This window comes from Streptomyces sp. NPDC086989 (assembly GCF_044745505.1).
In the GTDB taxonomy this organism is placed as follows: domain Bacteria; phylum Actinomycetota; class Actinomycetes; order Streptomycetales; family Streptomycetaceae; genus Streptomyces.
The window spans coordinates 1-57,671 of sequence record NZ_JBIVAL010000014.1; the positions used below are offsets into that span (position 1 = coordinate 1).

Here is a 57,671-nt window from a genome sequence, read left to right on the forward strand (position 1 = left end):
GCCGTCCCTGCCGCCACCACCTCCGCCACCCCCTCCGCTGCCTCTCCCACCACCTCCTCGCCCCCCCCCCCCACCCCCCCCCCCCCCCCCCCCCCCGAACACCCGCCCCCGCCCCCCCCCCCCCACCCCCCCCACCCACCCCCAACCCCCCCCCCCCCCCCCCCCCACCCCCCCCCCCCCCCCCCCCCCCCCCCCCCCCCCCCCCCCCCCCCCCCCCCCCCAACCCCCCCCCCCCCCCCCCCCCCCCCCCCCCCCCCGCCCCCCGGCCGCCCGCGGCCTCTTCGCATGTCCGGGCGAACCCGAAGGGTCAGACGGTCTCGGGGAGCTCTTCGAGGCCCTCGGCGACCAGCTTTGCGAGGCGGTCCAGCGCGGCCTCGGCGCCCTCGGCGTCGGACGCGAGGATGATCTCCTCGCCGCCCTGCGCGCCCAGGCCCAGCACCGCCAGCATGGACGCGGCGTTGACGGGGTTCCCGTCGGCCTTCGCGATGGTCACCGGGACACCGGAAGCGGTCGTCGCACGGACGAAGATCGAGGCGGGACGAGCGTGCAGGCCCTCGGCCCACCCGACGTTGACGCGGCGCTCTGCCATGGTGATGCCCTTCAGGTTCTTACGGGTTGTCTAGACCAGTCTCTCACGACGCCTCGCATGCTCCGACCGACCTTCGGCCCGGATCCTCCGCCGCTGGACCTACCCCAGCTTGCACTGGTTTGACCCTGGCTGCCGCGTGCGCCGCGCAGGGAGCCGTCCGGCCGGTCTGCCCTTAAGATCACCGCATGACCACCCCGTCGGACCCCTCGTACCCGGCCCACTGGGAGGCGGACGTCGTCCTGCGCGACGGCGGCACCGCCCGGATCAGGCCCATCACCACCGAGGACGCGGGCCGGCTGGTCAGCTTCTACGAGCAGGTCTCCGACGAGTCGAAGTACTACCGCTTCTTCGCGCCCTACCCCCGGCTCTCCGACCGCGACGTGCACCGCTTCACGCACCACGACTACGTGGACCGGGTCGGCCTCGCGGCGACCGTCGGCGAGGAGTTCATCGGCACCGTCCGCTACGACCGGATCGGCCCCGACGGCCGGCCCGCCTCCGCCCCCGCCGACGAGGCCGAGGTCGCCTTCCTCGTGCAGGACGCCCACCAGGGCCGCGGAGTGGCCTCCGCGCTCCTCGAACACATCGGCGCGGTCGCCCGCGAGCGGGGCATCCGCCGGTTCGCCGCCGAGGTGCTGCCCGCCAACAACAAGATGATCAAGGTGTTCACGGACGCCGGCTACCAGCAGAAGCGCAGCTTCGAGGACGGCTCCGTCCACCTGACCCTCGACCTGGAACCCACCGCCGAGTCCCTGGCCGTGCAGCGGGCCCGCGAGCAGCGCGCCGAGGCCCGCTCCGTACAGCGGCTGCTGGCCCCCGGCTCGGTGGCCGTCATCGGAGTCAGCCGCTCCGGCGGGGGCGTCGGCGCCGCCGCCCTGCGCAACCTGCGCGACAGCGGATTCCGCGGGCACCTCTACGCCGTCAACGAGGCGGCCACCGCCGATCTGCTGGACGGCGTACGGGCCTACCGCGCGCTCGGTGACATCGACGCCCCGGTCGACCTCGCGGTGATCGCGGTCCCCGCCGCCCGGGTCCCCGAGGCCGTGGCGGCCTGCGGGGAGCACGGAGTGCAGGGGCTCGTGGTGCTCTCCGCCGGGTACGGGGAGAGCGGCCCGGCCGGGCTCGACCGGCAGCGCGAACTGGTGCGCCAGGTCCGCTCGTACGGAATGCGGCTGATCGGGCCGAACGCCTACGGCGTGATCAACACCGCACCGGAGGTCGCGCTCAACGCCTCCCTCACCCCGGCGCCCGCGCCGATCCGCGGCCGCATCGGACTGTTCACCCAGTCCGGGGCGATCGGCATCTCGCTGCTCTCCGCGCTGCTGCGGCGGGGCGCGGGGCTGTCGTCCTTCGTCTCCGCGGGCAACCGGGCGGATGTCTCCGGCAACGACATCCTCCAGTACTGGTACGAGGACGAAGCCACCGACGTCGCGCTGATGTACCTCGAAACCCTCGGCAACCCGCGGAAGTTCACCCGGCTCGCCCGGCGGACGGCGGCCGAGAAGCCGGTCGTCGTCGCGAGGGGAGGCGGCCGCCACACCCCCGCCGGGCACGTGGTCCCCGGAACCGGCCTGGCGGACACCACGGTCTCCGCACTGCTCCGGCAGGCCGGGGTGATCCGGGTCGACACGGTCACGGAGCTGGTCGACGTCGGCCTCCTGCTGGCCTCGCAGCCGCTGCCCGCCGGACCGCGCGTGGCGATCCTCGGGAACTCGGAGTCGCTCGGCGTCCTCACCTACGACGCGTGCCTCGCGCAGGGGCTGCGCCCCGCGGTCCCGCTGGACCTGACGACGGCGGCGACGCCGCAGGACTTCCGGCTGGCACTGGGCGCCGCGCTGGCCTCCGCCGAGAACGACGCGGTGATCGTCACGGTGATCCCCTGGGTGAACGAGCAGACGCCGCAGGACGACCTGGCCGGAGCCCTCCGGGACGCGGTCGCGGGCCGTCCCGGCAAACCGGTGGCCGTGGTCCACGTCGAGCTGGCGGAGCTCGTCGACGCCCTCTCCCCGGCCGGGGCCCTGCCCGGAGCCGGCCCCCGCACCGGCCCCCGGGGTGTTCCGCTGCCCGGAACCCCGCTCCCGCACCCCGGCACCCCGCGCACGGACACCGCCGCACCCGCCGCGCCCGCAGCCGGCGGAACCGGTTCCGGTGAGGCCCCGGACGTGCGGATCCCGGCGTACCCGGCCGCCGAGCGGGCCGTCCGGGCCGTCGCCGAGGCCGTCCGGTACGGGCAGTGGCGGCGGGCCAACGCCGACGCCGGTCAGGTCCCCGCGTACGAGGACATCGACGAGGCCGGGGCCGCCGCCCGGCTCGCCCGCCTGCTGGCGGACGCCGGCGATCGCGCGCTCACCCTCACCGAACCCGACGCCGGCGCGCTGCTCGCCCACTACGGGATCCGGGTGCTCCCCACCCTGCCCGCGCCCACCGCGGACGACGCGGTCTCGGCAGCGCGGACCCTGGGCTACCCCGTCGCCCTCAAGACCACGGCCCCGCACCTGCGCCACCGCGCGGACCTCGGCGGCGTACGCCTCGACCTCGCGACCGAGGCCGACCTGCGCCGCTCGTACGAGGAGCTCACCGACCTCCTGGGAACCCCCGCCGAGCTGCAGCCCGTCGTCCAGGCCATGGTGCCCCGCGGGGTCGACACCGTCGTGCGGTCCGTGATCGACCCCGCCGCGGGCGCCGTCCTCTCCTTCGGGCTCGCCGGCGTCGCCTCCGAGCTGCTCGGCGACACCGCCCACCGCCTCGTCCCCGCCACCGACCGGGACGCGGCAGGGCTGATCCGGTCCATCCGGGCCGCACCCCTCCTCTTCGGCTGGCGCGGCAGCGACCCCGTCGACACCGCCGCCCTCGAAGAGCTCCTGCTGCGGCTGTCCCGGCTCGTCGACGACCACCCCGAAGTGGTGGGCGTCACCCTCGAACCGGTCGTCGTCGCCACCGAGGGGCTCTCCGTGCTCAGCGCCACCGTCCGGGTGGCCCGTCCCCCCGCCCGCACCGATCTCGGTCCCCGGACGCTCCCCAGCTACTGAGCGGGTACGGGGCGCCCGGGGCGCCCCGTACGGGCCTTAGGATGGACCCCATGGCGAAATCCGGTACGACGACCCAGGGGCTGCGCACGGCGATCGAGCGCAGCGGCTACTACCCGGCCCTCGTGGCCGAGGCCGTGGAGGCCGCGGTGGGCGGCGAGCCGATCTCGTCGTACCTGGTCCACCAGGAGACGACCTTCGACTCCAACGAGGTGCGCCGACACGTCACCGTCCTGGTCCTGACCGGGAACCGCTTCATCGTGAGCCACACCGACGAGCAGGCCGCCGACGCCGGGTCGCCGTCCCCGTACGCGACCACCTCCACCGAGTCCGTCAAGATCGGCGCGATCTCCTCCGTGGTGCTCAGCCGCGTCGTCGCCAACCCCGAGTCGTACACCCCCGGCACCCTGCCCCGCGAGGTCGTCCTGACCATCGGCTGGGGCGCGGTCTCCCGGATCGACCTGGAGCCCGCCGCCTGCGGCGACCCGAACTGCGACTCCGACCACGGCTACACGGGCAACTCCACCGCCGACGACCTCAGCCTGCGGGTCAGCGAGGCGGGCGACGGCCCGGAGGCGGTCCGCCAGACCCTCCTCTTCGCGCAGGCCCTCTCCGAGGCAACGGCAGCCACGTCCGGCCCCGCCCGCTGATGGCCTATTCCGTACCGTCGAACTGGGACGAGCCGGAGCTGCTGGACCTGTCCGGCGCCCCCGTGCCCGAGTACGGCACCGGCTCGCTCGCCGACCTGCTGCCGACCCTGGTGGCCGGCCAGGGCGTGCCCGGGTACACCGCCGCCATCGCCGAGCTCACCCCGGCCGACCGGAACTGCGTGTTCCTGGTCGACGGCATGGGCTGGGAGCAGATCAAGGCCCACCCGGACGAGGCCCCGTACCTCACGTCCCTCCTCGGCAGCTCGCGCGGCGGCACCGGCCGGCCGATCACCGCGGGCTTCCCGGCGACCACCGCCACCTCGCTGGCCTCCGTCGGCACCGGTCTGCCCCCCGCCCGGCACGGCCTGCCCGGCTACACGGCGCGCAACCCGGCCACCGGCGAGCTGATGAACCAGCTCCGCTGGCACCCGTGGACCGCGCCGAAGCCCTGGCAGCCCTATCCGACCGTCTTCCAGCAGGCCGACAAGGCGGGGGTGGCCACGGCGCAGGTGTCCTCGCCCGCCTTCCAGACCACCCCGCTCACCAAGATCGCGCTGAGCGGCGGCACCTTCCTCGGCCGGATGACCGGCGAGGAGCGGATGGACCTCGCGGCGCAGCGCCTCGAGGCCGGCGACCGCGCGCTGGTGTACACGTACTACAGCGAACTCGACGGGGCCGGCCACCGGCACGGCGTGAACTCCGACGCCTGGCGCGGCCAGCTGATGTACGTCGACCGGCTGGTGCAGCGGCTCGCCGAGCAGCTCCCGCCGCGTACCGCGCTGTACGTGACCGCCGACCACGGCATGGTGGACATCCCCTTCGACGAGGACTCCCGGATCGACTTCGACGAGGACTGGGAGCTGGGCGCGGGCGTGGCCCTGCTCGGCGGCGAGGGCCGGGCCCGGCACGTGTACGCCGTACCGGGCGCCGAAGCCGACGTCCTCACCGTCTGGCGGGAGGTGCTGGGCGACCGGTTCTGGATCGCGAGCCGCGAAGAGGCCCTGGAGCTGGGCTGGTTCGGGCCGCCGGGGGAGTGCGACGAGCGCGTGCTCGGCCGGATCGGCGACGTCGTCGCCGCCGCCCATGCCGACGCCGCGATCACCGCGTCCGTGAACGAGCCCAACGAATCGGCGCTCGCCGGGATGCACGGCTCCATGACCGCGGCCGAGCAGCTCGTCCCGCTGCTCGAAGTCCGCAGCTGACCCACCGATCCTCCGGAAACCTCCCGCCGACCACGACCCGAAAGGTCCCGTTCCTCCATGCCCGAACTGGTGTTTTTCTCCGGCACGATGGACTGCGGGAAGAGTACGCTGGCGCTCCAGATCGGCCACAACCGGTCGGCGCGGGGCCTCCAGGGCGTGATCTTCACGCGCGACGACCGCGCGGGCGAGGGCAAGCTGTCCTCGCGCCTCGGCCTGGTGACCGACGCGGTCGAGGCGGCCCCCGGCATGGACCTGTACGGGTACCTGGTGGGCCAGATGTCGAAGGGCGCCAAGGTCGACTACGTCATCGTGGACGAGGCGCAGTTCCTCGCCCCCGAGCAGATCGACCAGTTGGCCCGCGTCGTGGACGACCTGGACCTGGACGTCTTCGCGTTCGGCATCACCACCGACTTCCGCACCAAGCTGTTCCCCGGCTCGCAGCGGCTCATCGAGCTGGCGGACCGGATCGAGACCCTCCAGGTCGAGGCGATGTGCTGGTGCGGCGCCCGCGCCACCCACAACGCCCGCACGGTGGGCGGCGAGATGGTCGTGGAGGGCGAGCAGGTCGTCGTCGGCGACGTCAACCGCTCACCCGAGGAGGTCGGTTACGAGGTGCTGTGCCGTCGTCACCACCGTCGGCGGATGACGAGCGACGCGGCCCACGCCGCCGCCCTCTCCCCGGACGTCCTGCCGGTCAACCCCGCCTGAGGGGCCGGTCCGGCGACGGTCAACGGCCGTTCCCGGGGCGCCGTTCCACGACGGTGAAGACCGCGCCCTCCGGGTCGGTGACCGTGGCCACCCTGCCGGTCAGCCCCTCGCGGGGCGGCTGGACGACGCGCCCGCCGAGCCGGTGGACCCGGGCCGCGGCCATGTCGGCGTCCTCGACCTGGAAGTACGTCATCCAGTGCGGGCCCCGGTCGTGCGGGAGCGAGCGCCCGACCCCGTGCACCGCGGCGACCGGCCGCCCGTCCAGCAGGAGCGTCACGTAGTCGAAGTCGGCGGCGGCCGTGGCGTGCGTCTCGGCCTCGTGGCCGAAGACGTGCGCGTAGAACTTGCCGACGGTCGAGGTGTCCTGCGTGACCAGCTCGCTCCAGACCGGGGTGCCGGGGACGCCGGACAGCCGGGTCCCGATGTGCTCCTCGGCCTGCCAGATCCCGAAGATCGCCCCCAACGGGTCGGAGCAGATCGCCACGCGCCCCTCGCCGCCCGCGTCCAGGGGGCCCACCGCGACCGTGCCGCCGCAGGAACGGATCGTCTCGGCCGTGGAGTCGGCGTCGTCGGTGGCGAAGTACGTGGTCCAGGCCACCGGAAGGTGCCGGTCCGGCGGCATCTCGCCAATGCCGGTCACCTCGTGGCCGTCGAGGAGGGCGCGGACGTACGGGCCGAAGGGCTGCGGACCCGGCTCGTACTCCCAGCCGAACAGGTCGGTGTAGAAGGCCTCCGTGGTCCCGAGGCCGTGCACCATCAGACTGGACCAGCAGGGTGTGCCGGGCGGGCGTCGCCGCGCGGCTTCCGGTGCCTCGGTCATGTCAGCGGTTCTCCTCCGTCGTCGCTCATCCCGGACCAGATGCTTCCACTCCGGACGGTCCGGCGCGCTCCGACCGGCCGGGTTTCGCCGATGCGGGCAGAGATGACCGAATCGGTGCGGACGGGTGATGTCGGGCTTGTTACGACGGTCGCGCGGCGGGGAGGAAGATGGGCCGCATGACTGAGAACTCCGTGAACTCCGCTCCTTCCGCGATCGTCTCCGCGTCCGAACTGAGGGACGAGCTGGCCGGCCCCCGGCCGCCCGTGCTGCTGGACGTCCGCTGGCAGCTCGGCGGGCCGGACCTCCGGTCCGCGTACGAGGCCGGTCACCTGCCGGGGGCGGTGTACGTGGACCTGGACCGCGAACTGGCAGGTCCGCCGGGAGCGGGCGGGCGGCACCCGCTGCCGGAGCCGGAGGAGTTCGGCGCGGTGATGCGCAGGGCCGGGGTCTCGGCGGACAGGCCGGTGGTCGTGTACGACGGGGGCCTGGGCTGGGCCGCCGCCCGGGCGTGGTGGCTGTTGCGCTGGACGGGTCACACGGGTGTGCGGGTGCTGGACGGGGGCCTGGCCGCATGGACGGCGTCGGGCGGTCCGGTGTCCGCCGACGAGGTGACGGTTTCGGAAGGCGATTTCAAGCCAAACCCGGGAGCGGTGGGGCTGCTCGACGCGGACGCGGCGGCGGCCCTCGCGCGCAGCGGGATCCTGCTGGACGCGCGGGCGGGGGAGCGGTACCGCGGCGAGGTCGAGCCGATCGACAGGGTCGGCGGGCACATCCCGGGAGCGGTGTCGGCGCCCACGACGGAGAACGTGGGCGCGGACGGGCTGTTCCTCGCGGCCGACGCGCTGAGGGAGAGGTTCGCCGGGCTGGGCGCCTCGGGCGAGGCCCCGGTGGGGGTGTACTGCGGGTCGGGGGTCTCGGGGGCGCACGAGGTCCTCGCGCTGGAGGTGGCCGGGATTCCGGCCGCCCTGTACGCGGGCAGCTGGTCGGAGTGGTCCGCGGACCCGGCGCGCCCGGTCGCCACGGGCCCGGCCCCCCAGTAGACCGGAGCCCGGCCGCGCCCCGGCCCGCAGGGCGTGGCCGGGGCGCAGGTCGGGCCGGCGCTACTCCTGTTTCTTGCGGCGGGTGCCGAAGACGATCTCGTCCCAGCTCGGGACCGCCGCGCGGCGGCCCGGGCGGACGCCGTCGGCCTCCGCCTGGCGGTCCGTGGTGCCCGTCAGGCGGTCGCGGTGGCCCGCCACCGTGCGCGGCATCAGGACGTCCGCGTACGCGGAGCCGGCGCCCGCGCTCGCCGAGGCGGCCGGCGGCTCCTCCGCCTCCGGTTCCTCCGCCGGGGGCTCGGGCCGTTCCGGGACCACCAGGTCTCCGCGGAAGCTCGGTACGGCCTCCAGCAGGCTCGTCAGGGTGTCCCGCTCCTCCTCCGGCTCGGGGGCCGGCGCGACCGGGCGTTCCAGCTGGCGGTCCAGGGCGCGGTCCAGCGGCCGGTCCCGCGGCAGCCGCGCGATCCTCGGCACGAACGGGAAGCTCGGCTCCGGCGTCGCCGGCAGGTCGTCCGCCTCGCCGATCAGGGAGCGGGCCTCGTCGTCCACGGCGACGACCAGCCGGCGCGGCGGGTCGTACGTCCAGCTCGCCGAGTGCGGCTCACCGGCGACCCGGTAGACCAGGAGGACCTCCCAGGTGCCGTCGTCGCGGCGCCAGGAGTCCCACTGGACGGAATCCTTGTCGGCCCCGCGCAGCAGCAGCCGCTCCTGCACGGCCTCGCCGAGCTGGGGGCCGGTGTTCTCGCCGGGGCGGCGCACGGGCGTCTTGCGGGCCCGTTCCGCCATGAACGCGCGCTCGGCCAGCACCGGGCCCTCGAAGCGGCGTACGCGGTCGACGGGGATGCCGGCGAGCTGGGCGACCTCCTCGGCGGAGGCACCGGCCCGTATGCGGGCCTGGATGTCGCGGGGGCGGAGGTGGCTCTCCACCTCGATCTCGATCTGGTTCAGGCGCGCGCGGTCGTTGCGCACGGCAGCCCGCAGCCGCTCATCGATCGGAAGCGTGTACTCCGTGCTGTCCGCAGCCTTGAGCACCAGTCGTGTGCCGTCATTTGAGACGGCCACGACACGCAGTTCGGGCATGGGGACCTCCCGGGTGGTGCCTGCCGACGTCACGTGCGTCGCTGCTTCCGCTAGTCGAGTGTGGCCTGCCCGGGTGCAGCCTGCCACAACCTTGCCGAGTTCAACCGGCGTGTCGGGCATGCGCCCTTGATCGCCGTTATGGCACGGTTACCTGTTGGGCACGCACAGTGACCAAATGGTTACTGTGCGCATCAGGAACGCGCGCAATGCCGCGGCATCACCGGTCTCGAGTGCCGTTTCTCCATCAGTCGGCCCCCTCTCCCGAGTCCGGACATCCAGAAGGAAGGACGGCCCCAGGGCTCGCCACAGTACTCCATTCGGGCCACCTGGGTGGACCGCCGCGCCGCCGAACTTGTCGCGGGCGGCGGGAGTTGGGCTGCCCCGAATCGGGCCGGGCCTGCGGCCGCACCCGTTTTCGGGTGTCCTGCTTCACAGAATCACCAGAAACGGAACTATCTGTTTCGCTCGGCGGTCAGTAACTGCTGAGAGCGGTGGAGCGCGAGAGACCGCGCGAGGTCGAGAGAGGCAGCACACACAGGGGATGAGGATGGGTCAGAAGACCGCGCCCGAGGCCGAACCGGCGTCCGGGACCGAGACGAAGAGACTCGATCTGAGCGTGGCCCAGATCGCGGGCTCCTCCCTCGCCACCGTCGCGGCGGCCCTGCTCGCCTCGAAACTGGGCGTCTACGGGACCATCCTCGGCGCCGGCGTGGTGAGCGTGGTCGCCACCGCGGGCGGCCCCGTCATCCAGCACCTGTTCAGGCGAACCGGCGACCGGCTGCGCGGGAGCGCCCGTCCCGGGGCCCGTCAGGTCCCGCTGTCCGCCGGGGAGGAGGAGGCGCCCGACGGGGCCCTGCTGCTCCGGGCGGTCCCGCCGTCCGGGGAGTTCGGCGAGGCCACCGTGCACGGCACCCGCGTACGGGGCTGGAGGCGCACCGCGGTGGCCTCGGGCGCGGCCTTCGCCATCGCGCTCGGCGGCCTCGGGGCGTACGAGGCCTTCTCCGGCACGGCGATCAGCCAGGGCGGTGGAACCATCTGGTCCGGCGGCACGCGCAAGGCGGGCGACGAGCGGCCCGCCGCTCCCGGCAAGGAGCCCGGCACCGACGGCAGGGGCGGCGGGAGGGCGCCGGGGGCCGGGAGTTCCCCGAGCCCCTCGGGCGAGGGCGGCGGCCGGGGCCCGAGCCCGAGCCCCGACGCCTCAGCCCCGGACACCGCGGCCTCCCCGGGGACCGGGGGCTCCCCGGACTCCGGGGGCCCGGCGCCGAGTCCGACCCCGCCGACGCCGAGCCCGAAGCCAACGCCCACCCCGGCCCCCACGGCCACCCCCACGCCGGACCCGAGCGGGAGGGGACGGCCGGGCTCCCCGTGACGGGGGCTACTCGCCCAGGACCCGCCGCAGGTAGTCGTTGCCGAACAGCCGGTCCGGGTCCAGCCGGTCCCGCAGCGCGGTGAACTCCCCGAAGCGCGGGTAGACGCGGGCGAAGTACTCCGCGTCCCGGGTGTGCACCTTGCCCCAGTGCGGCCGTCCGCCGTGCGCGGTGAAGATCCGCTCGGCGGCCGTGAAGTAGGCCTGGTACGGGGTGCCCTTGTACATGTGCACCGCGATGTACGCGGTCTCCCGCCCCGAGGCCGTGGACAGGGCGATGTCGTCCGCCGGGGCCGTGCGCACCTCCACCGGGAAGCTGATCCGCAGCCCGGAGCGGTCGACCGTCGCCTTGAGCTCCCGCAGTGCCTCGACCACCTGCTCGCGGGGGAGGGCGTATTCCATCTCCACGAACCGCACCCGGCGCGGGCTCGTGAACACCTTGTACGGGATGTCCGTGTAGGTGCGCGCGGACAGCGCGCGGCTGGCGACCCGGGCGATGGAGGGGATGGCCGCCGGGACCGCGCGGCCGAAGGAGTTGACGGCCTGGAAGAGGCCGTTGGACAGCAGTTCGTCCTCGACCCAGGCGCTCACGGCTCCGGGCGGGGCGGCGGGGCCCTGACTGCGGTTGTTGCGCTTGGTGTTGCAGTTGCCGGTGTGCGGGAACCAGTAGAACTCGAAGTGCTCGTTCTCCGCGAAGTGCTGCTCGAACTCGGCGGTCACCCGGTCGAAGCCCATGGGCTCCTCGCGGGCGGTCAGGAAGAAGACCGGCTCGACGGCGAAGGTGATCGCGGTGACGATGCCGAGGGCGCCGATGCCGATCCGGGCGGCCGCGAAGACCGCGCGCTCCTCGTCGTCTCCCTTCTCCGAGCAGGTGAGCAGCCGTCCGTCCGCCGTGACCAGTTCCAGGCCGCGGATCTGGGCGGCTATGGAGGCCGAGTCGCGGCCGGTGCCGTGCGTTCCGGTGCTGGTGGCCCCCGAGACCGTCTGCTCCATGATGTCGCCCATGTTGGTGAGCGACAGGCCCTCCCGGGCCAGGGCGACGTTGAGGTCCTTGAGCACCGTGCCGGCCGCGACCGTGACGGTGCCGGCGGCCCGGTCGATCTCCCGGATGCCGGCGAGCGCCTGCGGGCGGACGAGCACCCCGTCGGTCGCGGCGGCGGCGGTGAAGGAGTGGCCGGTGCCGACCGCCTTCACCTTCAGCCCGTCCTCGGCGGCCCGCCGCACCGTCTCCCGGAGCTCCTCGACCGAGGACGGAGTCACCACCCGGGCGGGTACGGCCGTGACGTTGCCCGCCCAGTTATGCCACGCGGTCCGTGTCCCCGGCCCGCTCCTGCCTGCTGTCGCCGTCCCCATCGCTAGAGGGCTCCTCCCCTTGCGCCGGCCTCGTCAGCCGGCGGTAACCCGCGAACGCGACCGCAGCCGCGGCGGCCCCCGAGGAGATCGAGACGACGTACCCGCGCTGGGCCCCGGCGGCGTCGATGACCAGACCGGTCACCGAGGAGCCGACCGCGACACCGACGGCGAGGCCGGTGGTGATCCACGTCATGCCCTCGGTGAGCTTCGCGCGTGGTACGTGCGCTTCGATCAGGGCCATCGTGGTGATCATCGTGGGAGCGATGGCGAGGCCCGAGACGAAGAGCGCCACGGCCAGAAACGGAAGGTTCCCGGCCAGTAGGAGGGGGATCATACTCACGGCCATGGCACAGATGCCCAGTACCCACCTGCGTTCGGTACGGCCCTTGAGGTGGAGCAGGCCGAAGACGATGCCGGCCAGACAGGATCCGGCCGCCCAGATGGCCAGGATGTAGCTGGCGGCGGACTTGTGGCCCTGCTCCTCGGCGAAGGCCAGGGTGGACACGTCGATGGATCCGAAGATCGCTCCGGTCGCCACGAAGGTGGCCGTCAGCACCTGGAGGCCGGGGGAGCGCAGGGCGGAGGTCCGGTCGCCGCCCTGGCTGCGCGGGTGCGGCGCCGGCTCGGTGGCACGCTGCGCGGTGAGCAGCCAGACGCCGATGAGCAGGCAGACCGCCGCGATGACCGGTCCGGCTTCCGGGAACCAGGTGGTGGACAGCCCGATGGCCAGGATCGGGCCGAAGATGAAGCAGACCTCGTCCACCACGGACTCGAAGGAGTACGCGGTGTGCAGCTCGCGCGGTGCGTCGCGGTAGAGCACGGTCCAGCGGGCGCGGACCATCGAGCCGACGCTCGGCACGCAGCCCGCGACGGCCGCGAAGACGAAGAGGGTCCAGTCGGGCAGCCCGTTCGCGGCGGCCAGCACCAGGGCGGTGACGGAGGCCACGGAGATCAGGGTCGCGGGGCGCAGCACCCGCCGCTGTCCGTACTGGTCCACCAGGCGGGACACCTGGGGGCCGATGAAGGCGGCGGCCAGGGCCAGGGTGCCGGTGAGGGCGCTGGCCATCGCGTAGCGCCCGGTGATCTCGGAGATCATCGTGAGGATGCCGACGCCCACCATGGATATCGGCAGCCGGCCTATCAGGCCGGCGGCGCTGAAGGCCTTGGTGCCGGGCGCCGCGAAGATCGCGCGGTAGGGACTGGGCAAGGTCTCTCCGTAAGGGACTTCTCAGGCCCGTACAGGCTACGACCGCCGACAAGGCACCCGCACGGGGAAGGTTCGGCACCGGCATCTTCCGCGCAGTGAACTTAGGGTCACCTTACCTGTGCTGCGTCCCGGGATGCGGACCGGCCTGTTCTCCCGGGCACACGCCGGGTGGCAGGATTCGAGACATGTCAGACCAGCTCCGCGCCGCCGCCCCGGCCCCGGCCGAAGGCCTCGCCGCCCCCTACGACGCCCTCCTGCTGCTCTCCTTCGGTGGCCCCGAGGGACCCGACGACGTCGTGCCGTTCCTGGAGAACGTCACGCGCGGCCGCGGCATCCCGCGCGAGCGCCTCAAGGAGGTCGGACAGCACTACTTCGGCTTCGGCGGGGTCAGCCCGATCAACGGGCAGAACCGCGAGCTGCTGGACGCGCTGCGCAAGGACTTCGCCGAAAACGGCCTGGACCTGCCCGTGTACTGGGGCAACCGGAACTGGGCCCCGTACCTGACCGACGTGATGCGGGAGATGGCAGCCGACGGGCGCCGCCGCATCGCGGTACTCGCGACCAGCGCCTACGCCTCGTACTCCGGCTGCCGCCAGTACCGGGAGAACCTCGCGGACGCCCTCGCGGCGCTGGAGGCGGAGGGTGTCGCCGAACTGCCGCGGGTGGACAAGCTGCGCCACTACTTCAACCACCCCGGCTTCGTGCAGCCGATGATCGACGGAGTCCTCGCGGCGCTCGAATCGCTGCCGCAGGAGGTGCGCGCCGGCGCGCACCTCGCCTTCACCACGCATTCGATCCCCACCGCGGCGGCGGACACCTCCGGCCCGGTGGCGGAGCACACCGCCGACGGTGAGGGCGGGGCGTACGTCAGGCAGCACCGGGACGTCGCGCAGGTGATCGCGGACGCGGTACGGGCCGAGACGGGCACGGAGCTGCCCTGGGAGCTCGTCTACCAGTCGCGCAGCGGCGCCCCGCACATCCCGTGGCTGGAGCCGGACATCTGCGACCACCTGGAGGCGCTGCACGCCGCAGGCGCGCCCGCGGTGGTGATGGTGCCGATCGGGTTCGTCTCGGACCACATGGAGGTCCTCTACGACCTCGACACGGAAGCGACCGCCAAGGCCGCCGGGTTGGGGCTGCCCGCCGCCCGGTCGGCGACGGTCGGGGCCGATCCGCGGTTCGCGGCGGCGGTCCGGGAACTGGTGCTGGAACGCGCCGCAGCCGAGCGGGGCGAGCCGGCGCAGCGCTGCGCACTGGGCCTGCTCGGGCCCAGCCACGACCTGTGCGCGGTGGGCTGCTGCCCGGCGCGCGCGCCCCGGCCGGCGGCCGCTGGCGCCGACAGCCCGTACGCCTAGGAAGGGCGGACCGTGATCTCCGAAGAGCTGAAGGCCGAACTGCTGGACGTGGCCCTGGACGCCGCCCGGCAGGCCGGGGAGCTGTTGCGGGACGGACGGCCGGCCGACCTCGCGGTGGCGGCGACGAAGAGCAGCCCGATCGACGTGGTGACCGAGATGGACATCGCGGCGGAGAAGCTGATCACCGGCGTCCTCGCGGGGCGGCGCCCCGACGACGGACTGCTGGGCGAGGAGGGCGCGGACAGCCCCGGGACCAGCGGGGTGCGCTGGGTCGTGGACCCGCTCGACGGCACCGTCAACTACCTGTACGGGCTGCCGAGCTGGAGCGTGTCGATCGCCGCCGAGTACGGGGGCGAGACCGTGGTCGGGGTCGTGGCGGCCCCGATGCGGCGCGAGACGTACCACGCGGTGCTCGGCGCAGGGGCCTGGCTGGACGGGGTCAGGCTGGCGTGCCGGGCGGCCGCGCCGCTGGACCAGGCGCTGGTCGGGACCGGGTTCGCGTACCTCCAGGCGCGCAAGGAACAGCAGGCCGTCGTCGCGCAGAAGGTGATCCCCCGGGTGCGCGACATCCGGCGCGGCGGATCGGCGGCGCTGGACCTCAGCGACGTGGCCGCCGGGCGGCTGGACGCGTACTACGAGCGCGGGCTCAACCCCTGGGACCTGGCCGCGGGCGAGCTGATCGCCCGGGAGGCCGGGGCGCTCACGGGCGGGCGGCCCGGGCAGCCGGCCTCCGGGGAGCTGGCGCTCGCCGCCACCCCGGCGGTGTTCGCCTCGCTCCAGCCGCTGCTGGACGAGGCCGGGGCCTGGCACGACTGAGGGACGTGACCGCGGGGCTGAGCGACCGTGACCTGGCCCCGGCGGGGCCCGGCATGAGGGAACCCCGGTATGAGGGAACCCGGTATGACCCCCTGGCATGAGGGAACCCCGGCTGCCGCATGCGGCAGCCGGGGTTCCGGCCGGAGTGAAGTGAGCCGTCAGCAGGCGGAGACGGCCACGCCGTGTTCGGCGGCGAGGCGCTGGAGATCTTCCAGTTCCGCCTGCTCCACCTCCACGAGGAAGTCGTCGCCCGTCTCACGGGCCTGGTTGAGGTCCGTCTGCGTGGCCCGGATGCGCTGCAGAAGACCCGCGGTGAATGCGTCCATGGTGGGTTCGCCCCCTCTTCGTGGGTCGGCGGCGGCACGTGGCAGTCCGCCGTCAGGGAGTGGTCGGGGTGTGATGTCGTCCTCCCCGGCACCCTGGGCGCAGAAACCTCGTGAGACGAGGGAATCCTCACTTCCGGCCCGTACAGGCCCCTGAGCGGCGCCTTACAGCCGGTTTACGGCTGAAACGGGCAGGATGGACGACGCCATACACACGTGTGCCCTCAGGGCTCTATGGAAGGAAACGACGTGCGCGTACTCGTCGTCGAGGACGAGCAGCTGCTCGCCGATGCGGTGGCCACCGGGCTGCGCCGGGAGGCCATGGCCGTGGACGTCGTGTACGACGGCGCCGCGGCGCTGGAGCGCGTCGGGGTGAACGACTACGACGTGGTCGTGCTCGACCGCGACCTCCCCCTCGTGCACGGCGACGACGTCTGCCGGAAGATCGTCGAGCTCGGCATGCCCACCCGCGTCCTGATGCTGACGGCGTCCGGGGACGTGAGCGACCGGGTGGAGGGCCTGGAGCTGGGTGCGGACGACTACCTGCCCAAGCCCTTCGCGTTCACCGAGCTGACCGCCCGCGTGCGCGCCCTGGGGCGGCGCACCACCGTCGCGCTGCCCCCCGTACTGGAGCGGGCCGGCATCAAGCTGGACCCGAACCGGCGCGAGGTGTTCCGGGAGGGCAGGGAGGTCCAGCTGGCTCCCAAGGAGTTCGCGGTGCTGGAGGTTCTCATGCGGAGCGAAGGGACCGTCGTCTCCGCCGAGCAGCTGCTGGAGAAGGCATGGGACGAGAACACCGACCCCTTCACGAACGTGGTGCGGGTGACGGTCATGACCCTGCGGCGCAAGCTCGGGGAGCCGCCGGTCATCGTGACCGTGCCCGGCTCCGGCTACCGGATCTGACGCGGGTGGCGGCGACCCCGGCACCACCCACGGTGCCGCCGAGACCGACCTGGGACCCCGGCCAGCCCGAGGGTCCCTTCCCTTGGCTGCGGCCGACCATCCGCATACGCCTCACGCTGCTGTACGGCGGGATGTTCCTGATCGCCGGCATCCTGCTGCTGTCGATCATCTACCTGCTGGCGGCGCAGGCGCTGCGCGAGGGCAACGGACTGCCGTTCAAGATCGTGGGTGGTACGGACATCCAGGTCACGAGCACCTGCCCCGGCGTGATCGGCAAGGGCCAGACCCACGACCAGTTCAACGCGGCGATCAACACCTGCATCCTGGAGCAGCGCCGGCACGCGCTGGACGATCTGCTCAGCCGGTCGCTGATGGCCCTGCTCGGCCTCAGCATCATCGCCTTCGCCTTCGGCTACGCGATGGCCGGCCGGGTGCTCTCGCCCCTCGGCAAGATCACCCGGACCGCCCGCCGGGTGGTCGGCTCCGACCTGACCCGGCGGATCGAGCTGGACGGGCCGGACGACGAGCTCAAGGAGCTAGCCGACACCTTCGACGAGATGCTCGACCGGCTGGAGCGGGCCTTCACCGCCCAGCAGCGGTTCGTCGCGAACGCCTCGCACGAGCTGCGCACCCCCCTCGCCATCAACCGGACGCTGCTGGAGGTGCACCTGTCGGATCCGGGCGCGCCGGTGGAACTCCAGCAGCTCGGCAAGACGCTGCTGGCCACCAACGAGCGCAGCGAGCAGCTCGTCGAGGGCCTGCTGCTGCTCGCGCGCAGCGACAACCAGATAGTCGAACGCAAGCCCGTGGACCTGGCGGAGGTCGCCTCGCGGGCCATCGACCAGGCGCGCGGGGAGGCCGCGGCCAAGGGCGTCGAGATCCGCGGCGAGCGGGCGCCCGCCGTGGTCCAGGGCAACGGCGTCCTCCTGGAGCGGATCGCCCTCAACCTGGTGCAGAACGCCGTCCGGTACAACGTGCCGGAGGACGGCTGGGTGGAGGTGACCACCGAGTCCCAGCACGGCCAGGCGATCCTCGTCGTCTCGAACACGGGTCCCGTGGTTCCCGCGTACGAGGTGGACAACCTCTTCGAGCCCTTCAGGCGGCTGCGTACGGAGCGAACGGGCAGCGACAAGGGTGTCGGGCTCGGCCTCTCGATCGCGCGCTCCGTGGCCCGCGCCCACGGCGGCCGGATCTCGGCGACGCCGCGCGAGGGCGGTGGCCTCGTGATGCGTGTCACTTTGCCCCTGTGAGTCCCCTCACGGTTTGTTCGCTGTCGGCTGAATGGCTGGAGGGCGGGCGGCGGGAGGGTTGTGTGATCGATCACATTGTCGAGTGTTGGGTCATGTGCGTTCAGTGACCCCGAAAGAGGCCGGAAAGCCCGGGAAGTCCGGGTTTCCCGCCCCTCGAACGGCGGGAAATACACGGGGTGGCGTTTGTGCAAGACGGCCCCCGGACCGTGTACGGTCCCGGTCGTCATCCCAGCCGATCGCTCCTTCAGGTGGGCGGCTGGGTGTCGATTGAGTAACAGACCTTGATGTGAGGCAAAATCTCCGCCTCAGGTCGGGCACAAGTCCGGCCTCTCGCGCGTTACGTGCGCTGAGACACCGCTAAATCCCAGAGGGGGAGAGCGAAAAATGGCAACGGACTACGACACCCCACGCAAGACCGACGACGACGTCGACAACGACAGCATTGAAGAGCTGAAGGCCCGGCGCAACGAGAAGTCGTCTTCCAGCGTCGACGTCGACGATTTCGACGCGGCGGAGGGCATGGAGCTGCCCGGTGCGGACCTCTCCAACGAGGAGCTGGCCGTCCGGGTGCTGCCCAAGCAGGCCGATGAGTTCACCTGCATGAGCTGCTTCCTGGTGCACCACCGCAGCCAGCTGGCGCGCGAGAAGAACGGTCAGCCGATCTGTCGCGACTGCGACTGAGAGGCGTCGGCCGTGACCGGCTCGACACCATTCCGGAAGCGGCGCTTCCGGAAGGCTGGTGATCCGGCGGAGACGCAGGCGGGAGCCACGGGCCCGGAAACGGGCCCAGGAGCCCCCGGCATACCCGCCGTGTCCTCCGGCACCCCCGCGGCGGTGCCGACGGCCGCAGAGTCCGACGAGGCGGCCCGGCGCTGGCCCGGGGCTCGTCGGCTGCAGGCCGTCAGAAGTGGTGTGCGCAAGGGCGGCGAACACGCCAGGGCCGCCGTCCAGCACATCGCCGACCGCATCATCGAGAACGCACCGCGCGTTCCGGTTCGGGACCTCGCGACCCTGCGCGCGCAGTTCCCGGGCCTCGGTCCCGATCAGCTGGCCGACAAGCTGATCGCGGGCGCCGCGTACGGCACCTCGACGGTGGGCGCCGGTATCGGAGCGGCGGCCATGCTGCCGGTGCCGCCCGCGATGCCCGCCGAACTGGCCGCGGAGATCACCGGGGTCGCGGTGATCGAGCTGAAGCTCGTCGCGGAGCTCCACGAGGTCTACGGCCAACGGCCGTCCGGAAACCTCAGGGAGCGCAGCCTCGCCTACCTGACCGCGTGGACGGAGGAGCGCGGGGTGGACCTGACCAAGCCGACGACGCTCAACGTCGCACTCGGTGGTCAGATGAAGCGCGAACTGCGCCAACAGATCGTGAAGCGGACGTTCCGCAACCTGCCGAACCTGATGCCGTTCATGATCGGCGCGACCGTCGGAGCGGTCATGAACCACCGCGACACCCGGAAACTCGCCGAGAAGGTCCGGAGCGACCTGCGGAGCCGCGCCGTGGCGTGGGACGCGCTGCCGGAGCTTCCGCCCCTTGAGCAGCCCTCCCAGCCCCTTCCCGAGGCCGCCAGGGCCGCCCTCGAGGGCAGGGTCGTCATCGAAGACCCGCCCGGGGACTGGCCACCGGCCTGAGCCACCGGCCCGGGCCCCCGGCCAGGACCCCCGGCCAGAACCCCCGGCGGCCGGTCCGTCAGCCCTTGGCCGAGCGGATCGCCTTCACCAGCGCCTGCGGCTCCCGCGTGGAGACGTACGCGTACGGCGTCGGGTCCTGCGGATCGGTGATCGGGATCCGCACCGCCGTCGGGACGTAGCTGCGCAGCAGCATGAAGGCGCGGGTGTCCGCCTTGTACGTGCGCCAGGCACGCGCCTCCTCGGCGTCCAGCACCTCGGGCTCGCCCAGCACCGCCACCGGGATCCGCGCGTCACCGGCGGCCAGCGCACCGCCCACCACGCGCACGCGCGCGGAGCCGTACGAACTCACCAGCATCCCCGCCAGTGCGGTGCCCCCGACCAGTCCGGCCAGCAGCGGCAGCGTGCCCAGCGGCAGCAGCATCAGCGCGCACGCGAGGCCGATCAGTACGGCGATGGCCCACCAGGAGCGGGGGGCGGTCAGACGTTCGTCGTGGTGCGCGGGGGAGAGCTGCATACCGTCAAGCCTGCCACGAGGCGACCGCCGGGTAGCGGCGCGGGTAAGGTCTGCGCCTGTGAGTGGACGAAACACAACGTTGACGCCGCCGGCCGAGGCCGTCGCGCCGGTCCGGCACCCCGACGCCCCGGCACCCGGCGAGCCGCTCGGTGCGCACTACGGGCACTGCTTCGGCTGCGGCGAGGGCCAGCCCCACGGACTCCACCTGGAGGCCCGCGCGGGCGAGGGCGTACGCGTCAGCGCCGAGTTCACCGTCAAGCCCGCCCACCAGGGCGCCCCCGGCCTCGCCCACGGCGGTGTGCTCGCCACCGCGCTCGACGAGACGCTGGGCTCCCTGAACTGGCTGCTGCGCGTCATCGCGGTCACGGGACGGCTGGAGACCGACTTCGTGCGGCCGGTGCCCGTCGGCACCGTGCTGTACCTGGAGGCCGAGGTCACCGCCGTCGCCGGCCGCAAGATCTACTCCACCGCGGTCGGACGGATAGGCGGGCCCGAGGGCCCCGTCGCCGTGCGCGCGCAGGCGCTCTTCATCGAGGTGAAGGTCGACCACTTCATCGACAACGGTCGGCCCGAGGAGATCCGGGCGGCGATGTCCGACCCGGACCAGGTCAGGCGCGCACGCGCCTTCGAGGTGAACCCCTGATGGCTACGCACAACCCCAACCACGCGGCACCCGTCGACGTGCTGATCAAGCGCGTCGACCCCGAGGTGCCCCTGCCCGCCTACGGCCACCCCGGCGACGCCGGCTGCGACCTGGTGACCACCGAGGCCGCCGTGCTGGAGCCCGGCGAGCGCACCGTACTGCCCACGGGCGTGTCCATCGCCCTGCCCGACGGGTACGCGGCGTTCGTGCACCCGCGCTCGGGGCTGGCCGCCCGCTGCGGGCTCGCGCTCGTGAATGCCCCGGGGACGGTGGATGCCGGGTACCGTGGGGAGATCAAGGTGATCGTGGTCAATCTCGACCCGCGCGAAAGCGTCCGGTTCGAGCGCTTCGACCGCATTGCCCAGCTGGTTGTCCAGAGGGTCGAGAAGGTGCGCTTCCACGAGGTGGCGGAACTTCCCGGCTCGGCCCGGGCCGAGGGGGGTTTCGGCTCCACCGGCGGTCATGCGGCCGTGGCCGGATCCGGCGCTGGTCAGCAGGGTGGGAATGGCTACGCTTCGGTCGTATCCGACCGGGAAGGACAGTGACGTGTTCGGACGTCGCAAGAAGAACGACTCCGCCAAGGACGGCGGCGCGGCCGAGCAGGTCGTGGACGGCGTGGCTGCCGACGAGCAGGACGGCGGCGAGGAGCAGGACTCCGCGCCCCGCAGGGTGAACCTGCCGCCGGCCCCGCGGCCCGACGGCCCCTGGGACGTCTCCGAGGTGCCCGGTGCGCCCGAGGACGGCCGCGTCGACCTGGGCGGCATTCTCGTACCGGGTGTCGAGGGCATGGAACTGCGCGTCGAGGTCGCCGGTGACGCGATCGTCGCCGCGACGGTCGTCCTCGGCGACAGCGCCGTGCAGCTGCAGGCCTTCGCGGCGCCCAAGAAGGAAGGCATCTGGGGCGAGGTCCGCGAGGAGATCGCCACGGGCATCACCCAGCAGGGCGGCATCATCGACGAGGTCGAGGGTCCGCTGGGCTGGGAGCTGCGCGCCCAGGTGCCCGTACCGATGCCCGACGGCCAGACCGGCGCCCAGCTGGTCCGCTTCGTCGGCGTCGACGGCCCGCGCTGGTTCCTGCGCGGCGTCATCTCCGGCCAGGGCGCGGTGCGCCCCGAGTCGGCGGGCGTGCTGGAGCAGATCTTCCGGGAGACCGTCATCGTGCGCGGCGACGGCCCGATGGCTCCGCGCGACCCGATCGTGCTGAAGCTGCCGAACGACGCCCAGATGGTGCCGGACGGCGTGCAGACCGAGGACCAGGAGGGCTCCCGCTTCTCGGGCGGCATGGGCCAGCTGGAGCAGGGTCCGACGATCACCGAGGTCCGCTGACCCGGCGGTACCCCGGCGACGACCGTTTCCGGCCGCGGGCCGTACTCCTTCGGGGGTACGGCCCGCGGCCGTACCCGCGGGGCGTCAGAGATCCGTCAGGGATCTGCGGACGGCCTGCAAAAGGTGCGTGATCGGCGGAAACGTCCCGGAGAATGAGCGCATGGGACGCGGCAGGCTACGGATCTACCTCGGCGCGGCACCCGGTGTGGGCAAGACGTACGCGATGCTCTCGGAGGGCCACCGCAGGGTGGAGCGGGGCGCCGACTGCATCGTCGGCTTCGTCGAGCACCACGGGCGGCCGCGTACCGAGGTGATGCTGCACGGGCTCGGCCAGGTGCCGCGCAAGGAGCTCTCGTACCGGGGCGCCACCTTCACCGAGATGGACGTGGACGCCGTCCTGGCGCGCCGGCCCGCCGTCGCGCTCGTGGACGAGCTCGCGCACACGAACGTGCCGGGCTCACGCAACGCGAAGCGCTGGCAGGACGTGGAGGAGCTGCTGCGGGCGGGCATCGACGTCGTGTCCACCGTGAACATCCAGCATCTGGAGTCGCTCGGCGACGTGGTGGAGTCCATCACCGGGGTGCGCCAGCGCGAGACCGTGCCGGACGAGGTGGTGCGGCGGGCCGACCAGATCGAACTCGTCGACATGTCCCCGCAGGCGCTGCGCCGGCGGATGGCCCACGGGAACATCTACCGGTCCGACAAGGTCGACGCGGCCCTGTCCAACTACTTCCGCCCCGGCAACCTCACCGCCCTGCGCGAGCTCGCACTGCTGTGGGTCGCCGACCGGGCCGACGAGTACCTCCAGCAGTACCGGGGCGAGCACAACATCCGCACGACCTGGCAGGCCCGTGAGCGGATCGTCGTCGGGCTCACGGGCGGGCCCGAGGGCCGCACGCTCATCCGCCGCGCCTCCCGGATGGCCGCCAAGGGCTCCGGCAGCGAGATCCTGGCCGTCTACATCGCCCGCAGCGACGGCCTGACCGCGGCCTCGCCGAAGGAGCTGGCGGTCCAGCGGACCCTGGTCGAGGACCTTGGCGGAACGTTTCACCATGTGATCGGCGACAACATCCCCGACGCGCTCCTGGAGTTCGCCCGCGGGGTCAACGCCACCCAGATCGTGCTCGGCTCCAGTCGCCGCAAGGCCTGGCAGTACGTGTTCGGACCCGGCGTGGGCGCCACCGTGGCCCGTGACTCGGGGCCCGACCTCGACGTGCACATCGTCACGCACGAGGAGGTCGCCCGGGGCCGCGGCCTGCCCGTGGTCCGCTCGGCGGCCCGGCTCGGACGGCCGCGGATCATCGCGGGCTGGACCGTCGGGATGGTCCTCCCCGCCCTGCTGGCCGTGCTGCTCACGCACGTGAACGCCGACCCGGGCCTCGCCAACGAGATGCTGCTGTTCCTGTCGCTGACCGTGGCCGCCGCGCTGCTGGGCGGGCTCTGGCCGGCGCTGGCCTCCGCGGCCTTCAGCTCGCTGCTGCTGAACTACTACTTCGCCCCGCCGGTGCACCGGTTCACCGTCTCCGACCCGAAGAACATCGTGGCCATCGCCGTCTTCTTCGGGGTGGCCGTCTCGGTGGCCTCGGTGGTGGACCTCGCGGCCCGGCGCACCCACCAGGCCGCCCGGCTGCGCGCCGAGTCCGAGATCCTCTCCTTCCTGGCCGGCAGCGTGCTGCGCGGCGAGACCACGCTGGACGCGCTGCTGGAGCGGGTGCGGGAGACCTTCGCGATGGAGTCGGTGGCCCTGCTGGAGCGCAGCAGCGACGTGGACCCCTGGAGGCCCGCCGGGAGCGTCGGCCCCGGCCCGGTCGGCCGCCCCGAGGACGCCGACGTCGACATGCCCATCGGGGACCACATGGCGCTGGCCCTGTCCGGCCGGGTGCTGCCCGCCGAGGACCGCCGCGTGCTCGGCGCCTTCGCCGCGCAGGCCGCCGTCGTCCTGGACCGCCAGCGCCTGGTCGGGGAGGCCGAGGAGGCCCGGCGGCTGGCCGAGGGCAACCGGATCCGCACCGCGCTGCTGGCCGCCGTCAGCCATGACCTCCGTACGCCGCTCGCCTCCATCAAGGCGTCGGTGTCCTCCCTGCGCTCCGACGACGTCGACTGGTCCGAGGAGGACCGCGCCGAGCTCCTCGAGGGCATCGAGGACGGCGCCGACCGCCTCGACCACCTGGTCGGCAACCTGCTCGACATGTCCCGGCTCCAGACCGGCACCGTGACGCCGCTGATCCGCGAGATCGACCTCGACGAGGTGGTCCCGATGGCGCTGGGCGGCGTACCGGAGGACAGCGTGGACCTCGACGTCCCGGAGACCCTGCCGATGGTGGCGGTGGACCCCGGGTTGCTGGAGCGGACGGTGGCCAACGTGGTGGAGAACGCCGTCAAGTACAGCCCGGCCGGGGAACGGGTACTGGTCGCTGCCAGCTTCCTCGGCGACCGGGTCGAGGTCCGCGTCGTGGACCGCGGGCCCGGGGTGCCCGACGAGGCCAAGGACCGGATCTTCGCCCCCTTCCAGCGACACGGGGACGCCCCGCGCGGGACCGGGGTCGGTCTCGGCCTCGCCGTGGCCCGCGGCTTCGCCGAGGCCATGGACGGCACCCTGGCGGCCGAGGACACGCCCGGCGGCGGCCTCACCATGGTGCTGACGCTGCGGGCCGCCACGCGCGACAGTGAGCACGCCGGCGCCCCCGTCGGCGCCGACCCCCTCGCTCCCGACCGGATACGACAGAAAGCAGGACCTCAATGACCCGGGTGCTCGTGGTGGACGACGAGCCGCAGATCGTCCGAGCTCTCGTGATCAATCTGAAGGCGCGCAAGTACGAGGTCGACGCTGCGTCGGACGGGGCCGGGGCCCTGGAACTCGCGGCAGCCCGCCACCCCGACGTGGTCGTCCTCGACCTGGGCCTGCCCGACATGGACGGCGTCGAGGTGATCAAGGGCCTGCGCGGCTGGACCCGGGTGCCGATCCTGGTCCTCTCGGCCCGGCACAGCTCCGACGAGAAGGTCGAGGCGCTCGACGCCGGGGCCGACGACTACGTCACCAAGCCGTTCGGAATGGACGAGCTGCTGGCGCGGCTGCGCGCCGCCGTCCGCCGGGCCGAGCCGTCCGCCGGCGCCGGCGAGGACGAGGTGCTGGTCGAGACCGACGGCTTCACGGTGGACCTGGCCGCCAAGAAGGCCGTGCGCGAGGGGCGCGACGTACGGCTCACGCCCACCGAATGGCACCTGCTGGAGGTGCTGGTCCGCAACGGGGGCAAGCTGGTCAGCCAGAAGCAGCTGCTCCAGGAGGTCTGGGGGCCCTCGTACGGCACCGAGACGAACTACCTGCGGGTCTACATGGCGCAGCTGCGCCGCAAGCTGGAGGCGGACCCGTCGCACCCGCGGCACTTCATCACCGAACCGGGCATGGGATACCGCTTCGAGAGGTAGCGGGGGCGCCGGTACGCTTCCTGTATGAGTGCTGAACCGCGTCCCGAGAAGTCCGTCAAGCCGGTCAGGCCGGCGGGCCGGTTCCGGCGGATGATTGAGCGGCTGTCGACCTCGCAGGAGGAGCTGCATTCGGCGGAACTGCAGGAGGACGCAGAAGCCGCGGGGTGTACGCGGATCTGCGACTCCCACGACCGCCAGATAGTCAAGGTGACGGGCACCCTGCGTACCGTCACCCTTCGGCCGCGCGCCGGAGTCCCCGCCCTGGAGGCGGAGCTCTTCGACGGATCGGCCGGGCTGGACGTCGTGTGGCTCGGGCGTCGCTCGATCGTGGGAATCGAACCGGGCAGGCGCATGATCGCCTCCGGGCGGATCGCGATGAGCCACGGCCGCCGGGTCCTCTTCAATCCGAAGTACGAACTCCGACCGCTCGGACAGGAGCACTAACCGGTGACGTCACTCGACAAACCGATCACCCCGGATCCCGCGGGCGGGCCCTCCGCCGACCAGAAGGCCGTGACGCAGGCCGCGCTGTTCGACGCCTTCGGCGGCATCCGGGGCACCGTGGAGACGATGCTCCCCGGGCTGCTCTTCGTGATGATCTACACGGTCAACAAGGACGTGAAGATGTCGGCGATCGCGGCGGGCGCGGTCGCCGTCCTGCTCGTGATCGTGCGCCTGCTGCGCAAGGACACCGTCAAGCACGCCTTCAGCGGGGTCTTCGGCGTGGGCGTCGGCGTCGCCTTCGCCCTGTTCACCGGTACTGCCAAGGGCTTCTACCTGCCCGGCATGATCTACGGCGCCGGGCTGGGGGTGGCCTTCACGCTGTCCGCGCTGGTCGGGTTCCCGCTGCTGGGTGTGATCCTGGGGCCGGTGTTCAAGGAGAACCTGTCCTGGCGGACCCGCAACCCCGGGCGGAAGAAGGCGTACACCAAGGCCAGTCTGGCCTGGGGGATCATCTTCCTCGCGAAGTACGCGATCCTCTTCCCGCTGTACTGGTGGGGGGACGCGACACAGCTGGGCTGGGTGCTGATCGCCCTGAAGCTGCCGCCGATGGTGCTGGCGGTGTACTTCACCTGGGTGTTCCTGGCGAAGGCGCCACCGCCGATCGACGTGATCGCGGAGTGGGAGGCCGAGGAGGCCGCCGAGGAGGCCGCCAAGGAGGCCAAGGAGGCCGCGAAGGGCCCCGCGCGGCACCGCCGGGCCTGACGCGCGGACCTCATGCACGAAGGGGCGGCCCGACCGGGAAATGGTCGGGCCGCCCCTTCTTCTCGCTCCTGCGCCTGCCGCGAGGCGTCAGTGGCGGGCCTGGAGGAGGTCCTCCAGCTGCTCCTCCCGGGCCTGAGCGGCCACGAAGAGCAGCTCGTCGCCCGGCTCCAGGGTCTCCTCCGCGTGCGGGGTCAGGACCCGGTTGCCGCGGATGATCGTGACCAGCGAGGTGTCCTCGGGCCAGGTGATCTCGCTGATCTGGGTCCCGGCGACCGAGGAGTCGGCGGGCAGGGTCAGCTCGACGAGGTTCGCGTCGCCGTGGCTGAAGCGCAGCAGGCGCACCAGGTCGCCGACGCTGACGGCCTCCTCGACCAGGGCGGACATCAGACGCGGCGTGGAGACCGCGACGTCGACGCCCCACGACTCGTTGAAGAGCCACTCGTTCTTCGGGTTGTTGACCCGCGCCACGACCCGGGGGACCCCGTACTCCGTCTTGGCCAGGAGGGAGACGACCAGGTTGACCTTGTCGTCGCCCGTGGCGGCGATGACGACGTTGCAGCGCTGCAGCGCGGCCTCGTCCAGCGAGGTGATCTCGCAGGCGTCGGCCAGCAGCCACTCGGCCTGCGGCACCCGCTCCACGGAGATGGCGGTCGGCGCCTTGTCGACGAGGAGCACCTCGTGCCCGTTCTCCAGCAGCTCTCCCGCGATGGAACGGCCCACCGCGCCGGCTCCGGCGATCGCGACCCTCATGCGTGTGCCTCCTCGGGCCCCTCGGCGAAGGACGCCTCGACCTTGTCGATCTCGTCCGTCCGCATCATCACGTGGACGAGGTCGCCCTCCTGCAGCACCGTCTGGGACGTCGGCAGCATGGCCTCGCCCAGTCGGGTGAGGAACGCCACGCGGACGCCGGTCTCCTCCTGCAGCTTGCTGACCTTGTGGCCGATCCACGCGGCGGAGGTGTGCACCTCGGCGAGCTGGACACCGCCGCTCGGGTCGCGCCACAGCGGCTCGGCCCCGGACGGCAGCAGCCGGCGCAGCATCTGGTCGGCGGTCCACCGCACGGTCGCGACCGTGGGGATGCCCAGACGCTGGTAGACCTCGGCGCGCTTGGGGTCGTAGATGCGGGCGGCGACGTTCTCCACGCCGAACATCTCGCGGGCCACCCGGGCAGCGATGATGTTGGAATTGTCACCACTGCTGACGGCGGCGAATGCGCCCGCCTCCTCGATCCCGGCCTCGCGCAGCGTGTCCTGGTCGAAGCCGACCCCGGTGACGCGGCGGCCGCCGAAGCCGGCTCCCAGCCGACGGAATGCGGTGGGGTCCTGGTCGACGACGGCGACCGTATGCCCCTGCTGTTCCAAGGTCTGCGCGAGGGCGGAGCCCACTCTTCCGCAGCCCATAATGACGATGTGCACGGCCGTCCTTCCGGCTGTCAGCGCTCGCTGGTTCCCAGCCTCATTGCATGCTCTGGCTTCACAGGGTCTCAGACCACGGCCCAAGCTACACACGGGCGGTCCCCCGTGTGACCTTTGCAGCACAGACGGCCCCAATGCCCTTGAATACCGGCGGGGGGTTCGTCAGCCGTATTTCGAACGCATACGATCCTCTGCGTGTCCAAACTGACCGACGTGCCCAAACGGATCCTGATCGGCCGGGCGCTGCGCAGCGACCGCCTCGGGGAAACCCTTCTCCCCAAGCGGATCGCCCTCCCCGTCTTCGCCTCCGACCCGCTCTCCTCGGTGGCATATGCCCCCGGCGAGGTCCTTCTGGTCCTGTCGATCGCGGGAGTGTCGGCGTACCACTTCAGCCCCTGGATCGCGGTCGCGGTCGTCGTGCTGATGTTCACCGTGGTCGCCTCCTACCGCCAGAACGTCCACGCGTACCCCAGCGGCGGCGGCGACTACGAGGTCGCCAACACCAACCTCGGGCCGAAGGCCGGACTGACCGTGGCGAGCGCCCTGCTCGTCGACTACGTCCTGACCGTCGCCGTGTCGATCTCCTCCGGAGTCGAGAATCTCGGTTCCGCCGTCGATTTCGTCATCGAGCACAAGGTGCTCTCGGCGATGATCATGATTCTGCTGCTCACGCTGATGAATCTGCGCGGAGTGAAGGAATCCGGAAAGCTCTTCGCCATCCCGACGTACGTGTTCGTCGGCGCCGTCTTCGTCATGATCGCCTGGGGCGCCTGGCGCGGCCTCGTCGCCGGCGACACGATGCAGGCCCCGACGGCCCACCTGGAGATCAAGGCCGAACACCAGGGGCTCGCCGGCTTCGCGCTGGTCTTCCTGCTGCTGCGGGCGTTCTCCTCCGGATGTGCCGCCCTGACCGGCGTCGAGGCCATCAGCAACGGCGTCCCCGCCTTCCGCAAGCCCAAGAGCAAGAACGCCGCCACCACGCTCGCCCTCATGGGGGCCCTGGCGGTCACCATGTTCTGCGGGATCATCGGCCTGGCCATGGCGACCGACGTGAGGATGGCCGAGTCGCCGGCCACCAACCTGCTCGACAACGGCGTCCCCGTCGGCCCCGAGTTCGTCCAGCACCCGGTGATCTCCCAGGTGGCCGAGGCCGTCTTCGGCAACGGCAGCCTCCCGTTCATCATCCTGGCGACCGCCACCGCGCTCGTCCTGTTCCTGGCCGCCAACACCGCGTACAACGGCTTCCCGCTGCTCGGCTCGATCCTCGCGCAGGACCGCTACCTGCCGCGCCAGCTGCACACCCGCGGTGACCGGCTCGCCTTCTCGAACGGCATCGTGCTGCTCGCCGGCGCGGCCATGCTGCTCGTGTGGATCTACGACGCCGACTCCACCAAGCTGATCCAGCTCTACATCGTCGGCGTGTTCGTGTCGTTCACGCTCAGCCAGATCGGCATGGTCCGGCACTGGAACCGCCACCTGCGGACCGAGAAGGACCAGGCCGCACGGCGCCGGATGCACCGCTCGCGGGCGATCAACACCTTCGGTGCGATCTTCACCGGCCTGGTGCTCGTCGTCGTCCTGGCCACCAAGTTCACGCACGGCGCCTGGGTCGCCCTGCTCGGCATGGTGATCTTCTACGGAACGATGACCGCGATCCGCAAGCACTACGACCGCGTCTCCGCCGAGATCGCCGCCGCCGAGGGCCCCAGCGACGACAGCGTGCGGCCCTCCCGGGTCCACTCCATCGTCCTGGTCTCCAAGGTGCACAAGCCCACGCTGCGCGCCCTGGCCTTCGCCAAGCTGACCCGCTCGGACACCCTCGAAGCGCTCAGCATCAGCGTCGACCCGGCCGAGACGAAGGCGCTCAAGGAGGAGTGGGAGCGGCGCGGCATCAACGTACCGCTCAAGATCCTCGACTCCCCGTACCGCGAGATCACCCGCCCGGTGGTCGAGTACGTGAAGGGCCTGCGCAGCGAGAACCCGCGCGACGCCGTCAGCGTCTACATCCCGGAGTACGTCGTCGGCCGCTGGTACGAGCACCTGCTGCACAACCAGAGCGCGTTGCGGCTCAAGGGCCGCCTGCTGTTCACCCCCGGCGTGATGGTCACCTCGGTGCCGTACCAGCTGGAGTCCTCGGAGCTCGCGAAGAGGCGGGCGAAGAAGCGGCAGGAGTGGAACGCCCCGGGCGCGGTGCGCCGCGGACCGGTGGACACCCCGCGCCCGAAGGACCGCGCGGGCAAGTAGCGCCGCGGCCGAAGGACCGCGCGGGCAAGTACCGCCGCGGCCGCTGTGGCAAACGGCCGGACGAGATCCACGTAAACTGGTGGGTCGGTCGTCCGGCCGTTCCCATTTATGTTTTGGAGTCTCCCCACCATGACCGAGCAGAACGAGAAGCAGTCACTGGTCGGGGAGGAGTACGAGGTCGAGGTCGGCCCCGTCGCGCACGGCGGCCACTGCATCGCCCGGACGTCCGACGGCCGCGTCCTCTTCGTCCGCCACACCCTCCCGGGGGAGAAGGTGATCGCCAAGGTCACCGAGGGCGAGACGGACTCCCGCTTCCTGCGCGCCGACGCGATCACCGTCCTGGAGGCCTCCAAGGACCGCGTCGAGGCCCCCTGCCCGTACGCCGGCCCCGGCAAGTGCGGCGGCTGCGACTGGCAGCACGCCAAGCCGGGCGCCCAGCGCCGGCTCAAGGGCGAGGTCGTCGCCGAGCAGCTGAAGCGGCTCGCCGGGCTCACCCCGGAGGAGGCCGGCTGGGACGGCACGGTCATGCCGGCCGAGGGCGACAAGCTCCCGGCGGGCCAGGTCCCGCAGTGGCGCACCCGCGTCCAGTACGCCATCGACGAGACCGGCCGCGCGGGCCTGCGCAAGCACCGCTCGCACGACATCGAGCCGGTCGACCACTGCATGATCGCGGCGCCGGGCGTCAGCGAGCTCGGCATCGAGAAGCAGGACTGGCCCCAGATGGCCACGGTCGAGGCGATCGCCGCGACCGGCTCCCAGGACCGCCAGGTCGTCCTGACCCCCCGCCCCGGCGGCCGGCTCCCGCTGGTCGAGCTCGACAAGCCGGTCTCGGTCCTGCGCGTCGAGGAGAAGGACGGCGGCGTCCACCGCGTCCACGGCCGCCCCTTCGTCCGGGAGCGCGCCGACGGCCGCACCTACCGCGTCGGCATGGGCGGCTTCTGGCAGGTCCACCCGCAGGCCGCCGACACCCTGATCAAGGCCGTCATGCAGGGCCTGATGCCGCGCAAGGGCGAGATGGCCCTCGACCTCTACTGCGGCGTCGGCATCTTTGCGGGCGCCCTCGCCGAACGCCTCGGCGAGACCGGCGCCGTGCTGGGCATCGAGTCCACGAAGCGCGCGGTCGAGGACGCCCGGCACAACCTGGCCGACTTCCCCCGGGTCCGCATCGAGCAGGGCAAGGTCGAGACGGTCCTCCCGAAGACCGGGATCACCGAGTGCGACCTGGTCGTCCTGGACCCGCCGCGCGCGGGCGCGGGCAAGCAGACGGTCCGCCACGTCGCGGGCCTCTCGGCGCGCCGCATCGCGTACGTGGCCTGCGACCCGGCGGCCCTGGCGCGCGACCTGGCCTACTTCCGCGAGGCGGGCTACAAGCCCCGCACCCTCCGCGTCTTCGACCTCTTCCCGATGACCCACCACGTGGAGTGCGTCGCGATCCTCGAACCGGCCTCGAAGGGCTCCTGACCTGCGGTTTCTTCGGTGCGCATTATGTGCGGTGTGGGCGTTACGGGCGATATCTGACGCTGAAATGACGCTCGTGACGCTCATTTGACGCTCGTTCTGATGGGGAGTCAGTTGGCACTTCCTGCGGTGACGGTGGGCCGGAGTCCTCCTGCGGGAGGTGAGGGAACGAACGACCCGCAGCTCCTATCCGGACATCGTCCAGTGCACGCTCAGGAGCAGTTGCTTGCCCAGAGGTGCTTCGGTGCGGTGCCGGCGCATCTTCATCTCGCCGTAGTGGAAGTCCGCCGAGCCTGGTTCGTTTTGCGATCTTTCAATGCTTAGGGAAGTTCCGCTCCGGCAGCACGCCCAGGCTCCGGGGCCGATCGGCAAGAGCACGTCGAGGAGGTCCCATAGCTGAACCATGGGACGGTGGCCGCTGCCTCTGGCAGAGTGATCGGCACTGCTAGACGATTCTCGTGAGGAACCTTGTGAGCACGCTCGGTAGCTTCATCTGGTCAATCGCTGACCAGCTTCGGGGCCCCTACCGCCCCAACCAGTACGGGACGGTGATTCTCCCGTTCACGATCTTGAGACGGCTCGACTGCATCCTCGAGCCGGACCGGGCGGCGGTACGGGAGCTGGCTGCGAGGCACGAGAACCCGAACCGGCTCAAGGTCGAGGTCAAGAAGGTCACGGGCCGAACGTTCTACAACACCTCCAACTACGAGTTCGCGAACCTGCTGACCGACGCGGACGGGCTGGCGGACAACCTCGCCGACTACATCGACCGGTTCTCCGCCGACGTGGACGTGTTCGAGTACTTCGACTTCAAGAAGGAGATCCTGGCCCTGGAGAAGGCCGGGCTCCTGCGCGAGATCGTTAAGTCCTTCGGCAAGGTCGACCTCCACCCTGATGTGGTGTCGAACTCCGACATGGGCGACGCCTTCGAATACATCATCCGCAAGTTCAACGAGGCAGCGAACGAGACGTCCGGCGACCACTACACGCCACGCGACGCGATCCGACTGCTGGTCGACTTGCTCTTCGCGGAGAAGGATGTGGACCTCACCGAAGGCGGCATCATCCGATCGCTGTACGACCCCACCGCCGGCACCGGCGGCATGCTCTCCCTGGCAGAGGAGCACCTGCTCGCAGGGAACCCCGACGCGAAGCTGGGCCTGTACGGCCAGGAGTACAACCCGCAGTCGTACGCCATCTGCAAGTCCGACCTGCTCGCCAAGGGCCACGACGCGACCAACATCGCCTTCGGCAACACGCTCACCGACGACGCCTTCAAGGGCCGCCAGTTCGACTACTGCATGTCCAATCCGCCCTACGGCGTGGACTGGAAGCAGTACGCCAAGGCGGTCAAGGAGGAGCGAGACTCCGCCGGCCCCTACGGCCGCTTCGCACCGGGCCTCCCCGCGACTTCCGACGGGCAGATGCTCTTCCTGCTTCACCTAGCCCACAAGATGCGCGCACCCGAGGACGGCGGCGGCCGCGTCGGCATCGTCATGAACGGCTCTCCGCTCTTCAACGGCGGAGCTGAATCCGGCCCTTCCAACATCCGCCGGTGGCTGCTGGAGAACGACCTGGTCGAGGCGATCGTGGCCCTTCCGACCAACATGTTCTTCAACACCGGCATCGCCACCTACATCTGGATTCTGGATAACACCAAGCACGCCGACCGCCAGGGCAAGGTGCAGTTGATCGACGGCACGTCGTTCTGGACCAAGATGCGCAAGAACCTCGGTGCCAAGGGACGCGAGATCAGCGACGCCGACCGCGCCGAGGTCCTGCGGCTGTACGACGACTTCGAGGACGCCGATCCCGAGCTCTCCAAGGTGCTGCGCAACGACGAGTTCGGCTACTGGACGGTCACCGTCGAGCGCCCCCTGCTGGACGAGGGCGGAAACCCTGTCGTCAACCGCAAGGGCGAACCGAAGCCCGATTCGAAGAAGCGCGACACGGAGAACGTGCCCTTCACCTACGGCGGCTCGACCGCCGGCGCGGCGGCGGAGCGCGAAGTCATCCAGGCGTACTTCGATGCGGAGGTGAAGCCGCACGTTCCCGACGCCTGGATCGACTGGGCCAAGACCAAGACAGGTTACGAGATCCCCTTCACGCGGCACTTCTACAAGTACGTTCCGCCTCGTCCGCTCGCGGAGATCGACGCCGACCTGGAGAAGCAGGTTGCCAAGATCCTCGATCTGCTGCGGGAGGTTGAGGGATGACACAAGCCCAGTTTGATCTTGAGCAGGCGTGGGCCGGCAACGTCCCATCCCGCTGGCGCTGGAGCAGAAACAAGGAACTTCTGGCAGAGTCGCTGTCTGTCTCACCCGAAGGTACAGAGGAACTCCTCAGCGTGTCGCATCTGACCGGGATCACCCCGAGGTCAGAGAAGACCGTGACGATGACTGCAGCGGAGAGCCTCGAGGGCTACCGCCTCGTGGAGGCGGGCGATCTCGTCATTAATACGATGTGGGCGTGGATGGGGGCGCTCGGCGTCTCGAAGCAGGCTGGCATTGTGAGCCCTGCGTACGGTGTGTACAGGCCGCGTCCGAACGCAGCCTTCTGTCCTGGGTTTTACGATTACCTCTACCGATCGACGCCGTACGTGATGGAGATGACTCGCCTCTCCCGCGGCATCTGGTCGTCGCGCCTTCGGATCTACCCTGACGTCTTCCTCAGCATGGCGATCCCAGTGCCGCCGCTGGAAGAACAGCGCGCCATCGCCGACTACCTCGACCGTGAAACGGCTCGCCTTGACACCCTCATCGAGGAACAGCAGCGTTTGATCGAGATGCTCCGTGAGCGTCGACAGGACCTTATCCGAGACGCGGTCCTCGGTGCGATCAATCCGTTCTCGCCCCCGCCGGATGTCGCTTTCACCGCCATCGGATATCACTTCTCGGTAACGCTGGGGAAGATGCTGGACGGAAGTAAAGAGACCCGCGCCGGGGATCTGATGCTCCCGTACATCAGGGCCGGGAACATCCAAGATTCCGGGCTGCGGCTTAGCGATGTCAAGCAAATGCCCTACTCGGCCACCGAGGCAGTAAGTCTCAACCTGCTCAAGGGTGACTTGCTCGTTGTCGAGGGCGGCGCAGTCGGGACGAATGTGGTTGTCGATCGCGAGATGCCCGGATGGTCCTTCCAGAAGACCGTCAACCGACTCCGGCCCCTGAATAACTGGTCATCTTCCTGGCTGGGTTACGTGCTGCGGACCTATCGAGACGTGGGAGTGATCGACATCGTGTGCAACAAATCGACCATTCCGCATCTAACGGCTGAGAAGTTGCGAGCGATGCGTATTCCCGTGGTGCAGCCTCAGGAGCAACGGCGTGTAGCCGCCATGCTGGACCAAGAGTCCACGAAGATCGACAGACTCATCGCCGAGTCAGATCGTTTCATTGAGCTCTCTAGAGAGCGACGGTCAGCGTTGATCACGGCGGCAGTGACGGGACAGATCGACGTACACGAGGTGGCGTGATGGCCGACCACAACGAGGCGATCTTCGAGAAGGAGATCTGCGAGTACCTCGAGACCCGCGGCTGGCTGTACTCGGTGAATGACCACGACGGAGGCGAGTACGACCGCGAGCGAGCGCTGTTCCCGGTGGATCTGTTCGCGTGGCTGGAGGCGACGCAGAAGACGGCGTACGAGAAGGCGCTGAAGGCGGCGGGGTCGCAGGCGAAGTTCCTTGACGTGCTGACCGCAGCGTTGGACAAGCCCCTGGAACATGGCGGCGGGACACTGAACATCCTGCGCAACGGGGTCCAGTACATCGGTGGCGGCCGGTTGAAGATGGCGCAGTTCCGCCCCGAAACCACTCTCAACGCGACCACCGTGTCGCATTACGAGGCGATGCGGGTGCGGGTGGTGCGGCAGGTGCACTTCTCGACTGCCGATCAGCGCGCCATCGATCTGGTGTTCTTCGTCAATGGGCTCCCGGTGGCCACGGTGGAGCTGAAGACCGACTTCACCCAGTCGCTGGACGAGGCGATCAACCAGTACAAGCATGACCGCAAACCGCTGACGAACGGGCGCCCGGAGCCGCTGCTGTCGTTCGGTCACCGGGCGCTGGTGCACTTCGCGGTCTCCAACGGCCTAGCGGCCATGACGACGAAGCTGGAGGGGGAGAAGACTCACTTCCTTCCGTTCAACATCGGCTTCGACAGTGGTGCCGGCAACCCGCCTGGCGCGGACGGGGGGTCGGCGACGACGTACCTATGGGAACGCGTCTGGGAGAAGCACGCTTGGCTGAATATCATCGGGCGGCTGATGATCGTGCAGATCAAGGAGGAGTGGGACGTCACCTCCGGCACCTCGGTGCGGCGTACGAGCATGCTCTTCCCGCGCTTCCACCAGTGGGAGGCCGTCACGAGCATCGTCGCCGCAGTGAAGGAGGAGGGTGTCGGGCACCGGTACTTGATCGAGCACTCGGCCGGGTCAGGAAAGACGAACACCATCGCCTGGACCGCCCATGGGCTGGCCCGACTGCATGATGCCGACGACAAGAAGGTCTTCGACTCCGTCATCGTGGTCGTGGACCGTACCGTGCTCGACTCCCAGCTGCAGGATGCGATTCGGCAGATCGACGGGAACAAGAAGATCGTCGCGACGATCAGCCCCGAGGACGTCCGTAAGGCCGGCGCGAAGTCTAAGTCGGGTCTGCTGGCGCATGCGTTGAAGAGCGGCGAGCTCATCATCGCGGTGACAGTGCAGACCTTCCCGCACGCGCTGGAAGAGATCCGGACCGACGCCAGCCTGAAGGGCAAGCGATTCGCCGTGATCGCTGATGAGGCGCACTCCTCTCAGTCGGGGCAGATCTCCTCGAAGCTGAAGCAGGTACTGACGGCCGAGGAGCTCAAGGAGATCGAGGAGGGCGGGGATGTCGATGTGGAGTCGGTGCTGGCCTCGGAGATGACCGAGCGGGCCGAATCGGAGAACATCTCGTACTTCGCGTTCACCGCGACGCCGAAGAACAAGACCCTCGAGCTGTTCGGCCGTAAGGGCCCCGACGGTAAGCCGCGCGAGTTCCACCTGTACTCGATGAAGCAGGCGATCGAGGAGGGCTACATCCTCGACGTCCTCAAGGGCTACCAGCACTACGACACCGCGTTGAAGATCGCCGGCAGGGCCGAGAGCGGTGACGGAGGGGAGGTAGAGGAGGGCGCCGCCCGCAAGGGCCTGATGCGGTGGGTGCAACTCCACCCGACGAACATCAGCCAGAAGGTGCGGATCATCGTCGAGCACTTCCACTCCAACGTCGCCTACCTCCTCGAAGGCAAGGCGAAGGCGATGGTGGTGACCGACTCGCGCAAGTCCGCGGTGAAGTACAAGCGGGCCATCGACGCTTACATCGCCAGGCGCAGCGCCGAGGACGCATCGTACAACTACCGCACCCTGATCGCTTTCTCTGCCGGGGTGACGATGGCCGAGGACGAGACCTGGCACAGCGACTGGGGCCCGCAGCCGTCGAAGGATGACGAGTTCACCGAGGCCAACATGAACCCCGGTGCCGGGGCTGATCTGGCGGCCGCGTTCAAGGGTGATACGTACAAGATCATGCTGGTCGCCAACAAGTTCCAGACCGGCTTCGACCAGCCCTTACTCTCGGCGATGTACGTCGACAAGAAGCTGTCGGGGGTCGCCGCGGTGCAGACGCTCTCGCGGCTCAACCGCACCCACCGCACCGCGGGTGGGGAGCAGAAGCGTAAGACGTTCGTCATCGATTTCGCCAACAAGCCCGAGGACATCAAGGCGGCCTTCGAGCCGTACTTCAAGAACGCCACCCTGGAGACCGAGACCGACCCGTACGTCGTCGTCCACCTGGCGAACAAGCTCGCCCAGGCCGGAATCTACACCGAGGACGACGTCCGCAAGGTCGCCGAACTGTGGGTGACGCGGAAGGGCAACAACGCCCTCTCGGCGGCGATCAGCCCGGCGCAGCACGACTTCCGGCGCCGCTACGCGCGGGCGATCGAGGAAGAGGACAAGGTCACGCTCCAGGCGCTCGACCTGTTCCGCAAGGACGTCTCCACCTACGTACGCCTCTATGACTTCATGTCCCAGATCGTCGACTACGGCGACCCCTACATGGAGATGCTCTCGATCTTCCTGCGCCTGCTGGAGAAGGTCATCGCCGAGTCCGCTTGGGCGGCCGACGTCGACCTCTCCGACGTGGTGCTGGTCGGGGTCAAGCACAACAAGGCGATCCCGGTCGACATCTCGCTCGTGGGTGACGGGCAGCTGAAGGGCATCAGCGCCGCCGGCACGGGAACGAAGAAGGACCCGAAGTACGTCGCCCTCCAGGTCGTCATAGACAAGATGAACGACCTCTTCGGCGCCGAGTCGTTCGCCGAGTACCAGATCAGGGAGTTCGTGCAGGGCCTCGTCCAGCGGTTGCTCGCCGACCCGAACCTGGTAAAGCAGACCAAGGTGAACTCAAAGAAGCAGTTCGTGGAGTCGCAGGACTTCCAGGCAGCCGTTACGGAGGCGGTTGCAGACAACCAGGACGCCCACAACACGATGGCTGACTACTTCTTCACCGACGGACCGGCTATCAACGCGATCATCGTCGCACTCGCGGATGCCTTCTACGAAGCAGCGGTCGATCAGCAGGTGGATTCTTAGATGCGGCAGCACGCATATCCCGCATGTCCCGCCCCAGCAGACCACACCTCTGCGGGAGTGAGGCCAAGGAACCATGGCCCTGCTGCCCGAGCCCGGACCTAGTAGGTCGCGCCCACCTGCGCCGAGCGCTGAGCTGGACCGGCCGTATACGGCACGGCAGCAGAGCCCCGATACGGCAGCACGGCCCGGACTGCGCCTCGCGGTCCGGGCCCTGCCCCGTGCGGTGCTGCCCGTGCAACCTGCTGCAGTTGCCGGTCCTCGTGCTACTCGCGGCGGGATGTCGACGAAGCGCGAAGGGATCAGGCCTACTGTGCCAGTGGCCACCGAATCCTCCGCGACCTCGGTTCGTACCTGTTCTGACTCTTGCGGCGGTGCGGACACGGACTCATCCCGAGGGGCACCTTGGGATACCAGTTCGGAGATGTGCTGGGCGAGGGTGTTGGCGTTCATTGGGCATGCCTCGACGATCATGGGCCACCACTGGCTCTCGCGCGTGGCGTAGGGGTTGCCTGCCTTGGAGATGAGGGGCCGCGCGCGGGTGATGACGATGCCATGGCGTGCCCTGGAGACCATGACGAGGACGACCCGGAGCTCTTCTGCCAGTTGCTCGGCGGTGTCGGCCCGACCATCTGGGATGTGCCAGTCCTCGAAGCCGGGCACGAATACCCAGTCGAACTGCGCTGTCCTTTTCCTGTGTGGGCGTTGAGCAAGTGGACGCCCGGCTCGATTGCCGAGCCTTCCTCCACGATGCGGAGTTGGGCTGCCGCCGCGGCGAGAGATCCCACCTGGATGGCCAGGCGTTCGGACTCTGATAGGGCGTTCGTCGCCTGTTCCATGGTGTCGACATCGCTCGGGTCGATGCCTCCAAGCACCGCGCTTCGCAGCCTCGCCATATCGGCTTGGCGCGGCAGCTGGGCAACCGTGGCCACCAGCCGCTGAACCATGGTGTTGTCCTCGATCGCGAGGTCCCAGCGCTGGCACCGGAGGTGGACTGCGTTCGAGAACATCGCATCCACGTACTTGCGGCGCCACCCAGAGCTGTGGACAGTCAATTTCACCTTGTTCATGCTTGTGTCCATGGCTGCAGCGAGGCGTATACGGTGTCGCTTTCCAGCTCATGTCCCCGGTCAAGGCTTTTCAGCAGGGCCGTGGAGGCGGTGAGCCGGTCCGGGTAATAGAGTTCGGGGGACAGGCAGGTGGGACAGTCCTCGAGCAGGCAGAAGGGTGAGAGCTGTACCGGCTCGTCCTGCGGCGTCAGCATGTAGAGGCCGCCATCGACCAAGGGGACGTCGGTCTGGAAAGTGATGGGCTCGAAATCGGGGTGATCGCCCATGAGTACGAGGCCCGAGACTTCGAACTTTCCCACTTCAGGAAGCCAACGAAGCCTGTCCATGTGCACCCACCGGGCTCGCGCCAAGAATGTACACCAGGACAAACTGCTGAACATCAGTCGCTCCAGTTTTTCCAGGCTCCTGTCGAATTCCGCCCGCGTTCGCGGCCCCGCACCGTGCCTGATCTTGTTCCTCAGGGTCACAAGAGCGGAGAGATCCGCCATCAATCCCTTTTTCCCTTTCTTCTGGGTTGTGGCCTCAGTCAGCCCAGACGCGGGATCGCCGATTTCCTTGGCGTCTGCTCCTACGGCTCGAATGACCTCTACCCAGTGCCCCAGTGCCACACCCCCGCCTCCCACGCCCTGCTTCCACTGAACGATCGCGGGCAGATCCTGTCGCCCCCGGTTCGCGGCAATGGCATGGGCGACGATACCGAGGGAAAGGATGAGCGACTCCACGCACTGGAGGGCAGCCTCATGCTTCTCTGCGGGCGACGTGCTGTGCCGGAACTTCCGCACGGCCCGAGCAATTCCATAAGGATACGTCTCCTGGAAGATCCTGTATGGCTCGCTCTGCTTTCGGAGATTCTGGGCGATCAGCGAACTCAGTTCCGCCGCTTCGTCGAGTCTCGCGCGACGCTCGCTGCTCGACCCCTTCTCGAAGATACGCAGCCGGGCTTCGTGAAGCTGGTCCCGGATCTTTTCCGACTCGACCTGCCCCTCTGCGAGTCGTGCGATGGATGTACGAACTTCCTCGAAGTCTCCTTCACATATCGGGACACGAATATCGGCGAGGTCAGCGCGCCTGATGCGAGGTATGACACCGTAAAGCTTAATCTGCTGCTCTGCTTGAGGGCTCGAAAGATAGGTGGCGAGATATTCGGAAGGGACTGGATGTTCCAGGGGCCTAATGACGATCAGGCCCTGGCCGGGCTGCACGCCCTCAAAGTCCGCGGGGAGAATCGTCCAGTGCCGTACGTTCGCCAGGTCGCGACCGACTATGTCGCCTTCTCGTAGCCTCCACCGGGGCTCGCGCCGGTCCTTGCGCACCGGAAGGGTCTCGACGGGGCACAGATGGGAGGCCAGCAGGGATGGTTGCAGCACTCTTCTCCGCACGTCCGGGTCGCCCGAGGGCGCTGCTGGACCCGTCTCCCTTGCCGCGACCGAACCGCCGTAGATTTCGGCGAAGTCCCCCAGCCGCACACTTTCTCGAGCCAGCTCCTTCGTCTCATGGGCCTGCCTGTAGTAGTTCAGGGAAAGGTTGTAGCCACTCTTGGCGATCTCCTTCTTCGAAACTAGAAAGCTCTGTTCGTTTGGCCTACGGCCGCGTTCGCTCGTGTGGCGCAGCAGCCAGCGGCTCACTACGTTGGGAAGGTTGTTCTTGGCGTGCTCGGAGCGATCAAGCCTTTCGCTCGGGGTCGGGCCGAGCTTCTCCGGGGAGAGGAGCGGTGTGCGCCGGTCATCGAGACTCCGCCCGTCCGCCGTGACGTCGTAGAACCAGACGCTGTCCGTGCCCCTGCCGCTGTTCTTCGTCAGGAAGAGGATCGACGTGGACACACCTGCGTAGGGCCTGAACACACCGCTCGGAAGTTTCACCAAGGCATCGATTTGGTGATCCTCGACAAGGATTCTTCGCAGTTCTTTGTGGGCCTTGGTTGACCCGAAGAGAACACCGTCCGGGATGATGACCGCCGCCCGTCCGCCGGGTTTGAGCAGTTGCAGCACCAGGGCCACGAACAGCAACTCGGTCTTCTTCGTCTGGATGACTCGCTGGAGATCGTCAGCAGTGGCGTCGTAGTCGAGGCTGCCTGCGAAGGGTGGGTTGGTGAGGACCAGCGAGTACCGCCCGCTGTCCTCGACCGTGTTCTGCGCGAGCGAATCGCGATAGCGGATGTTTGGGCTCTGTACCCCGTGGAGCCACATGTTCATCGAGCCGATTCGCAGCATCGTGGTGTCGAAGTCGAAGCCGCGGAACGTGGTTTCGCCGGTCTGCTCGTGCCGGGCTGGTCCCTCTGGTGTCTCGGGCCGGTTCCGGTTGACGTACTCCGCTGCCGCGACGAGGAATCCGGCACCCCCGCATGCGGGGTCGCAGATGGCTTCTCCGGGCTGGGGAGCCGTCATTTCCACCATGAGCTGGACGATGTGCCGCGGTGTCCAGAATTGCCCACTGTGCCCCACTTTCGCGACTTTGCCCAGCATGTACTCGTACACGTCGCCGCTGATGCCCACAGCGTCGAGGGGTACGCCCTCAAGCGTGTCGACAACCTTAGCGAGCAATCCAGGTGTGGGGATGCTGAAGCGCGCGTCAGCGAAGTGCCCGAGGAACTCCGGGTTGTCGTTGCCGTAGGTGCGGAGCAAGGGGAAAATCTCGTCGCGGACCGTGGCGAACATGTGTTGCGGCGCCTCGTCCAACAGGCGTGACCAGCGTAGCCGTTCGTTCAGCAGCGGCGTACTCACGGAGTCGACCGGTGCGCTGGCGGAAGCGGCGTCCCGTCGCCGGACGTCGAGCATCCGTATGAACAGCAGGTACGTGATCTGTTCCAGGATCTCCAGCGGATTCGACAAACCGCCCGACCAGAAAGCGTCCCACAACCGGTCGATCTTGCTCTGGAGTTCACGTGAAAGCACGGTGCAGAGGCTATCCGAGTATGCCGTCCGACGGCGGCGGGACGCCGTTCGCCGCCGCTTCGCAGGGGTCCGCGATACCCTGCGTTCCGGCTGTTGCGCCGTAGCTGTGCGGCGGGACCGGCGTCAGCTGGGGACGACCGAGGGACATACGAGGAGAATCGTGGAGCACGGCGATGCGCGAGCGCGCTGCGAGGAGCGGACGGCCCAGTGCGACGAGGGCGGGATGGTGACCCGTCCTGTCTTCATCGTCCAGGACGCCGGCGCTGCCGAGCACCGCCGATGACCGCCGCCGTTCCGCCGCTCGACGACGTCACAGGAGCGCGCCAGGAGCTGACCGTCGTGCTGCCTGTACGGCTGTTGCGCGTCCCCGAGTGGTCCGAAGGGCCCTTCCCCTTCGAAATGGGCAACCGCCGCACCGACGCCCGGATCCGGTCGACGTACTTCACTCCCGCTTCCGCCCGTGCGCTGTACGGGGCGCCGGGAAGACCCTGCCGCTGGCACCTGCCGCTCGACGTCAAGCACGACGGCATGCGTCTGCTCGGAATGGAACTGCTCCGCGCGGCCACGGCCCGCAAGCCCCAACACGCGCTCGCCGTGCTGCACTTCACGGTGGAAAGGCCCCTGCTGCCCGTGGTGCGGGCCCTGGCCGGGCGGCTGCCGCGTGAAGCCGACGCACCGCTTTCCGGACCGTTCGACCCGGCCCGGTTGCTCGACGGGGTCGCCGGCCTTCGCGCGGCCGACGCGCCGTCCTTCGACGCCCGGCCCTACACCATCGCCTTCTTGAGCCCTGCGGGGCAGCACACCCCGGCCCTTCGCGCCAGCCTCGAAGGTGAACTGCCCGCCACCGCGGACCGTTGGCTGTGGCAGTTGGCGTCACGCTCCACTCCGGAGGACTTCCCCCTGCCGCCGGAGACCGCTGGTGAGCAGCTCAAGGACACCGTCAGGATCTCGGCGGACTGGAGCGCCTTGGTACTGCGTCAAGGGACCGCTTTCCTCGGCCACCGGACAGACACAGGGGAGGGTGACTTCTTCACCTACGGTGCGCTGCACTTCCGTACCGTCTATCTCGACGCTCTGCTCCTAGGGGCTTTGCAACGCGATCACGTCGACGAGCTCACCGACGAGCTCTCCGAGATATTCGTCTCACCCCGGCCGGCACGTCGCCTCTCGGCATTGGAGAGGAGCATCGCGGTCTTCCGCAGCACCTACTGGCGGCAGCACCTCACCGCGCACGGCACGGCGAACGATCTGCTGCTCGCCTTCCAGAACCAGCACCGGCTGCCCGTAAGATTCAACGAGATCCTCGCCGAAGCAGCCGACTACAGCAGGCTCGTGCAGACGCAGGAGAGCCAGCAAATCAGCGGAGCGCTGGGCGTCCTGACCATTCTCGGCCTGCCTCTCGGTACGGCGCTCGGCATCCTGCAGGTCCTCGACGACCATTCCGTGGCACACCTGTACATCGCGCTCGCCCTCTCGATTGCCGTCACAGCGGCAGTACTCACCACCCGGTACGGGCGCCTGGTCCTGTCGTCACTACGTGGCGGGGAAGGCAAACCAAGGCCGTAGGGGGTCCCGTTGCATACAGTCGCCGGGCCTTCCGTGCGGGAGGGAAGTCGACGTGGATGGCGGGGCCTTGGAAGCGGGTCCAGGGGCCGTGGATCACGGCTGGATCATGGACGCCAAGGTGGGGCGGCTATCGTCAGGGCAGTGGCTGTTCGGTCCAGATGATCTCGCCCTCGGAGGTGTAGCGGGTCCTCAGCGTGCGGTGAGCTGGGCGACGAGGAGAACGGCCCTGAAGGACACCTGCGAGGCGGTCCTCGACGCCCTGCTGCCCACCCGCCCGAGCGACGACGTGGCCGGCCGGCGCAGGCCAGGACGGTACGGAGCTGGTCCAGGCCGGTGTCGATGTCCCTGTGCCGGTCCTCGACGTTGGCCGTCGCTGTAGAGGACCAGCTGGCTGCCCTCGGCCAGTTCCAGCTCGACCGTCTCGAAGGGCACCTGGCTCGAGGGCCATCCCAGGGTCAAGCACGTCTTCATCCCCGTCGGCGCGTGCTGGCTCAACCTCCAGGAAGCCTGGTGGCGCACCTTGCGCAAGGCCGCCCTGGGCGGCCAGTCCTACCCAAGGGCGGTAAAATACGTCATTCGCCGTCGTCGACCTGCGACGTCAAACGCAGGGTGAGTTCCGCACTGGCCAGCATCCGGGGAATCTCGATCGGGAGACTGGCGAATTCCTTCCTCACTACATCGGCAGGGTCGATTCGACGAGTGATGCCGTCCCGCCCCGTCGCAGCGATCACATAGCGGTATCCACGGGGCGCGCTGGGGTCGTGCGCAACATTCCACTGCGCTCCGTGCTTCTGAATCAGGTAATCGGCGACGTAGGACATCAGATCGCTGTGTAGCGTGATCCAGTCCGCCTGCTCGAATTCACTCAGTGGGGCACGTGAGACGTAGTCCTGGAGAGCGGGAATGAGGCTTATTGGGTCACGGGTGTAGATCTCAGGCGCGACCCCGAGCATGTCAGCGACGTCAACGATGTTCCGGCGCCCCTCTTCGATCCATCCCTGAAGATCCGGTTCACTTGCCTTGGTCACGCCTTAAGCCTTCCGTTGGCCTTCTACTTCTTGGGGGCGGGCCCGTACTCGACGAAGATAACGCGAGCCTGGGTGAGATAGTTCCTCAGGGCCTGCGACGGGGGTGCATGCAAGAAGACCCAGCGCGGATCAAATTTCGGATCCGCACGGCGCAGCGCAAGATCCTTGTTGATCTGTTGCTTGATTCCATCGCTGAGTGGCACTTCCCCCTTTACGGTGCGCGTAGAACCATCCTTGAGCGTAATCGTTCGCCACTCAAGGTAGTGCTTGACCTCGACGGCCAGTGTGCGGCCGTCCGACATGTGAACCGGGACGTCGACGTGGCGCCCACCCGGCGTCTCCACAGGGTGGTAGGCGTGGTCATTCTTCGGCACAGGATAGTGCTGCTCGGGTGCCCCGCCCATCATGTCGCGAAGGTAGTCCTCGGCGCCCTTGTATCGTGCCCGCCCATGGCGCATGGCCCGCATCTCGCGGAGAGTGCGTTCCGCTGTGCCGGGCATGAGCTCGCGACGCGGTTGTCCGTTGTCGTGGTGCGAGCCGGGGTCGTGATCGGCCGCATCTCGTTCGGCTGCCGGGTGGGCAGCGTCGTCCGCGCCGTGGGCCGCGTCGTCCAGGCTGCCTGCGTCCGGGGCTTCCGGGAGGTGGCTGCCGCCGGTGGACGGGGGCTTGTGGTGGCCGCCGCCTGTAGATGGGCCGCCGGTGTGGCCCGTGCCGCCATGGCCGTTGGTGTGGCTCGTCGTCGACGGGGTGTCCGAGTGGCCGCCGCCCGTGGGCGGGCCGTCGCTGTGGCCGCCGCGCGGGGTGTTGTTCAGGTGGCTGGTGGGCATGCTGTTGCCCGCGTGGCCGCCCGGGGTGGTGTCTGGGCGGCCACGCGGGGTGTGGTCGGCCGGGTGGAGCGGGTCGGAGATGTCCGAGCCGATCCGGGTCATGTCGTCGGCGCGGCCGCCTACGCCGGCCAGGACGCGGTCAGGGACCTTCGCCGTGGCCGGTGCGTCCGTCTTCGGGGCGTCGACCCGGGGGGTGTCCGCGCCCGCGTTCGGCTTGCCCGTCGGTGCGTCCTTGACATTCTGCTTGAGCGTGCCGTCGGCGTCGTAGATGTTGCCTTCGGGGTCCATGAACTGCGCCGCGCCGTTCTTGGGCAGCTTCACGGTGCCCGGCGGGAACGTCGTAGTGCCGTCGGGGAGTTTGATGTTGCCGTCCGGGAGCTTGACCGCTCCGTCGGGGACCGCGGTTCCGGACGGGAGGTGGATCGCGCCGTCCGGGAGCATCTTTGCGCCGTCCGGGAGGGCTATCGCGCCGTCCACGTTGATGTTCGGGGTCTCGAACTTGCCCATGTTCTTCAGGCCGGCCATCACGTCGCTGATTTTGGAGATGCTGGCGCCCGCACCCTTGAAGACGTACGTCATCGGGTCGACGATCTTGCCCGTCTTGCCGGCGACCGACAGCGCCTTGGCAACTGCGCCTGCCTTGCCCGCCCCGGACACCTCGGCGCCCGTGCCGCCCGTGCAGATGGTGGTGATCACGTTGAAGGTGACCGCGCCCGCAGCGCGGGAGGGGTTCGAGCCCCACTGGTCCCAGGCCAGAAGTGCCTTGCCGGTCTCCTTCATCGCCGTGCGCGATTCGCGCAGCCACGAGGGCAGCTTGTCGTCCGGTACGGCGAAGAAGAGCGGGCCCACACCCGGGATCGAGGTGATCGCCGTAGCGGTGGAGAGTTTGGCCAGCCCCGTCCACGAGGCCTTGAACGTGTCCCATCCGTCATAGCCGACCAGGCCGCCGAGTCCTGCGAGGGTGCCGCCTATGCCGTCGACGACGAAGCCCTTGCCGAAGTCCCAGGCGTGTTCCCATACCTGCCAGGCGGGAACGGATTCCTCCACCGCGTCGCCCCATGGCAGGGATTTGGACTGCTTGAGTGCTTCGGCGTCGTAGCCGTACATGCCGGCGGCGTGGGAGCCGTCGTCCTTGATGAGTGCGTGCCCGCCCACGAGAGCGACGATCTTGGCGTGAGCGGCCGTCTCCACATCCTGGAACTGGGCCCAGACCTCGGCGATCTTGTTGCGGCGTTCGAGGTTCTGGTCGGTCAGATCACCGTCTTCGTTCCACTTCTCGTCGCCTGCGACCTTGGAGCGAAACGATTCCGCTTCCTTCTTCAGGCTGTCCAGCCGCCTCGCCAAGGGCTCGGCGTCGCGGGCGTAGGTGCCCAGCGCGCCGGCAATGGTGCACATGTCCGTGCTGAGTTTCAGTCCCAGGTCTGCGACGGGCTTGGTCGTGGCGAACAGCTGGTCGGCCTCGGGGGCCTGGTAGAAGGCCTGCAGTCCGCCGAAGCTCGTGTGGACGTCACTCGTCTTCGTGGAGACGGCGGCCCCGCCCGACGAGATCGCCTTGATCTGTTTGCCCAGCTCCGCGAAGTCGCCGGTGAAGACGGGCACCTCGGCCGGGTCGACCGGCGCGTTGCTGTTCACTTCGCACCTCCCGGCTGTTCTCGCAGGGCCTGCAGGTTGACGGCCCTGGCCGCGTCCTGCGCCGCCTTGGCGTGCTCGAGGTCTCCTTCGAGGTACTCGTTCGTCGCCTTCGCCGCGCCCAGGATGCAGGCCTCGATCCGCTCGTACATCGACGTGAACTCCGGCTTGCGCTGTTCCAGGTACTGGCCCAGAGCGGCTGCCACGGGGCCCATGGCCTTCTTCGACGACAGGAAAGCCTGGCCGGGGGCCGGGGCCGCGCCGGGGGCCAAGGGGCCTTGCGGACTCATCCCCGACGTCGAGCCGGGCACCGCCGTCCCCGCCGCCTGAGCCGCCTGAGCCATCGCGGCGATCAGGGCGTCCAAGGCCTTCTGCAGCTCGCCGGCGTTACCCCCGACGGTCTTCAACTGCCCTTGCACGCCCTGAGGCTTGATATCCCACGCCGTCATCTACGTCCCCCCGGTACCCAACTGTTCGCTCATGGCTTGTTCAGCCGATGCCGTCCACTGCGGCCTTCGCGCGCGCCAGCGTCTGCCGGGCCGTGCCGTCGTTCTTGTCCAGCGTCGACCGAAGCAGCCGGATGATGTTCTTCACTTCTTCCGACGCGTTCTTCCAGCGCTGCTCCTTGGCGTGGTACTCGCCGTCCACGCCGTCCGCCTTGAAGTCCGCCATGGCGGCCTTCACCTGCCCATCACGCGCGGTGATGACCAACTCCAGCTGGTCGATCACCGCCTGGATGTTGCCCTGCGCCTCGGTCGACGCGCCGATGTCGTACGAACGACGGTCCTGGCCACCAGCCACCGCGATCACGCTCCCCGTGAGAAAAGGTAAGTTCTGAACCGGACTTGTTCCTCGGCGTCAGCGGCCGCGGAAACGGGCGGCGTCGAAGTTCGCAGACGACATCTGCTGCTTCGCGTTGTCGCCCTGTTCCTGGTCGCCCGACGAGAAGGCCTTCTCCATGCCCGACTGGCCGCCCAGGATGGCCGCCAGCGACGCGTTCAGTTCCTTCGTGATCCCGTCCGCACGCGTCTTGAACGAGTCGAACGCCACCTTGCCCTGGCCGTTGAACTTGCCCTCGAGCGGGTGCGCTGCATTGATCAGCTGCTGGATCAGCGTCCCCAGGTCCGTGCTCGAGTTCCGTGACTTGGACATCAGGCTCGTCAGAACCTGCGTCCCCATGTCGAACTTCATCCCACTCCCCCTCACACTCGAATGATCAAAAGTATGCCCATTCCTATCAACTTGCGTCACTGTGGCCGGGTATGGAGCGCAAGTTGTGACAAACACATGACAATCGGTAGGTCATGCGCCCTTCAGGTGCCGCATCAACCGCTCGAAGTCGGCCCATCCGGCCAGGTCCGAAGGATTCCCGGGCAGCGGGTAGTAGTACGCGGGTCGCGCCTTCGGCCCCAGCCTGACAGGTGGCTCGGACAGTGGCGTGCGCAGCGCACGGTCGTCCGGCATTTTCCGGACCTCCTCCGCGCCGAGCGCGAAGGCCAGCGGCACCCCAGGGCCTTCGAACCGCGGCGGCACCAGCAGGTCGCGGCGTGCTTTGCGGAGTTGTACGAGCATCGACTGGAGGTGGTGTCGGGTGACGAGTGCCTCGGCAGTCCGCTGCACGGCGTCCAACGGCACTTCCTCGTCCGCGCCGTAGCCGAACGCGAGCGTCACGGTCTCCTCGACGCCCGCCTTCGTACGGCTGATCCGAACGGTGGCGAGCCCGGGCCGGTCCGGGCTGCCGACCACCACGAACCAGGTCGGCTCGGGGGCGCGCGCGAACGCTACATCGGTCAACCGGCCCGGCGACCAGGGCAGATTGGCCGGTTCGGCGGTCCCCCAGCCCGCCGGGGCCTCGCCGGTCAGTTCGCGCCACACGGCCTCCAGGGCCCCACCGAGGACGAGGCGTTCGTCCGCGGGGTGGATCGTGCGGAAGGTGACGGCCAGCTGCCGTTCGCCCGTGCTCGTGACCTCCTGGTATGAGGCCGCCACCGGCGTGCGCGGGTCGTCCTCGGTCGCGTCGGCGGGGACCACGGTGGCGAACATGCCCTCCTGCCACCGCAGCACCGCGCCCGATATGCCGTCGTAGTAGCCGTCCCGCTCGTCCTGCACGACCCACCGCGACGGCCAGCCCGACATGTTCGCCAACACCGCCGGGGAGAGCTTCGTCCCGGGCGGGGTGACGATCTGCAGGCCGCGCTCGACCGCGGCGGCGGCCCGGAAGGCATCGGAGAGCCAGGCCGTCATCGCGACGACCGGACGGTCCATGATGACGACGGCGACACTGCCGGTCAGCACGTCGACGGCGGGCTGCGCCGCGGCAGGCGTGGCCGCGACGCTGACCCCGTCGGGCTGCACCACTCCCAGCGAGCGCGTGGCTTCCGGCGGCCATGCGGTCCCGCCCGACAGGGCCGCGAGACGGGCCGCGAAGGTCCCCGCGAGCCGTTCGGCCTCGGGGACGCCGGTGGTGGCGCGGGCCTCGGTCCACCAGAAAGGGACGCGCGGCGGCGTCGCGCCGAGGAGCCGTTCGGCCTCTCCCTCGACCTGCATCAGCAGCGGTGCCTCGACGGAGACCAGCGGTCGGCCGTGCTCGTCGCAGAGCTGTACGACCGCCCCCTCGCCCGTCGTGTCCACCAGCTTGTCGGGGCCCCCCGAGAGGAGGCCCGCGAGCACGGCCCAGGGGTCGGGCATCCGCTGGGTGAGGGCTATGACGTCCTTGGTCATGTGGTCGTACAGTCCTTCGCTGTGTCGTTACTCAGGGGTGTAGACGGTCTGGATCAGGCGGTTCGGCTGGCCCCTTCGGATGAACACGCCACGCCCGGCTGGCTGTTGGGAGGCGTACACGCCGGGGAACAGCTGGCCTTCGCTGCGGTCGCCCGCCATCAGCACGGCCGATGCCCCGGACTCCCGCAACCCCTGCACCAGGGGCTCGTACATGCCGCGTGAGGCACCGGCGACGCGTCGGGTCAGGACGAAGTGCAGTCCGATGTCGACCGCCGACGGGATGTACGGGACGAACGTGGCGAGCGGCGACTGCCCGGCGGTGGTGAGCACGTCGTAGTCGTCGACGAGGACCACGATCCGCGGCCCGCCTCCCCAGCTTCCGGGCTCCAGGTCCTCCAGGGAGGCGCTGTCGTCGGGCAGTCGCCGCTCCAGCTCGGTGGCGATGCCCGCGGCCAGTCCCGCGCACATTCTGGCGTTGTAGGCGTAGCCGCCGTTGAACGCCTCCGGGATCGCGCCGCGCAGGCAGCGCCGCGGGTCCATGATGGCGAAGACCAGCTCGTCCTCGTCGTACCGCTCGATGAGTCCGCCGGCGATCGTCTTCAGCAGGTTCGTCTTGCCGCACTCGCTGTCGCCCATGACCAGCAGATGCTGGTCATGTTCGAACAGGTCGAGCAGTACGGGCGCCAGCGCCGCCTGGTCCAGGCCGATCGGCACCCGCTTGGGCTCGGTGGCCGGCCCGGGCAGCAGGTGCGGCTCCAGGACGTGCGGCAGCACTCGGACCGGCTGGGCGGTCTCCCCGGTCCACGTAGCGCGCACCGTTCGGGCGGTGCGCTCCAGGACCGCGCCGAGCTCGGAGGTGTCGGCCAGCCCGTCCGTACGGGGCAGGGCGACCTGCGCGAACAGTTTGCCGTCGGTCAGGACACGCCCCGGCTCGTCGGCCGACAGGGTCTCGGCGAGCTTGCGGTCGATGCTGGACTCACCGGGGTCGTTGAGCCGCAGTTCCACCCGCGTGCCGAAGTTCGACTGGGTGGCGATGCGGACGTCGTTCCAGCGGAGCATGGCCGCGACGACGTGGATGCCGTAGCCGCTGCCGCGCTTGAGGATGTCGACGATGGCGTCGTCGAGTTCCTCGAAGTCGTCGCGGAGCGCGCCGAAGCCGTCGATGACGAGGACGATCTCGGCGGAGGCGAGCTGGGGCAGTCTGCCCGCCGCGTGCAGGGTGCGCAGCTGCTCGACGGAGTCGATGCCGTGGTCGCGGAAGAGCGCTTCGCGGGCGGCGAGCGTGTTCCGCACTTCTTCCACCGTGCGGGCTGCGCGCTCGCGGTCCGCACGGCCGGCGATTCCGCCGACGTGCGGCAGCCCGGCCAGGGCCTGGAGGCCGCCGCCGACCAGGTCGAGACCGTAGACGCCCACTTCCTGCGGGGTGTGGGTCAGCGCGAGCGAGAGAACGAGGGTGCGGAGCAGGGTCGTCTTGCCCGACTGTGGTCCGCCGATGACGGCGACGTGGCCGCCTGCCACGGTGAGATCGAGGTACCACTCGCCCTGCCACTGCTTCGTCGGGTCGTCGAGCAGGCCCAGCGGAACCATCAGCCGGCCGCGCCGCCTGGCCAGCTGCATTCCGCGCGGGCCGACGTCGAGCGGGCCGGCGACGGTGTCGAGTGGGATCGCATCGGGCAGCGGCGGCAGCCAGATCCGGCGAACCGGCGCCGCGGCGTGCGCCAGCTGCCCGACGATGACGCCCAGCTCTGTCGGCCCGGTCTCGCGGCGCCGTGCGGCCGTCTCCTGAGGGGTCTGACCGTCTGACTTGGACAGGGTGTTGAAGGCCTCGTACTCCAGGGCGAGCGGTCCGCTGATCTCGTCCTCGGCGCGCTGGACCGGGCCCCGATACGCGCCGGAGACGTAACTCGCCTTGAAGCGCTCGTAGTGGCTGGTGTCGACCTTGAGGTAGCCGAAGCCGGGCAGCGGCGGAAGGTGGAAGGCGTCCGTGGTGTCCAGGACGGTGCGGGACTCGTCGGCGGAGAAGGTGCGCAGGCCCAGCCGGTAGGAGAGGTAGGTGTCCAGGCCCTTCAGCTTGCCGCCCTCGATGCGCTGGCTGGACAGCAGCAGGTGCACGCCGATGGAGCGGCCGATTCGCCCGATCGACAGGAACAGGTCGATGAAGTCGGGCTTGGCGGTGAGGAGCTCGCCGAACTCATCGATGACGACGAACAGGTGGGGCAGCGGCTCCAGGTCGGGCCGCCGGTCGGCGCGCAGGGCCGCGTAGTCGCCGATGTCGGCGATGTTGCCGGCGTCCTTGAGGACCTGTTGGCGGCGCTTGACCTCGCCTGCGAGGGAGGCGTGGACGCGCTCGACGAGACCGGCCTGGTTCTCCAGGTTGGTGATGACTCCGGCGACGTGCGGCAGGTCCGCGAACGGAGCGAAGGTCGCACCGCCCTTGTAGTCGACGAGGACCAGCGAGAGGTCCTCCGGCGGGTGGGTCGCCACCAGAGCGAGCACGAGGGTGCGCAGCAGCTCGGACTTACCGGAACCGGTGGCGCCGACGCACAGGCCGTGCGGGCCCATGCCGAGCTCGGAGGACTCCTTCAGGTCGAGCAGGACCGGCTCGCGGGAGTCGCTGATGCCGATTGGGACGCGCAGGAAGGCACGTTCACCCCGTGGCGCCCACAGGCTCGCAAGGGCGAGGCGGGCCACGTCGTCGATGCCCAGCAGATCGGCGAAGTCGACGGGCCCGGACAGCGGGGCGTCGATGAGGGACTCGGCGGACAGCCGCAGCGGGGCGAGCATCCGGGCGAGGCCCTCGGCGAAGGGGATGCCGACCTCGTCGACCGTGCCGTGGGCGCTGATCGGGTCGGGCTCGCGCAGGTCCTCGATGAGCACCTGGTCGCTGTCGACGGTGATCCGTACGCCCACGTGGCCGGGCTCCTGGATGCGCTGTTCGAGAAGGTGCAGGACGGTGACGGCCATGTCGCGCAGGCCCACTGCCTCGTCGGGGCGGGGCAGTTCGACGGCGTCCTCGCCGTGCCCGTCGGCGACGACGAGCAGCCGGGACGTCATGGTCAGGGCGTCCTTGCCGGACAGCCCGCGGCGCACCTCGGCCGCGTAGGAGGCGCGGCGGCGCAGTTCGGGTCCGAGCCTGCGAGCGAGCTGGGCCGCGGAGGGGGCGATCCGGCGGGCGGCGACGGGCCCGTCGAGCTGCTCGGTGTCGAGCAGGTGCGGCATCCACTTGGCCCAGTCCCAGTCGGCGAGCCGGTCGCCGGGCACGGCCAGCGCGATGGCCACGTCGTCGGGGGCGTGGAGGGCGGCGGTCTGCACGAGCAGGGCGCGGGCGACGCGCAGGCAGTCCTCGCGGGGGCCGACGACGCTGATGTTGCCGACGCGGTCGAGCGGGACGGTCAGCGGGAGCTCGGTGCCGGTACGGAAGCGGGCGGTCAGCGCCGACGCCTCGTTGAGCATGAAGCGGTCCGGCGGGGTCAGTATGGAGGAGCCCTGCTGACCGATCTTCAGATCGCGTACGGGCATCTCGCCGGTGCCGACGCGCACCCGCAGGAAGTCGCCGTCGGCCCGACGCCGCTCCCACAGCCGGGCCGGGTCGCGCACGATGTCGTACAGGGCGTACGGCGGCGGGTTGAGCACACCGGCGCGCTCGCCCCGTTCCCGTTCCTCGGCGGCGAGTTCCTCGCGCAGATCCTCCAAGTAGGAGAGGTAGGCCTCGCGCTGGGTGCGGCGGGTGCGCTGGGCTTTGCCGCGCTGGGAGAAGACGAGCGTGAGGGAGCCGATGACGGTGACGACGAGGATGAGCGCGCCGAGGGCTGCGAACTGGCTGTTGCGGACCACGGTCATCATCACGACGGACGACATGACACCGGCCACGGGCAGCAGCGACATGGCGATGTTGCCCGCCTTCCCCTCGGGGAGGTTGGGCGGGGCCTCGATGGTCCGTGCTTCGGTGGCGGCCGGGGGCATGACCGTCCGGGCAGGACGGTGGATCAGTCGGGTACTCATCGTCAATGGCGCTTCTGGGAGAGCTGGAAGACGTCCGCGGCGAGCCGGGCGGCCGTCGTCCTCGTGGAGTGGGCGAGCAGGTCGGTGCGGATGACGCCGCCGCCTGCCAGGTGGCGGTCGTACGGGAGTACGTGCACGCTCGTGCCGGTGGACCGCAGGGCGGTGGCCGCCTCCTCGAGGTCGAGGCCCGGGTGGGGCGACTGCTCGGTGAGGACGACGACTGTGCCGGCGATCAGGTGCGGGGGCAGGCCCTGCATCCACTGGAGCACCGCATGGGTGCTGGCGACGCCGTCGAGGGTGGCGGGGGTGGCCAGGACGCGGGCCTGGGAGGCGGAGAGCGCGACGCGGGCGACTTCAGCGGGCAGAGTCTCGCAGTCGACGACAGTGACGCCGAAGTAGCGGCGCAACGCGACCATGGCCCGCTCGTAGGAGCGGGTGTCGAGCATGGCGCCGATCTGGCCCTGACTGCCGGGCAGCAGCCAGGCGTTGTCACGGAGCTGGACGAGGTAGCCGGTGACGTCGAGGAGCGACATCTGCGGCTTGACGATGTCGGCGACGTCGCCGGTGGTCCAGCGCAGCATCTTGGCACCGAGCCGGATCGGCAGCGAGCCGAGGGCCGGGTCGGCCTCTACGAAGAGGACGGGGTCCTGGCGGTAGTGGGCGTACGTGGTGCCGAGCAGGGCCGCGACGGTGGACTTGCCCGCGCCGCCACGGATGGAGGTGACGGCTATCTGGCGGCCGGTCGTGACGGGCTGCTGGAGCAGTTCCGCGGTGCGGGTGGCCTCGGCGACCTCGCGGGACGCGGATGAGGAAACGGTTCGCCAGAGCGTGCGGGCGGCACGGACCGTGAAGGGTTCGCCGCGGCGGAGGCCCTTGCGGGCGGCGGCGGCGACCTTGTGGTCCATCGCGGGATGGGAATCGGGGGTCCGGGTGGAGTGGGGCTCGAGGTGCGGGGTCTGGGGGTGCGGCTTCTGGGCCCGGGGATACGGGGCCTGGGGGGCCTGGTGCCCGGGGCCGGGCTGCCGGGCCGCCGCCTGCTGACCGGGGGACGGGTAGCCGTACGCCTCGGCGCCGGGGTCACCCTGGCCGGGAGCCTGCGTTTGCTGCCCGGGACCGGGATGCGGACCCCTCTGGCCAGGGGCATGGCCGTGCTGCACCGAGGACGGGTAGCCGTGACCACCGGCACCGGCACCGGTGCCAGCACCGGCATGGGCCTCGCCGACGCCGGGCTGCGGGTACCGCTGGGGCGGGCCGGAAACGGGGGCCTGCTGTCCCCCTGGGCCGGATTGCGGTGCGTACGGGTTCCCGGGGCCGGAGGCCCGGGCGGCGGTGTCCCGGCCGCCGGGCGCCGACGCGCCCCAGGCGGGGCCCTCCTCCTGGCCGGGCCCCTCGGCAGGCTGCGCCGGGGGGTGGGCGGTAGCCCTCAGGTCCCGCAGGACATCGCCCTGCCAGTTGTCCGCGCTCGGCGTCTCTGCCATTGCCCCTCTTCTTCCGACCTGCTGCCCCGCCCGGAGCGCCCGGCCTGCGCCTTGACTCAGAACTTGTTGAGCAGCTGCCCGTACACGCCGAACACCCCGACCGCCAGCGGGAAGAGCCCCACCATGCCGACAGACTCGACGAGGTCCGCCGTACGCCGCAGCCGGACCTGCAGGTGCTCGGGCGGCTGCACCGCGAGCGCGAGCAGCGGCAGCAGGGCGGCCCCGCACAGCACCGCCAGCGCGGCAGCGCCCCCGTCGTGCTGGATCCACAGGACGACGAGACGCACGACGAGGACGCCCGCCGCAGCGAGCAGCGCGACGACCTCGGCGACCAGCGGGAAGGCCCGCGCACGCGACAGCATGACGACGGCGACGAGCGATGGCAGTGCAACGGTCCACACGCTGGGCTCCGCGGCCAGGGTGAGCAACCAGCCCGCAGCGGCGGCCGAGGCCCCGATCGCGATGGTCGCGAGAGCGAGGCCGCGGTGTGTGGCGGCGAGGGCGTTGCCGACCTCGTGACGGCTGACCGAGGCTCCGCCCGAGCGGCGGTCGTCGAGCGCGGTGAGCCCGGAGGCCATCAGGGCCAGCCGCGGCAGTACACCGAGCAGCACCACGGAGACCAGGGCCATGACGGCGCCTAGCCGCGCCGGTTCACCCTGGAGCGCGGCGACCGCCTCCCACACGGCGGTGATGGCGGCGACGGCCACGGCACCGATGAGACCGCCGCGGCCCAGGGGAGAGAAGTAGCCGAGCATGACCAGCGTCAGGACCAGGGAGCCCGCGACGGCGGCGAGCCGCACGATCCCCGACCACTCATGGGCGTCGGCGGCGGTCCACGCGGTGAGGATGCCCAGCCCGCCGGAGGCCAGCAGCAGCGCGGTGGCCAGGCCCCGGTTGCCCCGTCCGATCCGGGTGACGAGCGCACCGACAGCGAGCAGTACGAGCGTGACGGGCAGCAGGGCCCCGGCCAGGGCCTCGAGGGAGAACTCGCGCCGGGCGAGCAGCGCGGCGGTCACGGCGAAGGAGACGGTCGCGACGCCGGCGCTGCCCCTGCGGGCGGCGGGACGCCAGCGCCAGGCCTGGAGATCGAGGTCGTCGGCCACCAGGTCGGTGACGTCGTGGACGACGGGTGCGGGCGGCGCCGCGTGGATCCTTACGAGCCGCAGCACGGCACCGTCTGCTATCCCGGCCGACTCCAGCGTGCTGTCGTGCGGCAGCGCAGAACCGTCGGACGTCATCAGCTGACGCGTCATCGGGCGCGAGGCGGCCCGGTCGTCGAGCAACAGCAGGATGTCCGGCAGTAGTTGCCCGATCGGCATGTCGGAGGGGAGGACCATGTCGGCCCGGCGACGCTCGCCGACCAGAGTCACCCGGCTCAGTTGCGCCCGGGAAGTCGTTGCTGTGCTCACCACTTGGGGGAACCTATCATCGGGGCGTTCTGACCTTTCGGGCCCTGCTTCTACGACTTGGTTGGCTTGGGCGACTTCGTCACGTGCGAGGGTTGCGACGGCGACTTCGACGGCTTCTCGGACTGTGTCGACGCGGACGGACCCGGCGCCTTGGCCGGATCGGACGGCTTCAGCGGCTGCGGGTAAGGCTGCACCTGGCCCTGCTGTTGTTGCTGTTTCTGCTGCTCAGCCTTTTGCTTCGCAAGCGTCGTGTGGATGAAGGACCACCCGACACAACCCGCACACAGAACGGCCGCGATGGCGATGCCCGCGAACATCTTCCCGAGCCGCTCGTCCGCCGTGCGCCGCGCCCGCTGCGCACCGAACAGCAGCGCATCCCTCATCCTGCGGCGGCGTACCGCCACCGACTCCAGCAGCTGACTGTCATAGTCACGTGCCATCCGGCGTCCGTCATCTCCCCCGTGTTTTGCCTGTGCAACATAGAGCATGCAGCCACTCCAAGCACATGCATGGGGTCAGCATCTGCAAGCAGTGAGACCCCAGGAGCCGACCTCAAACTATCAAACGCAACAGGAATGGCCCCAGGTCAGCAGAGCCTCCCGCCGCCTGGCCGCCACAGGCGACCGGAGTTCGCGCCGACGCCGCGTCGAGGAAGCAGTGACGCTGGCATTCGTGCTCGGCGCGGAGGATGTGCGGGCGATGGCGGATGACCGTGCGCGGCGTACGCCGTTGTCCGAGCCGCCGGTCATCCTGGGGGCGAAGGCGCGGTCTGCGTATTACTACCCGTTGCCCGGGGATCCGTCGGACCTGGCGGGGTGGGTCCACTTCTTTCCACGTGTATTCCCTCACCTGTTCCCTGGGACCCGCCACGTGGAGTGCGTGG

General features: G+C 70.1%; 47 protein-coding genes and 1 pseudogene (1 of these 48 running past the window's edge). 27 read left to right on the forward strand and 21 right to left on the reverse strand.

Going from position 1 to position 57,671, the window contains the following annotated elements:
• Nucleotides 1-307 precede the first annotated feature (307 nt).
• Nucleotides 308-589, reverse strand: coding sequence for an HPr family phosphocarrier protein (locus ACIPK4_RS29510; protein WP_053691473.1), 282 nt, complete (start codon nucleotides 587-589; stop codon nucleotides 308-310).
• A 185-nt stretch (nucleotides 590-774) separates the two neighbouring features.
• On the opposite strand from ACIPK4_RS29510, the gene ACIPK4_RS29515 reads away from it, so the two are divergent.
• Genes ACIPK4_RS29515 through ACIPK4_RS29530 form a run of 4 tightly spaced genes read left to right on the forward strand, consistent with a single transcriptional unit; the run spans nucleotide 775 to nucleotide 6,175 of the window.
• On the forward strand, nucleotides 775-3,618 hold the full coding sequence (locus ACIPK4_RS29515) for a GNAT family N-acetyltransferase (RefSeq protein WP_402318078.1): 2,844 nt from the start codon (nucleotides 775-777) through the stop codon (nucleotides 3,616-3,618).
• A gap of 41 nt (nucleotides 3,619-3,659) precedes the next feature.
• A complete protein-coding gene (locus ACIPK4_RS29520) occupies nucleotides 3,660-4,265 on the forward strand; it encodes a DUF5998 family protein (protein WP_402318081.1) in 606 nt (201 codons plus the stop codon).
• Nucleotides 4,265-5,467, forward strand: coding sequence for an alkaline phosphatase family protein (locus ACIPK4_RS29525; RefSeq protein WP_402318084.1), 1,203 nt, complete (start codon nucleotides 4,265-4,267; stop codon nucleotides 5,465-5,467). The genes ACIPK4_RS29520 and ACIPK4_RS29525 overlap by 1 nt, the downstream gene beginning before the upstream one ends.
• A 57-nt stretch (nucleotides 5,468-5,524) precedes the next feature.
• Nucleotides 5,525-6,175, forward strand: a complete 651-nt coding sequence (locus ACIPK4_RS29530; protein WP_054227502.1) for a thymidine kinase — start codon at nucleotides 5,525-5,527, stop codon at nucleotides 6,173-6,175.
• Between the two features lie 19 nt (nucleotides 6,176-6,194).
• On the opposite strand, the gene ACIPK4_RS29535 is transcribed toward ACIPK4_RS29530, so the two are convergent.
• A complete protein-coding gene (locus ACIPK4_RS29535) occupies nucleotides 6,195-6,995 on the reverse strand; it encodes a VOC family protein (protein WP_402318087.1) in 801 nt (266 codons plus the stop codon).
• A gap of 176 nt (nucleotides 6,996-7,171) precedes the next feature.
• Here ACIPK4_RS29535 and ACIPK4_RS29540 point away from each other — a divergent pair, with 176 nt between their 5' ends.
• Complete coding sequence (locus ACIPK4_RS29540) at nucleotides 7,172-8,035, forward strand: sulfurtransferase (RefSeq protein ID WP_402318090.1); 864 nt, start codon at nucleotides 7,172-7,174, stop codon at nucleotides 8,033-8,035.
• Nucleotides 8,036-8,095: 60 nt separating this feature from the next.
• Here the strand turns inward: ACIPK4_RS29540 and sepH are convergent, their stop codons facing one another.
• A complete protein-coding gene (sepH, locus tag ACIPK4_RS29545) occupies nucleotides 8,096-9,112 on the reverse strand; it encodes a septation protein SepH (RefSeq protein ID WP_402318093.1) in 1,017 nt (338 codons plus the stop codon).
• A gap of 547 nt (nucleotides 9,113-9,659) precedes the next feature.
• Between sepH and ACIPK4_RS29550 the strand changes: the two genes are divergently transcribed.
• Nucleotides 9,660-10,481 (forward strand): hypothetical protein, encoded by an 822-nt coding sequence (locus ACIPK4_RS29550; RefSeq protein ID WP_402318096.1) that lies wholly within the window; start codon nucleotides 9,660-9,662, stop codon nucleotides 10,479-10,481.
• Nucleotides 10,482-10,487: 6 nt separating this feature from the next.
• On the opposite strand, the gene ACIPK4_RS29555 is transcribed toward ACIPK4_RS29550, so the two are convergent.
• Nucleotides 10,488-11,831: a D-arabinono-1,4-lactone oxidase gene (locus tag ACIPK4_RS29555; RefSeq protein WP_402318099.1), complete on the reverse strand. Its 1,344-nt coding sequence runs from the start codon at nucleotides 11,829-11,831 to the stop codon at nucleotides 10,488-10,490.
• Nucleotides 11,776-13,038 carry an MFS transporter gene (locus tag ACIPK4_RS29560; RefSeq protein ID WP_054227496.1) on the reverse strand — a complete coding sequence of 421 codons (1,263 nt, stop codon included), beginning with the start codon at nucleotides 13,036-13,038 and terminating at the stop codon, nucleotides 11,776-11,778. Before ACIPK4_RS29560 ends, ACIPK4_RS29555 begins: the two co-directional genes overlap by 56 nt.
• Before the next feature lie 185 nt (nucleotides 13,039-13,223).
• Here ACIPK4_RS29560 and ACIPK4_RS29565 point away from each other — a divergent pair, with 185 nt between their 5' ends.
• Together ACIPK4_RS29565 and ACIPK4_RS29570 are read left to right on the forward strand one after the other, a co-directional pair.
• On the forward strand, nucleotides 13,224-14,393 hold the full coding sequence (locus tag ACIPK4_RS29565; RefSeq protein WP_402318102.1) for a ferrochelatase: 1,170 nt from the start codon (nucleotides 13,224-13,226) through the stop codon (nucleotides 14,391-14,393).
• Between the two features lie 15 nt (nucleotides 14,394-14,408).
• Complete coding sequence (locus tag ACIPK4_RS29570) at nucleotides 14,409-15,209, forward strand: inositol monophosphatase family protein (RefSeq protein ID WP_402318553.1); 801 nt, start codon at nucleotides 14,409-14,411, stop codon at nucleotides 15,207-15,209.
• Between the two features lie 158 nt (nucleotides 15,210-15,367).
• On the opposite strand, the gene ACIPK4_RS29575 is transcribed toward ACIPK4_RS29570, so the two are convergent.
• Nucleotides 15,368-15,535, reverse strand: coding sequence for a hypothetical protein (locus ACIPK4_RS29575; RefSeq protein ID WP_376204929.1), 168 nt, complete (start codon nucleotides 15,533-15,535; stop codon nucleotides 15,368-15,370).
• 246 nt (nucleotides 15,536-15,781) lie between these two features.
• On the opposite strand from ACIPK4_RS29575, the gene ACIPK4_RS29580 reads away from it, so the two are divergent.
• The 4 genes from ACIPK4_RS29580 to ACIPK4_RS29595 all read left to right on the forward strand — a co-directional run bounded on the left by ACIPK4_RS29580 (nucleotide 15,782) and on the right by ACIPK4_RS29595 (nucleotide 19,317).
• Complete coding sequence (locus ACIPK4_RS29580) at nucleotides 15,782-16,435, forward strand: response regulator transcription factor (protein ID WP_030036265.1); 654 nt, start codon at nucleotides 15,782-15,784, stop codon at nucleotides 16,433-16,435.
• Between the two features lie 5 nt (nucleotides 16,436-16,440).
• On the forward strand, nucleotides 16,441-17,685 hold the full coding sequence (locus tag ACIPK4_RS29585; RefSeq protein ID WP_385187176.1) for a sensor histidine kinase: 1,245 nt from the start codon (nucleotides 16,441-16,443) through the stop codon (nucleotides 17,683-17,685).
• Nucleotides 17,686-18,069: 384 nt separating this feature from the next.
• Nucleotides 18,070-18,366 (forward strand): DUF4193 domain-containing protein, encoded by a 297-nt coding sequence (locus ACIPK4_RS29590; protein WP_030154344.1) that lies wholly within the window; start codon nucleotides 18,070-18,072, stop codon nucleotides 18,364-18,366.
• A gap of 12 nt (nucleotides 18,367-18,378) precedes the next feature.
• Nucleotides 18,379-19,317, forward strand: a complete 939-nt coding sequence (locus ACIPK4_RS29595; protein ID WP_402318106.1) for a hypothetical protein — start codon at nucleotides 18,379-18,381, stop codon at nucleotides 19,315-19,317.
• A 58-nt stretch (nucleotides 19,318-19,375) separates the two neighbouring features.
• Here the strand turns inward: ACIPK4_RS29595 and ACIPK4_RS29600 are convergent, their stop codons facing one another.
• Entirely contained in the window at nucleotides 19,376-19,831 is a 456-nt protein-coding gene (locus tag ACIPK4_RS29600) for a DUF3093 domain-containing protein (RefSeq protein WP_054227492.1), read from the reverse strand.
• 58 nt (nucleotides 19,832-19,889) lie between these two features.
• On the opposite strand from ACIPK4_RS29600, the gene ACIPK4_RS29605 reads away from it, so the two are divergent.
• The 7 genes from ACIPK4_RS29605 (at nucleotide 19,890) to ACIPK4_RS29635 (ending at nucleotide 26,432) form a co-directional block, all read left to right on the forward strand.
• Nucleotides 19,890-20,474, forward strand: coding sequence for a PaaI family thioesterase (locus ACIPK4_RS29605; protein WP_402318110.1), 585 nt, complete (start codon nucleotides 19,890-19,892; stop codon nucleotides 20,472-20,474).
• Nucleotides 20,474-21,019: a dUTP diphosphatase gene (gene dut / locus ACIPK4_RS29610; protein WP_054227490.1), complete on the forward strand. Its 546-nt coding sequence runs from the start codon at nucleotides 20,474-20,476 to the stop codon at nucleotides 21,017-21,019. The genes ACIPK4_RS29605 and dut overlap by 1 nt, the downstream gene beginning before the upstream one ends.
• A 1-nt stretch (nucleotide 21,020) precedes the next feature.
• A complete protein-coding gene (locus ACIPK4_RS29615) occupies nucleotides 21,021-21,800 on the forward strand; it encodes a DUF3710 domain-containing protein (RefSeq protein ID WP_054227489.1) in 780 nt (259 codons plus the stop codon).
• Between the two features lie 160 nt (nucleotides 21,801-21,960).
• Complete coding sequence (locus tag ACIPK4_RS29620) at nucleotides 21,961-24,543, forward strand: DUF4118 domain-containing protein (protein WP_402318114.1); 2,583 nt, start codon at nucleotides 21,961-21,963, stop codon at nucleotides 24,541-24,543.
• Complete coding sequence (locus tag ACIPK4_RS29625; RefSeq protein ID WP_054227487.1) at nucleotides 24,540-25,226, forward strand: response regulator; 687 nt, start codon at nucleotides 24,540-24,542, stop codon at nucleotides 25,224-25,226. Before ACIPK4_RS29620 ends, ACIPK4_RS29625 begins: the two co-directional genes overlap by 4 nt.
• Nucleotides 25,227-25,250: 24 nt before the next feature.
• A complete protein-coding gene (locus ACIPK4_RS29630; protein ID WP_082411105.1) occupies nucleotides 25,251-25,670 on the forward strand; it encodes an OB-fold nucleic acid binding domain-containing protein in 420 nt (139 codons plus the stop codon).
• Between the two features lie 3 nt (nucleotides 25,671-25,673).
• Nucleotides 25,674-26,432 carry a DUF3159 domain-containing protein gene (locus ACIPK4_RS29635; protein ID WP_402318117.1) on the forward strand — a complete coding sequence of 253 codons (759 nt, stop codon included), beginning with the start codon at nucleotides 25,674-25,676 and terminating at the stop codon, nucleotides 26,430-26,432.
• An 87-nt stretch (nucleotides 26,433-26,519) separates the two neighbouring features.
• Here the strand turns inward: ACIPK4_RS29635 and ACIPK4_RS29640 are convergent, their stop codons facing one another.
• Both ACIPK4_RS29640 and ACIPK4_RS29645 read right to left on the reverse strand, forming a co-directional pair.
• Entirely contained in the window at nucleotides 26,520-27,182 is a 663-nt protein-coding gene (locus ACIPK4_RS29640; RefSeq protein ID WP_053691455.1) for a TrkA family potassium uptake protein, read from the reverse strand.
• Nucleotides 27,179-27,847: a TrkA family potassium uptake protein gene (locus ACIPK4_RS29645; protein ID WP_030154367.1), complete on the reverse strand. Its 669-nt coding sequence runs from the start codon at nucleotides 27,845-27,847 to the stop codon at nucleotides 27,179-27,181. The genes ACIPK4_RS29640 and ACIPK4_RS29645 overlap by 4 nt, the downstream gene beginning before the upstream one ends.
• Nucleotides 27,848-28,042: 195 nt before the next feature.
• On the opposite strand from ACIPK4_RS29645, the gene ACIPK4_RS29650 reads away from it, so the two are divergent.
• The 5 genes from ACIPK4_RS29650 (at nucleotide 28,043) to ACIPK4_RS29670 (ending at nucleotide 38,170) form a co-directional block, all read left to right on the forward strand.
• Nucleotides 28,043-30,091 carry an APC family permease gene (locus ACIPK4_RS29650; RefSeq protein WP_402318120.1) on the forward strand — a complete coding sequence of 683 codons (2,049 nt, stop codon included), beginning with the start codon at nucleotides 28,043-28,045 and terminating at the stop codon, nucleotides 30,089-30,091.
• A gap of 129 nt (nucleotides 30,092-30,220) precedes the next feature.
• Entirely contained in the window at nucleotides 30,221-31,552 is a 1,332-nt protein-coding gene (locus ACIPK4_RS29655; protein ID WP_402318123.1) for a class I SAM-dependent RNA methyltransferase, read from the forward strand.
• Nucleotides 31,553-32,019: 467 nt separating this feature from the next.
• The gene (locus ACIPK4_RS29660) at nucleotides 32,020-33,765 is read left to right on the forward strand and encodes an N-6 DNA methylase (protein WP_402318126.1); all 1,746 of its coding nucleotides are present in this window, start codon (nucleotides 32,020-32,022) and stop codon (nucleotides 33,763-33,765) included.
• Nucleotides 33,762-35,024, forward strand: a complete 1,263-nt coding sequence (locus ACIPK4_RS29665; RefSeq protein ID WP_402318129.1) for a restriction endonuclease subunit S — start codon at nucleotides 33,762-33,764, stop codon at nucleotides 35,022-35,024. Before ACIPK4_RS29660 ends, ACIPK4_RS29665 begins: the two co-directional genes overlap by 4 nt.
• Nucleotides 35,024-38,170 carry a type I restriction endonuclease subunit R gene (locus tag ACIPK4_RS29670; RefSeq protein WP_402318132.1) on the forward strand — a complete coding sequence of 1,049 codons (3,147 nt, stop codon included), beginning with the start codon at nucleotides 35,024-35,026 and terminating at the stop codon, nucleotides 38,168-38,170. The genes ACIPK4_RS29665 and ACIPK4_RS29670 overlap by 1 nt, the downstream gene beginning before the upstream one ends.
• A gap of 1,063 nt (nucleotides 38,171-39,233) precedes the next feature.
• On the opposite strand, the gene ACIPK4_RS29675 is transcribed toward ACIPK4_RS29670, so the two are convergent.
• Nucleotides 39,234-42,128 (reverse strand): N-6 DNA methylase, encoded by a 2,895-nt coding sequence (locus ACIPK4_RS29675; RefSeq protein ID WP_402318135.1) that lies wholly within the window; start codon nucleotides 42,126-42,128, stop codon nucleotides 39,234-39,236.
• Between the two features lie 160 nt (nucleotides 42,129-42,288).
• On the opposite strand from ACIPK4_RS29675, the gene ACIPK4_RS29680 reads away from it, so the two are divergent.
• On the forward strand, nucleotides 42,289-42,411 hold the full coding sequence (locus ACIPK4_RS29680) for a hypothetical protein (protein ID WP_402318137.1): 123 nt from the start codon (nucleotides 42,289-42,291) through the stop codon (nucleotides 42,409-42,411).
• Entirely contained in the window at nucleotides 42,408-43,694 is a 1,287-nt protein-coding gene (locus ACIPK4_RS29685; protein ID WP_402318140.1) for a hypothetical protein, read from the forward strand. Before ACIPK4_RS29680 ends, ACIPK4_RS29685 begins: the two co-directional genes overlap by 4 nt.
• A 290-nt stretch (nucleotides 43,695-43,984) precedes the next feature.
• Here ACIPK4_RS29685 and ACIPK4_RS29690 read toward each other — a convergent pair.
• From ACIPK4_RS29690 to ACIPK4_RS29740, 11 genes and pseudogenes are all read right to left on the reverse strand, one after another.
• Nucleotides 43,985-44,126 (reverse strand): annotated as a pseudogene (locus ACIPK4_RS29690) (SpoIIE family protein phosphatase); the annotation flags it as partial.
• Nucleotides 44,127-44,266: 140 nt separating this feature from the next.
• On the reverse strand, nucleotides 44,267-44,722 hold the full coding sequence (locus tag ACIPK4_RS29695) for a hypothetical protein (protein WP_402318143.1): 456 nt from the start codon (nucleotides 44,720-44,722) through the stop codon (nucleotides 44,267-44,269).
• Nucleotides 44,723-44,745: 23 nt separating this feature from the next.
• Nucleotides 44,746-47,181 (reverse strand): hypothetical protein, encoded by a 2,436-nt coding sequence (locus ACIPK4_RS29700; protein ID WP_402318146.1) that lies wholly within the window; start codon nucleotides 47,179-47,181, stop codon nucleotides 44,746-44,748.
• Nucleotides 47,178-47,627: a DUF6507 family protein gene (locus tag ACIPK4_RS29705; RefSeq protein WP_402318149.1), complete on the reverse strand. Its 450-nt coding sequence runs from the start codon at nucleotides 47,625-47,627 to the stop codon at nucleotides 47,178-47,180. The genes ACIPK4_RS29700 and ACIPK4_RS29705 overlap by 4 nt, the downstream gene beginning before the upstream one ends.
• Before the next feature lie 40 nt (nucleotides 47,628-47,667).
• Nucleotides 47,668-47,979 carry a pore-forming ESAT-6 family protein gene (locus ACIPK4_RS29710; protein ID WP_363180610.1) on the reverse strand — a complete coding sequence of 104 codons (312 nt, stop codon included), beginning with the start codon at nucleotides 47,977-47,979 and terminating at the stop codon, nucleotides 47,668-47,670.
• 57 nt (nucleotides 47,980-48,036) lie between these two features.
• Nucleotides 48,037-48,369, reverse strand: a complete 333-nt coding sequence (locus ACIPK4_RS29715) for a hypothetical protein (protein WP_402318152.1) — start codon at nucleotides 48,367-48,369, stop codon at nucleotides 48,037-48,039.
• 111 nt (nucleotides 48,370-48,480) lie between these two features.
• Entirely contained in the window at nucleotides 48,481-49,899 is a 1,419-nt protein-coding gene (locus ACIPK4_RS29720; protein ID WP_402318155.1) for a DUF6177 family protein, read from the reverse strand.
• A gap of 27 nt (nucleotides 49,900-49,926) precedes the next feature.
• Nucleotides 49,927-53,901 carry a type VII secretion protein EccCa gene (eccCa, locus tag ACIPK4_RS29725; protein ID WP_402318158.1) on the reverse strand — a complete coding sequence of 1,325 codons (3,975 nt, stop codon included), beginning with the start codon at nucleotides 53,899-53,901 and terminating at the stop codon, nucleotides 49,927-49,929.
• A 2-nt stretch (nucleotides 53,902-53,903) separates the two neighbouring features.
• Entirely contained in the window at nucleotides 53,904-55,379 is a 1,476-nt protein-coding gene (locus ACIPK4_RS29730; RefSeq protein WP_402318161.1) for a hypothetical protein, read from the reverse strand.
• A 56-nt stretch (nucleotides 55,380-55,435) separates the two neighbouring features.
• Nucleotides 55,436-56,791, reverse strand: a complete 1,356-nt coding sequence (eccD, locus tag ACIPK4_RS29735) for a type VII secretion integral membrane protein EccD (protein ID WP_402318164.1) — start codon at nucleotides 56,789-56,791, stop codon at nucleotides 55,436-55,438.
• Between the two features lie 47 nt (nucleotides 56,792-56,838).
• Nucleotides 56,839-57,228, reverse strand: a complete 390-nt coding sequence (locus ACIPK4_RS29740) for a hypothetical protein (RefSeq protein WP_402318556.1) — start codon at nucleotides 57,226-57,228, stop codon at nucleotides 56,839-56,841.
• 46 nt (nucleotides 57,229-57,274) lie between these two features.
• Here ACIPK4_RS29740 and ACIPK4_RS29745 point away from each other — a divergent pair, with 46 nt between their 5' ends.
• A protein-coding gene (locus ACIPK4_RS29745) for a DUF6177 family protein (protein WP_402318167.1) crosses the window boundary here: on the forward strand, nucleotides 57,275-57,671 show its 5' portion. 32 nt of this gene lie beyond the right edge of the window; 397 of the gene's 429 nt are visible here — the first part of the coding sequence; its start codon is at nucleotides 57,275-57,277; its stop codon lies beyond the right edge, outside the window.

Bases quoted from the DNA above. Each gene is read 5' to 3' on its own strand.
- ACIPK4_RS29510 (WP_053691473.1), bottom strand. From the start codon at position 589: ATGGCAGAGCGCCGCGTCAACGTCGGGTGGGCCGAGGGCCTGCACGCT.
- ACIPK4_RS29515 (WP_402318078.1), top strand. From the start codon at position 775: ATGACCACCCCGTCGGACCCCTCGTACCCGGCCCACTGGGAGGCGGAC.
- ACIPK4_RS29520 (WP_402318081.1), top strand. From the start codon at position 3,660: ATGGACCCCATGGCGAAATCCGGTACGACGACCCAGGGGCTGCGCACG.
- ACIPK4_RS29525 (WP_402318084.1), top strand. From the start codon at position 4,265: ATGGCCTATTCCGTACCGTCGAACTGGGACGAGCCGGAGCTGCTGGAC.
- ACIPK4_RS29530 (WP_054227502.1), top strand. From the start codon at position 5,525: ATGCCCGAACTGGTGTTTTTCTCCGGCACGATGGACTGCGGGAAGAGT.
- ACIPK4_RS29535 (WP_402318087.1), bottom strand. From the start codon at position 6,995: ATGACCGAGGCACCGGAAGCCGCGCGGCGACGCCCGCCCGGCACACCC.
- ACIPK4_RS29540 (WP_402318090.1), top strand. From the start codon at position 7,172: ATGACTGAGAACTCCGTGAACTCCGCTCCTTCCGCGATCGTCTCCGCG.
- sepH (WP_402318093.1), bottom strand. From the start codon at position 9,112: ATGCCCGAACTGCGTGTCGTGGCCGTCTCAAATGACGGCACACGACTG.
- ACIPK4_RS29550 (WP_402318096.1), top strand. From the start codon at position 9,660: ATGGGTCAGAAGACCGCGCCCGAGGCCGAACCGGCGTCCGGGACCGAG.
- ACIPK4_RS29555 (WP_402318099.1), bottom strand. From the start codon at position 11,831: ATGGGGACGGCGACAGCAGGCAGGAGCGGGCCGGGGACACGGACCGCG.
- ACIPK4_RS29565 (WP_402318102.1), top strand. From the start codon at position 13,224: ATGTCAGACCAGCTCCGCGCCGCCGCCCCGGCCCCGGCCGAAGGCCTC.
- ACIPK4_RS29575 (WP_376204929.1), bottom strand. From the start codon at position 15,535: ATGGACGCATTCACCGCGGGTCTTCTGCAGCGCATCCGGGCCACGCAG.
- ACIPK4_RS29590 (WP_030154344.1), top strand. From the start codon at position 18,070: ATGGCAACGGACTACGACACCCCACGCAAGACCGACGACGACGTCGAC.
- ACIPK4_RS29600 (WP_054227492.1), bottom strand. From the start codon at position 19,831: ATGCAGCTCTCCCCCGCGCACCACGACGAACGTCTGACCGCCCCCCGC.
- dut (WP_054227490.1), top strand. From the start codon at position 20,474: ATGGCTACGCACAACCCCAACCACGCGGCACCCGTCGACGTGCTGATC.
- ACIPK4_RS29620 (WP_402318114.1), top strand. From the start codon at position 21,961: ATGGGACGCGGCAGGCTACGGATCTACCTCGGCGCGGCACCCGGTGTG.
- ACIPK4_RS29625 (WP_054227487.1), top strand. From the start codon at position 24,540: ATGACCCGGGTGCTCGTGGTGGACGACGAGCCGCAGATCGTCCGAGCT.
- ACIPK4_RS29630 (WP_082411105.1), top strand. From the start codon at position 25,251: ATGAGTGCTGAACCGCGTCCCGAGAAGTCCGTCAAGCCGGTCAGGCCG.
- ACIPK4_RS29640 (WP_053691455.1), bottom strand. From the start codon at position 27,182: ATGAGGGTCGCGATCGCCGGAGCCGGCGCGGTGGGCCGTTCCATCGCG.
- ACIPK4_RS29655 (WP_402318123.1), top strand. From the start codon at position 30,221: ATGACCGAGCAGAACGAGAAGCAGTCACTGGTCGGGGAGGAGTACGAG.
- ACIPK4_RS29665 (WP_402318129.1), top strand. From the start codon at position 33,762: ATGACACAAGCCCAGTTTGATCTTGAGCAGGCGTGGGCCGGCAACGTC.
- ACIPK4_RS29670 (WP_402318132.1), top strand. From the start codon at position 35,024: ATGGCCGACCACAACGAGGCGATCTTCGAGAAGGAGATCTGCGAGTAC.
- ACIPK4_RS29685 (WP_402318140.1), top strand. From the start codon at position 42,408: ATGACCGCCGCCGTTCCGCCGCTCGACGACGTCACAGGAGCGCGCCAG.
- ACIPK4_RS29705 (WP_402318149.1), bottom strand. From the start codon at position 47,627: ATGACGGCGTGGGATATCAAGCCTCAGGGCGTGCAAGGGCAGTTGAAG.
- ACIPK4_RS29715 (WP_402318152.1), bottom strand. From the start codon at position 48,369: ATGAAGTTCGACATGGGGACGCAGGTTCTGACGAGCCTGATGTCCAAG.
- ACIPK4_RS29720 (WP_402318155.1), bottom strand. From the start codon at position 49,899: ATGACCAAGGACGTCATAGCCCTCACCCAGCGGATGCCCGACCCCTGG.
- eccCa (WP_402318158.1), bottom strand. From the start codon at position 53,901: ATGAGTACCCGACTGATCCACCGTCCTGCCCGGACGGTCATGCCCCCG.
- ACIPK4_RS29730 (WP_402318161.1), bottom strand. From the start codon at position 55,379: ATGGCAGAGACGCCGAGCGCGGACAACTGGCAGGGCGATGTCCTGCGG.
- ACIPK4_RS29740 (WP_402318556.1), bottom strand. From the start codon at position 57,228: ATGGCACGTGACTATGACAGTCAGCTGCTGGAGTCGGTGGCGGTACGC.